This window comes from Deinococcus sp. KSM4-11 (assembly GCF_004801415.1).
In the GTDB taxonomy this organism is placed as follows: domain Bacteria; phylum Deinococcota; class Deinococci; order Deinococcales; family Deinococcaceae; genus Deinococcus.
Map to the genome: position 1 here is coordinate 460,639 of NZ_SSNX01000002.1, position 57,671 is coordinate 518,309.

The window sequence follows — 57,671 nt, forward strand, 5'->3', positions numbered from 1 at the left end:
GGCGCGTTCGGGCGTGGTGTGCAGATCATCGCGGAGCAGGCGGTCGCTGACGACCAGGCCGGTCACGGCGCGCAGGCCTACCCGGGCGGCCTCCTCGAAGAACACGTCCACGGCGCCCGCGAAGTGCGAGCCGAACACCAGCGCGGTCGTGGTGCCCGCTCCGATCAGGCCGCCCAGGAAGTCCCGCGCCACGCCACGCGCGTAGGTGAGGTCGGCCATGCGGACCTCCTCGGGCAGCGCGCACTGATCCAGCCAGTCGAGCAGCGGCAGGCCCAGACCACCGATCACGCGCACCTGCGGGTAGTGCACGTGCGTGTCGATGAAGCCCGGCAGCAGCAGGCCGCCGCGCAGGTCGGCGACCGGCACGTCAGGGTGCGCTCCACTCAGGGCCGCGTAGTCGCCGGAGGCACGGATGACGCCGTTCTCGACGAGCAGGCCACCGTCCGCCTCGGCATGCAGAGCGGCGGGATCGAGAAATGGACTGGTGGGGGTGTGCAGAACGCTGGCGCGGTACAGGGTGTGGGAGGTCACGGAATCCTTTGGGGAGACGAGGAGGAAACGGGCGCGGCGTCCAGCAGCGGCAGCAGTTGTGCGGCCACCGCCAGCGCGATCATGGCCGGCTGCTTGCGCTGCGGGCCGCCCGTGAGTGCGGGGAAGCCGATCGGGGACGTCACCCTGGCCAGGGCTTCCGGTGGATGCCCCAGGTCACGCAGCTGCCCCTGGAACCGCGCCCACTTGGCCGCAGATCCGATCAGTCCGGTGAAGCCCAGGTCGGATCGCCGCAGCGCCGCGTCGAGAAGGGCGGCGTCCTCGGCGTGGTCGTGCGTCATGACCAGCAGGTGCGTGCCTGGGGGCAGGTCTGCCAGGACCATCTCGGGAATGGGCGCGTGGTGGACGCGGACGCCCGCCTCGGCGTCGGCCAGCGGGGCCAGGCGCTCCGGCGTGAGCTGCGCCGCGCGGGAATCCACGAGATGCACCGTCACCGGCCAGCGGGCTAGCACCCGCGCGAGTTCCAGGCCGACATGCCCCACGCCGAAGATCGCGATGTGGGGACGGGCTGTGGCGAGCGGCTCGATCAGCAGCGTGACCTCACCGCCGCAGCACTGCCGCCCGTGATCGTTCGCGGCGTGGTCCGTGAGGCGCAGCGTGAGCAGTTCCGGCGTGCTGACCGCGCAGGCCAGCAGGGCGCGCGCGCGTTCCACCGCGGTCGCCTCCAGGTTGCCGCCACCGACAGAATCGAAGGTCTGATCCCGGGTCACGAGCATCTTCGCGCCCGCCTCGCGGGGCGTATGCCCGCGCGCCGCCGCCACCGTCACGAGCACGGCCGCCTCGCCGCGCCCGTACGCGGCGTTCAGGGCCTCACGCCAGGTCATGTGCGCACCGGCTGGATCTCTGCCGGGAACATCGGCTGCTCCGGCCCCCACTCGATCAGGGCAATCGCCTCGGCGTCCAGTTCCTCGAACTCCACGAGCGCCGGGCCGTCCAGCGGCAGGCCGCCGTGCAGCAGCGTTAGTTCGGCGGCGCTCAGCGCGTCGGCCGGGAGACTGCGGAGCCGGCACAGCACCGCGTCAGTCATCGGCCGCCACCTCCCGCTGCGCGCTCCGAGCGGCGTCGAGCGCCCAGTACACGGCCTCCGGCGTGGCGGGACTGCCCAGCAGCGTGACGCGTCCGGGCGGCCCGAAGGCCGCGCAGGCCTCGCGCAGCGCCTCGCGAACCGAGATCGCCAGCATCAGCGGCGGCTCGCCCACCGCCTTGCTGCCGTACACCACGCCGGTCTCCGTGGCGCGTTCCAGCAGGGCCACGTTGAATGCGTCCGGCAGTTCACTGAAGCTGGGGAGCTTGTACGTGCTGGCAGACTGCGTCTGGAGGCGTCCCCGGTTCGGGCCGCTGGACTCGTCCCAGCGCAGTTCCTCCAGCGTGAGCCAGCCGACGCCCTGAAGAAAGCCGCCCTCCACCTGCCCCAGGTCGATCAGCGGCGAGAGACTGTCGCCCACGTCGTGCAGCAGGTCGGCGCGGCGCACGCGGTACGCGCCGGTGAAGCCGTCCACCTCGACCTCCGACACCGAGGCGCCGTAACTGAAGTATTTGAACGGCTCACCCTGCATGGCGACCCGATCCCAGTGCAAGCCCGGCGTGCGGTAGAACCCGGCCGCCCACAGCGGTGTGCGGCGGTGGTACGCGTCATGCACGAGGGCCTTGAAGTCCAGGCCGCGCTCGGGGTGCCCGATCGGAAAGACGCGCCCGGCCTCGAAGCGCACATCGTCCGGGTGGACGCCCAGCGTGCCGGCCGCCACTTCCGAGAGACGCGCCCGGATCTGGTCGCAGGCGTCCTTGACCGCGCCGCCGTTCAGGTCGGCGCCGCTGCTGGCCGCCGTGGCGCTGGTGTTCGGCACCTTGTCGGTGCGGGTCGGCGCGAGGCGCACCGACGACAGGGGCACCCCCAGCGCCGTTCCCGCCACCTGGAGCATCTTGGTGTGCAGGCCCTGTCCCATCTCGGTGCCACCGTGGTTGATCAGCACCGAGCCGTCCTTGTACACGTGCACCAGCGCGCCCGCCTGGTTGTACGCCGTGAAGTTGAAGGCGATCCCGAACTTCACGGGTGTGACGCTCACCCCGCGCTTCACATGCGGGTGCGTGGCATTGAAGGTGGCGATCTCCTGCCGGCGCGCCTGGAAGTCGCTGCGGGTCAGCAGCTGCTCCCACAGGTCTGTCAGGCGCTCGGCGTGCCGCACCGGCTGCCCGTACGGGGTGGCCTCGCCCGGCCGGTAGAAGTTGCGCCGACGCAGCTCATGCGCGTCCACGCCCAGCAGCGGCGCGACCCGGCCGAGGATGTCCTCGGTGACCAGCATGCCCTGGGGGCCGCCGAAGCCCCGGAAGGCCGTCTGGGAGGTCTTGTTCGTTCGCGCGATCCGGCCGTGCGCCTCGACGTGCGGAATGAAGTACGCGTTGTCCACATGGCACAGTGCCCGGGCCATCACCGGTTCGGACAGGTCGAGACTCCACCCGCCGTCGCTGGTCAGCGTGACCTGGAGCGCCGTGAAGCGTCCGTCCGCATCGAACCCGGCCTTCCACACCGCGTGGAAGGGGTGGCGCTTGCCGGTCAGTGTCAAGTCGAGCGTGCGGTTCAAGCGCAGCCGTACGGGCCGCCCGGTCAGCGTCGCGCCCAGCGCGGCAATCGCGGCGTAGCCGTGCGGCTGCATCTCCTTGCCGCCGAAGCCGCCGCCCATCCGCAGGCACTGCACGGTCACGTGGCTCGAGGGCAGACCCAGCACATGCGCCGTAATCTCCTGCGTCTCGGTCGGGTGCTGCGTGCTCGACTGGATGAAGATCTGCCCGGCCTCGTCCACGTGCGCCAGGGCCGCGTGCGTCTCGAGGTAGAAATGCTCCTGCCCGCCGATGTCGAACTCGCCCTCGAAGACGTGCGCGGCCTGCGCGAAACCGACCTGCACCTCCCCGCGCCGCAGGGTGGACTGTGCTCCCTGAAAGGCACCCGCCTCGATGGCCTCCGGCACGGTGATGATGGAGGGCAGCGGTTCGTACTCGACCTTCACGGCCGCCGCCCCCAGCCGCGCCGCCTCCAGAGTCTCGCCCAGCACCCAGCAGACCGGATGGCCGTGGTACATGGCCTCGCACGGGAACAGCGGTTCGTCGCCCTTCACGCCCGCGTCGTTCACGCCGGGCACGTCGGCAGCGGTCAGGGCGCGGATCACACCCGGCACGGTCAGCGCGGCCGAGGCATCGACGGCCAGCACCGTGGCGTGGGCGTGCGGGGACTGCACCGGCCACGCGTGCAGCACCCCGCTGAGTCTCACCCCCAGGTCATCGGTGTACAGCGCGTGCCCGGTGACGTGCAGCGCGGCGCTCTCGTGCTCGATGGCCACGCCCACCGGCGCGTTCGCGGGTCGTTCGTGCAGGCTCATATGGGCACCTCCTCGCCCCGCGTCTCGAACCAGAATTTCAGCAGGCTCTGTTCCAGCATCGCGGCGCGGTAGGCGGCACTGGCCCGGTGGTCGTCCAGGGGCGTCCCCGCCCGACGCAGCACGCGGGCCGCCCGGCGCACCGTCGCCTCATTCCACGGCTGGCCTTCCAGCGCGGCCTCTGCCTCGTGCGCGCGCAGGGGCGTGGCCGCCACCCCACCCAGGCCGATTCTCGCGCGCGTGACCACGCCCTCCTGCACGTCCAGCGCGTAGCCGACGGCCACGCTGGAAATGTCGTCGAAGCGCCGCTTGGCGATCTTGTGGAAGGCGGTGAGGGGCGACAGCGGGCGTGGAATCCGCACCGCCGCGATCAGCTCGGCGGGCTGCCGCAGCGTCTGCCGGTACCCGGTGAAGAACTCGGCGAGCGCGACCTCGCGTGAGCCGTCCAGACCCGTCAGAACGACCGACGCGTCCAGCGCGAGCAGCGCGGGCGGACTGTCCCCGATGGGGGACGCCGTGCCCAGGTTCCCGCCGAGGGTCGCGGAGTTGCGGATCAGGCGGCTGGCGAATTGTGGGAACCAGCCGCTCAGCAGGGGCACGCGCCCGTCCAGTCGGCGCTCCAGCTCGCTCAGGCTCAGTCCGGCGCCGAGCATGATCGCGTCGTCATTCACCTCGAACCCCCGGAGTTCCGGCAGGTGGTCCACGGCAACGACCACGCTCGCCCGCGCGTGCCGCAGGTTCACGTCCACGTTCCAGTCGGTGCCCCCCGCGAGCACTTTCGCCTCCGGGTGGGCGGCCAGGAGGTCGAGCGCGTCCTGCAGGGTGGCGGGCCGGTGGAACTCGCCGTCGGCGGCCGTCACCCGCGTGGCCCGGCTCGCCGGGGCCGTCTGCAGGCGGCGGGCCGCCAGGGGATCGTCCACCGCCGGTGTGCCCAGCGCGCGTGCGGCGTCACCGATGGGGCGGTAGCCCGTGCAGCGACACAGGTTCCCGCTCAGGGCGTGAAGGTCGAAGCCGTTCGGGGCGCCATGCTGGCCGTCCTGGCGACCGGCGCGGTAATACTCGGCGGCCATGCTGACCACGAACCCTGGCGTGCAGTACCCGCATTGTGAACCACCGCGCACGGCCATCTCGCGCTGCGCGGGATGCAGCGCGGCAGGAGAGCCGAGGGCCTCGGCGGTCACGACCTCGGCGCCGTCCACCGCTGCCAACGTCATCAGGCAGGCGTTCACGCTGTCCCAGCGCGTTCCCCCCTGCCCGTCGTCCCGCGCGACGAGAACGGCGCAGGCGCCGCACTCCCCCTCGGCGCAGCCTTCCTTGCACCCGGTCAGGCCCTCGGAGCGCAGCCAGGCGAGCAAGGTCTCGTTCACGGCCGCCCCTGCCCGTCTGGGCGTGCCGTTGACTGTGATCGACAGGTTCTCCACCTTGGCTTCCCTCCGTGTCCACTGGGGACGAAACATCCGGCACGTCCGTCAGCCTGAACCCTTCAGGGACGGACGCATGGTTCACGCCGGACGCGGTGTCGGGGGCGGGCCACTGGTTATCCATGCAGAACAGCGGCCTGATTGGGTCGAACACAGGATAAACCCAGGCGGGCACAAACGACAGGGCAACATCTGGGCAGGCACCGGGCGAACCTGCGCCGTCCGGTGCCGGGAAGCGTGAGGCTGGAACCACGGCGCCGATCCGGAGAGGGCTCCACTTCCTGACCGACCGCCGGGATCGATCGCGCACAGACGGGCCGGCCGTTGCATGCGGCACAATGTGGTCTGACGTTGGACGGATCTGGAGGGAACGCACGTGGACGCCGACATCATCGTGGTGGGAGCTGGACTGGCCGGGCTGGTCGCTGCCGCGGAGGCGGCCGACGCCGGCAAGCGCGTGCTGCTGCTGGATCAGGAGGGTGAGCAGAACCTGGGCGGGCAGGCGTTCTGGTCGTTCGGCGGGCTGTTCTTCGTGGATTCGCCCGAGCAGCGCCGCCTCGGCATCCGCGACAGCCGCGAGCTGGCGGGCCGGGACTGGGAGGCCACGGCCGGCTTCGACCGGGTCGAGGATCACTGGCCCCGGCAGTGGGCGCAGGCGTACCTGGATTTCGCGGCGGGTGAGAAACGCGCCTGGCTGCACGGCCTGGGCGTCCGCTGGTTCCCCATGGTCGGCTGGGCCGAACGGGGCGGACAGGGCGCCGCCGGCCCCGGCAACTCGGTGCCGCGGTTCCACATCACCTGGGGCACCGGCCCTGGCCTGATCGAGCCCTTCGAGGCGCGCGTCCTCGCCCACGCCGGGGCGGGGCGCATCACCCTGCACTACCGGCACCGCGTCCTGGGACTGACCTTCACGGGTGGCACGGTCACGGGCGTGCACGGCGAGGTGCTCGAACCGTCGAAACTCGACCGGGGGGAATCCAGCTCTCGCGCCGCCATCGGAGAGTTCAGCGTCGAGGCCGGGGCCGTGATCGTCACGTCTGGCGGGATCGGGGGCAACCACAAGCTGGTGCGGCAGAACTGGCCCACCGCGCGGCTCGGACCCGCCCCGGAGTTCATGGTGGCGGGCGTGCCGAAGCACGTGGACGGCGAACTCCAGCAGGCTGTGCATACCCAGGGCGCACGGCTGATCAATGCCGACCGCATGTGGCACTACACCGAAGGCGTGCGCAACTGGCATCCCATCTGGCCGGGGCACGGCATCCGCATCCTGCCCGGCCCCAGCAGCCTGTGGCTGGATCCGACCGGACGCCGGCTGCCCGCACCGAACTATCCCGGCTTCGACACATTGAGCACCCTGACGCACATCGGCACGCACCGGTACCCGCACACCTGGTTCCTGCTCAACCGCGCAATCATCAAGAAAGAATTCACGCTGTCGGGCAGCGAGCAGAACCCGGACCTGACCCTGCGCAACCTGCGTGCCGTGGCCGGACGGGTCGGGAAGCGCGTGGCGCCGCCCGTGCAGGCCTTCATGGATCGGGGGGCCGACTTCTTCGTGGCGTCCACCCTGGACGACCTGCTGCGCCGCATGGACGCCGGAGCCGGTGACCACGCCCTCGACCCGGAGATCGTGCGGCGTGAGGTGCGCGACCGTGACCTGCAGATCACGCACCCGTTCAGCAAGGATCCGCAGGTGGCGGCCATCCGGGGTGCCCGGGCCTATCTCAGTGAGCGGCTGGTTCGGATTGCCCGGCCCGCGCCGCTGCTTCACCCCGGCGACGGCCCCCTGATTGCCGTGAAGCTCAATATCCTGACCCGCAAAACCCTGGGTGGCCTGGAAACGGACCTCCAGTCGCGTGTCCTCGGTGAAGGCGGACAGCCCATCCCCGGCCTGTACGCTGCCGGCGAGGTCGCGGGGTTCGGGGGGGGCGGCGTGCACGGCTACCGCGCCCTGGAAGGCACCTTCCTGGGCGGCTGCCTGTACAGCGGCCGGGTGGCAGGACGGGCCGCTGCCGGGGCCACCTGAGTCTGCTCGTTACCGTCCAAAAGGCGGACCGAAGCACCTTGAGTCGAGACGCTGACAATGTACCTACGAGCTCTGAAGTGGGCGTCGGTGCCCGTACACGTGCCTGTCCTGCGGCAGGGCGCGGCAGATGCCAGAAGGAGCGGCGTGCCCCAGCCGATGCCATGTTCCATCAACTTGAATGACGCATCGCACGACTATGAACTGTTCGGCCGCCTGCCCTGTGTGGTGGGCACTCTGAACGCTGTTAACCACTGGAGCGTTGTGATGTGGATATGGAAACATGACCTGCGGTGCCTGGGATGAGCCGATGTGCGACAGATTCAGGGTGTGATCGGTCTGCTCAGCTCGGTGCTGATGCGCCCCGTCTCCACCTCTCCGAATCGCCCGACCCGAAGGTCGTGGGAAGATTCAAGACACCGTGGCGTGATCGGGCATTGGGCGTGAACGCCGTGCCAGCTCGGTCGAGGCCGACGCACGTCGTGTTCGGCTGACACCGTGGGTGCTTGGTCTGCCTCAGGCGCAGAACGATATCAGCGTAGGAACGGAGAAACAGGTATGTCCCGACAGCTCAGACGTGCAGGGGGACAATTGGACGTGCGCTGTGAAATTTCATATGCTCGGCTGCGCACCACAACAGTTCGTCTGATCGGTTTGCCACACGGACGTCTGGGCATAATCCGCTGCACTGACGTGTCGCGCGTGTGGTCATGGCTATGGCAGCGAACTCCAAGGAGAGTCACGTGAGAAGACGTCTGTTTACCGGATTGATCACCATGTCCCTGTTGGCCGCCTGTTCCACGACCCCTCAGGTGCAGGGTACCCAGACTCCCGCACAAACGCCGCCAGCAGCGCAGGTGCCGGTCGAGGCGCCGCCCGTGCTCACGGCGCCTGCCGGCGACAGCAATGCTCCACTGCTGGCCAAGACCAGCAAGCTGAGCAGCGCCCTGACGGCCCTGGCCAGCGCCGGCCTGGGTGCCCAGAGCACGGCCGCCACTGCCAGTGGAAGTGACGTTCGCCCTGGCGGTCACCGCCTTGTGAGTGGCGATGGCACCGTCACGGTCGATGCCCTGCCCTCCGGGACGCCCGAGGATCTGCTCGCCACCCTCCAGGGCCTCGGCATGACGTCGGGCTCCACCTACGCGGGCCTGGTGTCCGGTGTGCTGCCCGTCTCGGCCCTGCCAGCCGCCGCCGCTCTGCCGGAATTGCGCAGCATGCGGCTCGCGGTGGCCACCACCAACCAGGTGCACACGCAGGCCTTCCAGACGCCCAGCCAGGGTCTCACCGTCTCACAGGGTGATCAGGCTGAACGCAGCGACATCGCCCGCCAGAAGTACCGAGTGAGCGGGGCTGGCGTAACGGTGGGCGCACTCTCGGACAGTTTCAACTGTGCCAAGAAGCCGCTGACCACCGCCACCGATGACGTCAAGAACGGTGACCTGCCCGCAGGTGGCGTGCAGGTGGTCGAGGAGCTCGATTCACGCTCCTGTAGCGCCGGGGCGTCCGATGAGGGACGTGGCATGCTCCAGATCGTGCATGACGTGGCGCCCGCCGCCAAACTGTCGTTCGCCACCGCCTACAGCGGAGAGGCCGGCTTCGCGAACAACATCCTTAAGCTCGCGGCCGCCGGTGCGGACGTGATCGTGGACGACGTCTCCTACTTCGCCGAGCCGTACTTCCAGGACGGTGTGGTGTCCCAGGCTGTCGACAAGGTGGCCCGTCAGGGCGTGTCCTACTTCTCCTCAGCCGGCAACCAGGCCCGGCAGTCGTACGAGGGGGCCTTCCGGCCCAGCGGTCAGACCTTCAACGGCTGTGAACTCAATGACTTCGACCCCGGCAGTAAGGTCGATCCCCTGCAGAGCATCACCATCGCTCCGGGCGACGACGTGCTGATCTTCCTGCAGTGGGATCAGCCCTTCGCCTCGGTGTCCCGCGCCGGCCGGGGCTCGGCCAGCGACGTGGATCTCCTGCTGTTCGACAGCAAGGGCAAGCTACTCCCCACAGATGCCAAGGCCGGGCAGTTCCCCGTGTCCACCGACGACAACGTGGGCGGTGACCCGGTGGAGGCCGTGCAGTACTTCAATACCACCAAGGCGCCCATTCAGGTGAATCTGGCGATGACGCTGTGCAGCGGCCCGGCCCCGAAGATCCTGAAATGGATTGACTTCGACTACGGCACGAACGTCGAGTACGACACCGCGTCCCCGACCAGTTTCGGTCACCACAATGCGGCTGGTGGCGCAGGCGTGGGCGCAGCGCGCTTCTACCGCACGCCCGCGTTCGGGCAGACCCCGCCGCTGCTGGAGAGCTTCTCCTCGGCCGGGGGCATTCCGATTCTCTTCGATCTGAATGGACGGGCGCTCAGCACACCGGATCTTCGTCAACAGCCACGGTTCACGGCGCCAGATGGCGGGAACACCAGCTTTTTCGGACAGGTCACCTTCGGTGATGGGACGCCGATTGACGGTGACGCATTCCCCAACTTCTTCGGCACCAGTGCCGCTGCCCCGCACGCGGCGGGCGTCGCGGCCCTCATGCTTGACGGCGTCACGCAGTACGGCGGCGCGTCGCGACCTGCGGACATCTACAAGGCGCTTGCTGCCAGCAGCGTGGATATGAAGACCGCTGGCTACGACGCTGACAGTGGCGCGGGGCTGATCCAGGCGGACAAGGCAGTCGAGAAGATCATCACCACGGTTCCGTAAGGTCACGGAGCCGCTCGAGGATATGACGTGTGGCTGCCGGGTTGTTCCGGCGGCCACATTGCGTGTTGCAGGCGCATTCGATTGACCGTTCACAGCGGTCACCGTGCCGTGATCAGGAAGAGAATCCCCTTCGACAGAACGGTTGACCGCTCCCAGACGATGGCGTCCGCGTGCCCGTCTGGACACTCACATGACGCAGTGCTTGATCGGCGTGGGCATCCCGGCAGCCGGTTTGAGCGTGATGGTGCCGTCGTTCCGAACCTCGCCGTAATCGAAGGTGCCCGAGATGACCGTCGCGCCGGCGTTCAGCGTGGCGTGGACGATGCCGGTCGCGCTGTCCGAAGCGCAGGAGTAGACCGTGTCGTTCCAGTTCACGGTGACCGCGCGGGTCGCGGCACTGTAGCTGGCCGTGGCGTCAATCTGGCTGATAAAGCCGTCGGGTTCCTGGAAGACCATCACGTCGGACGCGTTCTGGTCGAAATCGACGTACACGGTGAAGGTGCCGCCGTTTTTGAAGGTGAGCGGGCCGCTCCAGACGCCGGTGAGCTGCGTCACGGGAACGATGACCGACGGCGACGAGCTGCAGGCGGAGAGCAGAACCGTGGCGATCAGAAGCAGTTTCTTCATAGCGTCCTCCGTGAACCTTCACCGGGCCCGGTGGCCGGGCGCCAGGTCCATGGCCCCAGTGTCGGTTTCGGCACTTAGCCCGGACTTAATTGCTGTGCCCGCGGGCCGCGACGGCTGCTTTGTGGGGCTGCCGGGGGTTCCGTCGGGGGCGGTTGGCCGCTACTCTTGGCGCAGACCTGCTGGCGGCGTCACCTCTTTCCTTCGTTCCTCCGCGTCCGGTGGTCTGCACTGCTGTCCTGGCCGGTCGTGATCCGCGCGTCCTGAGGTCTGCCCCCTGTGCTCGAGACCCGTCCCCAACTCGCTGAGTTCCTGCTCGACATGGAGCGTCTGCTGCGGTACCTGCCGGACGAAGCCGGGTACGTGGCGTGGCTCGAAGCGCCGTACGGCTATGGCAAGAGCGTGCTGCTCAGTCAGTGGGCGGCACACCTGGACACCCTGGGGCGTTCCACCCTGTGGGTCTCCCTCTCGGGCACCGACGCCCGCAGCGGCCTGGCCCTCGCGCTGAACCTGCCGGACGACGCGCCCTGGCCCGTGATTCTCAGCGCCCTGCGGACTTCCCGTACGGCCATCGTGCTTGAAGACCTGGAGGGCAACGAGACCCTGGGCCCGCTGCTGCGGCACCTGCCGGGCGTGATCGCGCTGGCCAGCCGGCGCGCCCTGCCCGAACCCGAACTGGTGCGCCTGAGGGCCGTGGGCCGGCTCGTTCACCTCGGGCCGCAGGATCTGGCGTTCACCCTGGCCGAGGCGGAAGCGTTCTTTCACACGGCCGGGGACGCCCAGGTGGCATGGGCGCGCTCCGGGGGCTGGCCCCTGCCGCTCCACCTGTCATCGCTGACCGGCGGCGCCCCCTTCGGGCCGGGACTGTGGGCGGGCCTGCGGGATAGCCTCCGTCCGTCCGACTGGCATGAGCTGCTGGTGCTCAGTGCGCTGTCGGTTCTGCCTGCGGCCGCGGCCGATTCCCGCGCCGAACGCCTGGCCCGGCTGGGCTTCGTTCAGCAGCTGGAGGGCGGGTACCGCCTGCACCCCCTGGCCGGCGAGGACCTGGGCCGGGCCTTCCCGGCGCTGCGGGACGAGGCCGTGCGCCGGCGCCTGCCCGAACTGCCCGCCGTCACCCGCGCCCTGGCCTGCGCGAACGCGAGCCTGTGGTCGGAACTTGCGCGCCTACTGGACGACGAGTGGTTCGCGGATCTGGACGCGCCCGGCGTACTCCGCTGGCACGAGGCCTGCGCCGTCCATGGACAGGGAGCCGGTGGGCCGGGCCGCTGGCTGAACCTGGCCTGGGCGTGGTCGGTGATGGGGCAGACCGACCGTGCCACCCGCGCCTGCCTGGAGGTGGCACGGCACCCGGACGCCAGTCCGGCCCAGCGTGTCCGCGCCCTTGGCTGGGCCATCTCGGAACTTCCGGAGCCCAGCGCAGACCGGGCCGACCAGCTGATCGCCGAGGCCGAACCCTGGCTGTCGGACGCGCCGCCGCCCACCCAGGCGTGCTTCTGGGGCAACGCGGCCGTCCGTCACATGAACGCCGGCCGCTGGGCCGAGGCGGAGCGCCTGCTGACCCTCGCCACGGACATCTCCGCCGGGACGCCGGTCAGTCCCAACCGCATGAACCTCGCCCAGGTGCGCTGGGAGGTCCATGGTGACCTCACCGGCTACCTGGATCAGCTGCGGCGCTCCCTGGCCTCGCCGGACCTGCTCGGCTTCAACCGCGCCGTGAACCTCGGCACGCTGGGCACGCTCGGCCAGCTGCTCGACCCGGCGGCAGCCGGGGCCGCCCTGGACGAACTGGGTGGCCTTGCGGCGCATCATCCCCTGGAGGCGCTGCGGGGGCGGGCCGAAGCCGCGGCCCTGCGGGGTGACGTCGCCGCCTTCCCGGCCCTGGACGCGGAGGCGCGTGCCTGGGCCATGCAGGGCGCCGTCCAGGCCGAGGAAACGCTCGGCCGGGTGGTGGCCCTGTGGGGACGAACCCTGCGGTCACTGGGCCGGCTGGACGAGTCCCTGACCCGCCTGGAAAGGCCGGATCGCGATCCCCTGATCGCCGTGGAGATGGCACTGACGCGTGCCGCCCTTGGCGAAGCCCACGCGGCCCTGGACGGCCTGAAGCCGGCGCTGCACCACCCGCGACGTGAACTCAGGATCACGGCCCACGCCGCCCGCTATCGCCTGACCCACGATCCGGACGACCTGGACGCACTCCTTGGCCTGACCACGGCGGCGGAACGGGTGTTGCCCGCCCTGGTTCCACTGGCCGATCTGCCCCGGAACCGGCCGGAGCTGACCCGCCCCTACCCGCTGGCCGCCGTCCTGGCGGGTGGCTGGCGCGAGGCCACCCGCCTGCGGCTCCCGGACATTCCGCCTCTGCACCTCACGGTACTGGGTGGATTCGGCGTCCAGGTGCTGGGGGAGTCGGTGGGCCTGCAGGCGCGGCCCCGCGACCTGCTGATCCTGCTGATCCTGCTGGCCCTGAACCACTCGCGCGCGGCCGCGGCCGAACTCATCTGGCCCGAGGCCGATCCGGCCAGGAGCCGCAACAACCTGCACGTCAATCTCAATGCCCTGCGCCGGGTGGTTGAGCCCTGGGGCGTGCCCGTGTTCCTGACGGAAGCCGGGCTGAGCCGAACCGAGTGTGACCTGTGGGACCTGCAGGCGGCCCTCACGGGTGGTCACTGGGCGCAGGTGCGGGCGCACTACCGCCCCCTGCTGCCCGAGGTGACCCTGGAGCCGGTGATCCGCGCCCGCGAGGAGCTGCACCGGCAGGTGACCGACGGCGCCCTGCTGCACGCCCGGACCCTGAGCGGCATGGACGCCGAGGACTGGCTCGACTGGATCCTGACCGTGGACGCCCTGCACGAGGGTGCCATGACCGACCTGTTGACGCGCATGGTCACGAATGGACGGCGCGGCAGCGCCCAGCGGCGCTATCAGATCTACCGGCGTCGCCTGCGGGACGAACTCGGTCTGGAACCGGACGGAACGCTCCAGGCACTGTTCCTGTGACGGGCTGAGCCTTACAGCGCGGTTCGCACGTCCCACAGTTCCGGGAAGAGCACGACACCCAGGGCGCGCTGGAGGTACCCGCTGCCGCTGGTGCCGCCCGAACCGCCCTTCATGCCGATGGTGCGCTGCACGGTGGTGAGGTGGTTGAAGCGCCAGCGGCGGAAGTTGTCCTCCACATCCAGCAGCTTCTCGGCCAGTTCGTACAGATCCCAGTAGGTCACGGGGTCGCGGTACACGGTCAGCCACGCCGCCAGCACATCCGCGTGCGAGGTGGGTGGAAGCGTCGGGTCGCGGTTCAGCACGGCCGGGGGAAGGGCCAGGCCCCGCGCGGCCAGCAGCCGCAGCGTCAGGTCGTACACGCTGGGTGCGTGTAGCGCGGCCAGCAGGGCGGCGTGCACGTCCGGCTGATGCTCGAAGGGGCCGAGCAGGGTCGTGCTGCGGTTGCCGAGCAGGATCTCGACCCGCCGGTATGCCGCCGACTGGAAGCCGGACGCCTGACCGAAGGCGTCCCGGAACTGCAGGTAATCGGCGGGCGTCATGGTCTTCAGGACTTCCCACGCCTGCGTGAGCTGCTCCTGGGCACGCACCACGCGGGTCAGGCCCTTGAGGGGGGCGTCCGTGATGCCCGCCGCGAGCTGGGTCATGGCCAGCGTCAGCTCGCGGACGATCAGATCCAGCCACAGTTCGGACACGTGATGCACGGTGATGAACAGGTGCTCGTCGTGCGCGGCCGTCACCGGCCGGTGCGCGGCCCTCAGGGTGTCGAGCTGCAGGTAATCGCCGTAGCTCAGCGACCGCGTGAAGTCCATGTGCGCCCGCGCGGCGCTGTCGGCATCCGGGGAGGTCATGCGCTGCCTTCATCCAGCACGGCCCCGATGCCCTGCACGGCCCGCCACATGTCGGCGTGCGAGTGGTACAGCGGCGTGATCCCGAAGCGCAGGATGTCCGGCGTGCGGTAATCCCCGATCAGGCCGCGCGCGACGAGCTGGGCCATCACCTCCCGCGCGCGGGGGTGCCGGTAGCTCACCTGACTGCCCCGGTCTGCGGGCTCAGTGGGAGTCACGAGTTCCAGCGGGTGCCGGGTGGCCAGCGGTTCCATCAGGGCCATGAACGTGCTGGTCAACGACAGGGATTTGGCCCGCACGTCCTGCATATCCACGTCCGTGAAGACGTCCAGGGCGCTGTCCAGGGCGCTCAAGCCCAGCACCTGCGGGGTTCCGGCCACGAAGCGCCGCGCGCCGGGCGCGGGCACGTACCCGCGGGCCATCTCGAACACGTCCGCGTGGCCCATCCAGCCGCTGATCGCCACGGGGGCCGACTCCAGATGCTGCGCCGCGACGAACAGGAAGGCGGGGGCGCCAGGGCCACCGTTCAGGAACTTGTACCCGCAGCCCACTGCGAAATCCACGTCCGCACCGTTCAGATCGACCGGGAACGCGCCAGCCGAGTGCGCCAGATCCCAGATGGTCAGGGCCCCGGCGGCGTGCGCCTGGGCCGTCAGGCCGGCGAGGTCGAGTCTGCGGCCCGTGCGGTAGTCCACCTCGGTCAGCAGCGTGACGGCCACCTCGTCCGTCAGGTGCGCGGCGAGCTCGGTGTTCGGAACGCGCCGGAGCTCATACCCGCCACCCAGCAGCGCGCTCAGGCCCTGGGCCACATACAGGTCGGTCGGGAAGTTGTCGGCGTCCGTGAGGATCACCCGCCGCCCGGCCGGTGCCAGCTTGAGCGCGGCGGCCAGCGCCTTGAAGAGGTTCACGGTCGTGGAGTCGCCCACCGCGATCTCCTGCGGCCGGGCCCCGACGAGCCGCGCGAGTTTGGCGGCCACACGGTCCGGCAGGTGCATCCAGTCCTCGCCGTGATCCTCGCCGGCCGTCCACGAGCGGATCAGGTGCTGGCCCCATTCCTGCTCCATGACGTGCGCGAGGCGCTCTGGAACGCGGCGGTACAGCGGCCCCAGCGAGTTCCCGTCCAGATAGATGACGCCGGGCGGCAGCAGGAATTCGGCCTTCTTGTGGGCCAGCGGGTCGCGCGTATCGAGCTCCAGCAGGTCGGTGGGAATGGCGGTCGCGGGCAGGTCTTTCAGGGTCATGGTCGCTCCGGAACAGGGGAGAGGGCCCGCCACAGCGCGGCGGGCCGGGGCACTTGGCAGTGGGGCCGACCGTCAGGCGGGCAGCGGCCGACCCAGGCACGCGCACCACCAGCCGTGCAGGGCGCGCGCGATGCAGTTCGCACTGGCGCGGGCCCGGCGGCCTTCCCGGTGGGCAGGGGACATACCCGGAGTATAGGCCTGCGTCCGCGCACCTAACGCCCGTTCGGTACACTGTCGGCACGCCCCACCATCCCAGTGCGCCGGAGGATGCCCGTGTTCCAGCCCGACCGTGAAGCCATGCCGATTCCCGCGCTGCGCACCCTGCAACTGCGGCAACTCCAGGCCATGCTCGAACGCCAGCACGAGCATGTACCGGCCTACCGCGAGAAGTTCCGCGCCGCTGGCGTCACGCCCGGCGACCTGACGTCGCTGGCTGACCTGTCACGCTTTCCCTTCACGCGCAAGGCGGACCTGCGCGACCACTACCCGCTGGGACTGTCGTGCGTGCCGCGCACGGAACTCCGCCGCATCCACGCGAGTTCCGGCACGAGCGGCAAACCCACCGTGGTCGCCTACGACGAGCACGACCTGGGGATCTTCGAGGAGGTCGTCGCCCGCTCGCTGTACGCGGCGGGCGCGCGGCCCGGCATGGTCTTTCATAACGCCTACGGGTATGGCCTGTTCACCGGCGGGCTGGGGACGCACGGCGGCGCGGCCCGTCTGGGCCTGTGCACGGTGCCAGTGTCCGGCGGCGGCACCGAGCGGCAGGTGCAGCTCATCGAGGACCTGCAACCCGAGGTGATCGCCTGCACGCCCAGCTACGCGCTGGTGCTCGGCGAGGCGCTCGCGCGGCGCGGCCTGGGGCCGGACGACATCAGCCTGAAGTCCGCGGTGCTGGGGGCCGAACCGTGGGCGGAGAAAACCCGCGCGGAGGTGCAGGCCGCGCTCGGCGTGAGGGCCACGAACATCTACGGCCTCTCGGAACTGATTGGTCCCGGCGTGAGCAACGAGGACGTCACCGAGCAGCGCGGCAGTTACCTGTGGGAGGATCACTTCTACCCGGAAATCGTGCACCCCGAGACCGGCGAGGTGCTCCCGGACGGCGAACTCGGCGTGCTGATCCTGACCTCCATGAGCCGCCGCGCCATGCCGATCCTGCGGTACTGGACCGGCGACATCACCCGCCTGCTGCCGGAGGACAACACCACCGGTCGCACCATGCGCCGCATGGACGCCATCCAGGGCCGCAGCGACGACCTGATCATCCTGCGCGGCGTGAACGTCTACCCCACGCAGCTCGAAGCGGTGCTGGTCGGCCTCGGTCAGGTCAGTCCGCACTACCACGTCGTCCTCAGCCGCAGCGGCCTGCTGGACGAGCTCACCCTGCGCGTCGAGGCCGCCGAGGCGTCGGCCGTCCTGCGCCACGAGATCGAACGGCAGATCAAGGTGATCGTGGGCGTCACCGTCCGCTGCGAACTGTGCGACCCCGGCAGCCTGCCGCGCAGCGAAGGCGGCAAACTCCGGCGCGTTACGGATCTGCGCGGCGAACGCTGAGACGGTTCCCAGCGTGAGCTGTCCTGAGAAATCAACGGGGTGGACGCGGTGCAGTGGTCGCTGAGAACCATCCGCAGCTGAGTAAAGGCCTCTGTGGGCTTGGTCAAGTGGCCCTCTGTTCCCACCACCCTGCAGCCACCGTGTGCTCGAAGGGCGCCGTTCACGTTTAACGACTCGCCTCATCCAGCACAGAATGAGCCTGACAGCTCGGGGCGATGCCGTGACGCACGATTCCTCCAGGGCTGGGCGGCGTCGGGGTGCCCGCATGCTCCGGAGGTCCAGCTGTGATGTGCTGGCTCCTTCAGCTCTCCAGCCACGCGCGTACGGCGGCCGTCTGGAAGGCCAGGTCGTCCGGAATCCCGGCGGGGGCGCCCGCCCGGTGGCCCCAGATCGAGGGAATGGGCCGCAGTTCACCGTGACGCAGGCACTCCAGCTCCGCCGCGTTATCTGCGACACGGAAGTACAGGTCGGTGTCTCCGGGCAGCAGCAGCACGCGGGCCTGGATGGCCGACAGCGCCGCGGCGAGATCACCGCCCCCGCTGAGGTCGCCGTGGTACCACGTCAGCGCCTGGGCGTACAGGTTCGCGGCGTCGCAGCGGGCGAAGCCTGCTTCCCAGTCGGTTCGGAGGTACGTTTCCAGATCCGGTGCCCCGAGGGCCGTGCGGTACAGGTCTGCGCGGTAGAAGTCCTGGCTGAGGCCCCACCCGGCGTAGATGTGACCGAAGGCCTTCAGGGCCGCGTGCGGCACGCCGCTGAACCGTCCGTTCCCCAGGTGCTCCGGCGCGGCCTCCAGCGTCCGCAGCAGCCCCGATAGAAACACCTTGTTGTGCGGCGCGGTGCGGGCGCTGCCGCAGACCACGATCGCGCGCTCCACCCGCTCCGGGAACAGCGCGGCCCAGTGGTACGCCTGCATGGCGCCCATCGAGAACCCGTACGCGGCGGCCACGCGCTTGATGCCCCAGACCTCGCGCAGCAACCGCTCCTGGGCCCGCACGTTGTCGGCCACCGTGACCGGCGCCGGGTAGTCCGGCGTGTCTGCCGCGCCTGAGGACACGCCATTCGAGAACATGTCGGGAATGACGATAAACCAGCGTGTCGGATCGAGAATGCCGTCCGGGCCGATCGCCCAGTTCTGGCCCTCGTGCGTGGCGGTGTAGCTGGTCGGGTACACGATCACGTTGTCCCGCGCGGCGTTCAGGGTGCCGTGCGTCTGCCAGCCCAGACGGGCGTTCCGGATGACGCCGCCGCCTTCCACACTCAGGTCGCCCAGCTCGAACACGCCCTCCTGGACGGGCCAGCCGGTCATGCGTGGGCGCCCGTCAGACAGGGCGGGAAAAGAACCGGATCGCGCTCGGATGTGGCGTGCATCGTTCTACCCTACGCCGCCCGCAACGTGGACGCGGGCAGGAGCCCGGTGATCCGGTGGCTCCTGCCCGCTGTGATACGCCCTGAGGTGGGCGCGTTCAGGTCATTTCGCTTTCTTGCCCGTCGCCATCTCCCACACGCTGTAGTTCACGGCCCCGGCGCTGGGCGCACTCTTGAGGATGCCCAGATCCATCAGCAGCTTCACGTTCGCCTGGTACGTGGCGGGGTCGAGGTACCCGGCCATGCCTTTCATGGTCGGGCCGGCCCGGTACAGCTTGGCGATCTCGGCCATCTGCCAGGTCTGGTGTCCGGCGGCGCTGGCGCGGGTGCCCGAGCCCTTACAGGTGTTGCCACAGTTGACCAGGACGATCTGCACGGCTTCCTTCTGGTTGGCGACGGCGTAGTTCCAGCCCTTGATGGTGGCGCGCACGAGTTTCGCGGCGACGTCCTGCCCGGTCATGCCGCTGCCCTTGAAGTTCTTGGTATCCAGCACCTTCTGCGTGGTGAACATCAGGTCTTCGAGCAGGTTCACGCCGTTGTCGGCGGCGCTCATGATGTTCAGCTTGTCGAGGGGATAGCCCAGGCCCACGATCTGGTCGACCTCGTTGTACGTCATGGCCGACACGGCGTCGACCTTGTCCGGGAAGACCAGGCTGGGATCGAAGGGATACGTCACGGCCTGCACGCTGGGATTCGCCACTGTCGAGTCCAGGCTGCTGGTCATGTTGTTCTTCTTCAGCAGCGCCACGGCCGGGTACTCGTTGCCGCTGGGCCACACTCCGATCTTCTTGCCCATCAGGTCTGCGGGCTTGGTGATGTCCTTGGTCTTGAGGCTGACCAGCGTGTAGCCGCTCTTCTGGAACAGCTGCGCGATATGCACGACCGGCAGACCCTGCTGGCGCGCGGTGAGCAGATCCGTGATCCAGGTGGTGCCGAAGTCGGCGGTGCCTGTCGCCACCGTCTGGATGGGCGACTGGTCACCGATGGGCAGCAGGGTCACGTCGAGGCCCTCGGCCTTGTAGAAGCCCTTGGCCTGCGCGACGAAGAAGCCCGCGAACTGCGCCTGCGGGAACCACTTGAGCTGCACCTTGACGGGGACGTTCGCGGCGTGCGCGGAACCGAGGGTGGCGGCGGCGAGAGCGAACAGAATGGCTTTCTTCATTGGAACCTCCGGGGAACGGACAGGGTCAGGTTAGCGGGTGGAGCGGCGGCTGGCGTGCCAGCCCGTGAAGCGGTGTTCGATCCACTGGATGACGGCGTAGAACGCGATGCCCAGCACGGAGGCGACCACGATGGCCGCCCAGACGATGTCGAGGTTGAATCTCCCGGCCTCGATCTGGATGCGGAAGCCCAGGCCGCGCCCGGTCGTGCCGAAGAATTCGCCCACGATGGCGCCGATCATGGCGAGGGTCGAGGCGACCTTCAGGGCGTTGAAGAGAAAGGGAAGCGCACTGGGCACGCGCACCAGCGCGAAGGTCTGGGCAGGCGTTACGGCGTAGGTGCGCATCAGGTCCAGGAGCAGAGGGTTGGCGCTCTGGAGGCCGCGGACGACGTTCACCACCACCGGGAAGAACACTGTGATCGCCACGATGATCGCCTTGCTCGTCCACTCCAGCCCGAAGGCCTTCACGATCACGGGCGCCAGCGCCACGATGGGGATGCTGGAGAACAGGCCCGCGTACGGCAGCGCCCCACGTTCCAGGAAGGGAAAGCGCACGGCGGCCAGCGCGACCAGGATGCCCAGCACGGCGCCCGCCGCGTAGCCGACCAGGGTTTCTTGCACGAAGGTCACGCGGGCGTCCTGCAGCAGCACGCTGCTGGCCGACCACAGCGCCTGCACGACCCGCGTGGGCGTGGGAATCAGGCCTGGCGGCACGCCGAAGGCCCGCAGCAGCGCCTCCACGCCGATCAGGGCCAGCAGGGCGGCGATCAGCGCTGGGATGAGTCCGGCGGTACGCGAGGCGACGCCGCCCAGGCCAACCCCGCCGCTCAGGGCGCCCAGCACCGTCAGCAGGATGCTGAGCGTCTTGTGACCCGGTGGGACGCCATCCAGCGGGTACGGCCAGACCACCCACGCCGCTGCCAGCAGCAGCACGAAGCCCAGGGCCAGCAGCGCCCACGCGAGCGTGACCCGGCCCGCGCCCCGCCGGGCCGTCACCGCGACTGCCCGGCTCGCCACGGCGTCACCCACCTCTCGATCAGGCCCAGCAGGCCCACCAGCGCGATCCCCAGGGCCGCGCCGTACAGCATGATCACCCACAGCGCCAGCGTGTCCGACGCGCGGGAGTTCTCGGCGAGCATCTTGCCCAGGCCCGAATAACTGATGGTGCTGATCTCCGCGACGATCGAGCCGATCAGGGCGGCCGTGGCCGCGACCTTCAGTGACGTGAACAGGAACGGCAGACTGGCCGGCAAGCGGAGCTTCCAGAACACCTGGGCGCCCGACGCGCGGTAGGTGCGCATCAGGTCTTCCTGCATGGGATCAGGCGAGCGCAGGCCGGCCGAGACGCCCACCGCCACCGGGAAAAAGGCGATGTATGCGGCGATCAGCGCCTTGGGCAGCCAGCCCTGCACGCCGTACTGCCCGAGGACCACCGCCAGCATGGGGGCCAGGGCCACCACCGGTACCGTCTGGGACGCGATCAGCCACGGCAGCGTGACCCGCTCGAAGGCCCGGCTGGCGACCAGTCCGACGGCCAGGATTACGCCCAGGACGGTGGCGATCCCCAGGCCGACCAGGGTCTCCCCCGCGGTGACCAGGGTGTTGTACGGCACGCTCGTCGGGGCCATCGGCGGGGTGCTCATGGTGCGGAAGCTCGCACCGAGCTGCGCGGGAGCCGGCAGCACGGGATTGCGGAGCTGCGTGGCACACGCGATCGCGGTCTTGCAGTCCAGTTCCGCGCCGCTGTCCAGCGTGCGCTGCGCCTGGCCCACGTTCGTCCACAACATCAGCGGCCAGTACAGCGCCAGCACGACCACCGCGACGACCAGCATCGGAACCAGGTTCCCGGTGGATCGGGGCGCGCGTGCGGCCGTCACGGCTCACTCCTCGACATCGAATCCGTGTCCCTTGCGCAGCAGCTCGCGCACCCGCGTGGCCAGCTCGAAGAAGCGCGGCGATTCACGCGTTTCCTGCGTGCGCGGGTGCGGCAGGTCGATGTCTACCACGCCCTCGATCTTGCCGGGCCGGGCGGTCATCACGACCACCCGCGTGCTCAGGAACACCGCCTCGGTGATGCCGTGCGTGACGAAGACCACCGTCTTGCGCGTCTCCTGCCACAGGCGCAGCAGTTCGCCGTTCAGCTTCTCACGGGTGATCTCGTCCAGCGCGCCGAAGGGTTCGTCCATCAGCAGCAGGTTCGGGTCGAACGCCAGCGCGCGGGCAATCGACACGCGCTGCTGCATCCCGCCCGACAGTTGCCACGGGTAGCGGCCCTCGAAGCCAGTCAGGCCGACCAGGTCGAGCATCTCGCGCGCCCGCGTCTCGCGCGACGCCTTTGGCCGGTTCATCACGTCCAGAGGCAGCATCACGTTCTGCAAGACCGTGCGCCACTCCATCAGGGCCGGCGCCTGGAACACGTAGCCGTACTCGCGGGCCAGCCGCGCCTGCGCGGGGGTCTTCCCGCCGATCAGCAGGTCGCCACTGGTGGGTGTCCCCAGATCCGCCATCAGGCGCAGCAGCGTGGTCTTTCCGCAGCCGCTCGGGCCGATCAGGGACACGAATTCGCCGGGCCGGATGTCCAGCGTGGCGTCCTTGAGCGCCACCGTGTCGCCCCCCGTGCCCCGGAACACCATGTTCAGGTTCCGCAGGGAGACGGCGGCGGCTTCGGTCGAGGTGGCGGGGGTGGACGGTGCGCTCAAGCGCCGCTCCCCTGAGGCGTGCGCCGCAGCAGTCGCCCGCGACCCGGCTCGCCCACGAACCCGCCGTCCCGCACGGCCACCTGGCCGCGCACCGTCACCACGCTGGGCCGCCCGTCGATGTCCATGCCTTCGAACCCGCTGTAGTCGTTGTTCACATGACTGGTCGCCGCGCTGATCTGGCCCCGGTACGCCGGATCGTAGATGACCAGATCGGCGTCCGAGCCCACGGCGATCTCACCTTTTTTCGGATACAGGCCGAAGATCTTCGCGGCGCGCGTGCTGGCCGCGTCCACGAAGCGGTGGATCGACAGGTTGCCGCGGCTCACGCCGTAGGTGTACAGCAGGTTCACGCGGTCCTCGATGGCAGGAATGCCGTTTGGGATCTTCGTGAAGTCCGCGTCGCCCATGTGCTTCTGCGCCACGTCAAACGGGCAGTGGTCGGTCGCCACGGTGTCGATCTCGCCCTTCTCCAGGGCCGACCACAGCACCTTCTGGTTCGACTTGTCGCGCAGTGGCGGGCTCATGACGTGCTTGGCGCCCTCCACGCCGGGCCGCTCGGCATAGGACTTGTCGAGCATAAAGTGCGGAATCACCGACTCGATGTGCAGGTTCACGCCGCGCGCCTTGGCCTCCAGCGCGGCCTTCAGCGCCTTCGCGTTCGACAGGTGCACCACATACCCCTCCGCGCCCGTCATCTCCAGGAACGTCGCGAAGTGCGCGGTGCCATCGGCCTCCACCTGCTCCGGGCGGCTGGGTTCATGCCACTCCGGGCCGGTCTTGCCCTCGGCCAGCAGTTTTGCCTGGAGCTGCGCCACCAGTTCGGCATTCTCGCAGTGCGCCGTGACCACCACGCCGAGTTCCTTGGCCAGGTTCAGCGTGCGGAACAGCGCCGCGTCCTCGATCCCGAACGCGCCCTTGTACGCCAGGAACACCTTGAACGACGTCATGCCGCCCGCCACGAGTTCCCGCAGGTACCCCTCGGTTGCGGCGTTCCACGCGGTCACGCCGATGTGGAAGGTGTAATCACAGGCGCTATTTCCCTCGGCCATGCCCGACCACAGGTGCCACGCGTCCATCAGGTCTTCAGTGCCGCCGGGCGCGAGCATCTCGATGAAGGTCGTCGTCCCGCCGATCAGTGCCGCCTGACTCGCTGTCGCGTGGGTGTCCTTGGCGAAGGTGCCCATGAACGGCAGATGCACGTGTACATGCGGATCGATGAACCCCGGGAACACCAGTTTCCCACCCGCGTCGATGACCTCCGTGCCGTCCGGCGCACTGAGGTTCTCGCCGATCTGCGCGATGGTCTCGCCCTCCACCAGGATGTCTGCCATGTACCGTCTGTCTGCGGTAACGATCTCGCCGTTCTTGATGAGCAGGGTCATGTCCTCTCCGGAGTCTGTGGGAATGGGGGCACGTCAGGGTGCTGGGCTCACTTGCATTGCAACTGGACGGGGCGGGCGTTTGGGGTGTTGTCGTAGGCGATGGCGCAGGCCATCTGCGCGTTGCGGCAGGACTCGATGGCGATGTTCGTGCTCGTCACGGTCGTCACGCACGCGAATTTGCTGGGCGGGAACTTGGTGGCGCTGGGGGTGCCCTGCGCGCGGGCGACGGTCGGCCCGATCACGCTGCCCACGACAAAAGAGCCGATCAGGGCGAAGGCCACCAGTGAGTTCTTGCGGTTGATGTTCATGCGTTCCCCCTCGTGGACGTCCTGGCTGCCGCGGACCCTGCGATTCACGTCAGTGGATGTCGATGCCCACTTCCTTGCGGTAGGCCATCATGGCGTCCCAGCTCGTGGCGATCTCCGGGCGCTGCGCGGTCAGCTGATCCCAGGTGATGCTCTCACGACCACTGGGCACGCTGACCATCTCAATGCAGCCGTCCACCGGACAGACGTTCGCACACAGGGCGCACCCCACGCAATCACTTTCGCGCACGACCGGCTGGGGGCGCGTGTCGGCCACGTGTTTACCATTCGCGCGGATGTCGTATCCCGGCTCGACCCGCACGCCGTCCCCGGCTACCAGATCGATGCACTGGTGGGCGGTGTCGTTGCACGCGACATAACACAGGTTGCAGTTGATGCACTTGTCCGGGTCGATCCGCGCGACCGCCTGGTACGCGAGGTCGAGCTCCCCGAAGGTACTGGTCTGCGGCAGGGCCTTTCCGGCGACGTCATAGATGGTGGCGAAGCCTTTCTCGTCCATCCAGTTGCTCAGGCCGTCGATCATGTCCTCGACAATGCGGTAGCCGTAGTGCATGGCGGCCGTGCAGACCTGCAGCGAGGTCGCGCCGAGCAGCAGGAATTCCGCCGCGTCGCGCCACGTGACGATCCCGCCCATTCCGCTGATGGGAACGCCGCTGGCCCGCACCTGCGCGTCGCTCATCAGTTCAGCGAGCATGTTCAGCGCGATGGGCTTCACGGCCGGACCGGCGTACCCGCCGTGTGTGCCGCGCCCACCGATGTTCGGGGTGATCCGCAGCGTGTCCAGGTCGATCTTCATGACCGAGTTGATGGTGTTGATGAGGCTCAGGGCGTTCGCCCCGCCCGCGAGCGCGGCGTGCGCGGGGTCGACGATGTGCGTGATGTTCGGGGTGAGCTTTACGATCACCGGCAGCCGCGTGATGCTCGTCACCCAGTGCGTGTTCAGCTGGCACATCTCCGGCACCTGGCCCACCGCCGCGCCCATGCCACGCTCACTCATGCCCTGCGGGCAGCCGTAGTTGAGCTCAATGCCGTCCGCGCCGGTGTCCTCGATCATCGCGACGATGTCCTTCCACGCCTGCGGATCGGCGTCCACCATGGCGGAGACGATCACCGCCCGGTCTGGCCACATCCGCTTGACCTCGGCAATCTCGCGTAGGTTCACGTCCAGCGGTCGGTCCGAGATGAGTTCGACGTTGTTGATGGCGAGCAGGCGCTGGCCGGCGATGCTCAGGCCGCCGTAGCGGTTGCTGATGTTTAGGACGGGCGCGCCGATGGTCTTCCACACGGCCCCGCCCCAGCCGTGCTCGAAGGCCCGGTGGATCTGTGCGCCGCTGTTGGTGGGCGGTGCGGACGCCAGCCAGAACGGGTTGGGGGCACGGATGCCCGCGAAATTGATGCTCAGGTCAGCCATGTGCGGCCTCCTTGGATGCCGAGAGGTGCTGGTGAATGGCGGCGGCGGCGTACTTGCCGTCCTGCACGGCCATGACGGTGCTGGCCGTGCCACGTGCGCGCACGCAGTCGCCCCCGGCGTACACGCGCGGCGCGCTGGTCTGCATGGCGTCGTTGACTGCGATGTAGCCCTTGTCGAGACTCAGGCCGAGTTCGACCGCCAGCGCAGGCTTCTCCTGCCCGATGGCCTTGATCACCTGATCGCAGGGAATCACGAACTCGCTGCCGGGCAATGGTCTCGGGCTGGGGCGGCCGGAGGCGTCGGGCGTGCCGAGGATCATCTTCACGCACTCCAGGCCCGTGACCTGCTTCCCCTCGGTGACCACGCGCACGGGCTGCGTCAGGAACTGGTAGGCGATGCCCTCGTGCAGCGCGAACTCGTACTCGTGGCGGTACGCGGTCATCTCGGACTCGGTGCGGCGGTAGACCATGGTCACGTCCGCACCGTGGCGGCGGGCGATGGTGGCCGCGTCGATGGCCGTGTTGCCGGCACCGATCACCGCGACCCGCTGGCCGACGTGCAGCGCCTGCGGGTTTACCTTGCTGTCCTCGATGAACTGCAGGCCGTCTACCACCTGCTCCTCGCCGGGCATGCCCATGGCGGGCACGGCGCCCAGGCCGACCGCCAGGAACACGGCGTCGTGCTCGGCCAGCAGGGCGTCCAGATCCGCCCGTGTCCTCAGATCCCGGTCGGTCTGCACGTCCACCCCGAGCGCCCGGACGGCCTCCACCTCGCGCAGCGAGACCTCGACGGGTTCGCGCAGCACGATGATCCCGTAGGTGGAGAGCCCCCCGCCCAGCTCGCGTTTTTCCAGCAGCGTGACCGCGTGCCCGAGTTTCGCGAGTTCTGCAGCCGCGCTCAGGCCCGCCGGGCCGCTGCCGACCACGGCGACCCGGTGACCCGTCGCGGGGCCGGGCTGGAACAGCTGCACGCCGCGCTCCTGCACGTGATCGACTGCGTAGCGTTGCAGGCGGCCGATGGCGATGGGTTTCTCCTCGCTGTTCAGCACGCACGCGCCCTCGCAGAGTTCCTGTACGGGGCACACGCGGGCGCAGGTGCCGCCGAGAAAATTCGCCTCCAGGATGGTGCGGGCGCTGCCGCGCAGGTTCCCGGTGCCGATCTTGCGGATGAAGGTCGGGATGTCGATGTGCGTGGGACACGCCTGCAGACACGGCGCGTCGAAGCAGTACAGGCAGCGGTTGGCCTCCACCGTCGCCTCGTGCGCACTCAGCGGCGTATAGGTCTCGGCGAAGGCGTTTGCGTCAAGGGGGGGGGCAGTCACATCAGGCATCAGAAACCTCCAGGGCGGGGTGGGCCTCCCAGCGCCGCCTGCCGGGGCGGTACAGGAAGCGGTTCAGACCCTCTCAGGAGACGATTAACCGCGGATTGGGCGCATGCTAGGGCGTGAATAAAGAGAAAGTCAACGCCCAATTCATGTCCAGTCCATATCGCGCGCAAAGCGTGTCCAGGCGGGATCGGAGGTTCAAGCAGCGGCCCGAGATGATCTGCAGGACTATGCACCGGGTTGCATACCCATGGACGTCGGCCCGACGCCTGGTCGGGACAACGGAGCGCGGACTGGTGCCGGTATGGTACCAGTCCGCTCCCAGATCGTGCTCAGCGGCTTTGCGTGTCGGCCGCGTCGCGCAGGGCGTCGCCCATGAAGTTGAAGGCGAGCACCGAGATCACGATCAGGATGCCGGGCAGCAGCAGCCAGGGGTACAGGCTGAGCGTCTCGAAACTCTGGGCGTCCTTGAGCAGCAGGCCCCAGCTGGTCATGGGTTCCTTGATGCCCAGGCCCAGGAAACTCAGGGCGCTCTCGCCCAGGATGTAGCCCGGCAGGGCCAGGGTGGCCGTGACGATCAGGAAGCTGCTCAGGTTCGGCATGATGTGCCGCAGAATCACGCGCAGGTCGCTGGCCCCCAGGCCACGCGCCGCCTGCACGTAGTCCACGTTGCGCGCGGAGATCACCTGCCCGCGCACCACGCGGGCCAGCCCGGCCCAGCCGATCAGGGAGAGCACCGCCACGATGCCCAGGTACACCCACGTGGAGGGCCAGCGGGCCGGAATGATGGTGGACAGCGCCAGCAGGATCGGCAGGCGGGGAAACGACAGCAGGATCTCGACCAGCCGCTGGATCAGGTTGTCCACCCAGCCGCCGAAGTAGCCGCTGACGCCGCCCAGCACGATGCCGATGACAAAGGAGATCAGCACGCCGATCACCCCGACCGTCAGGCTGACCTGTGCGCCCACCAGCATGCGCGACAGCAGGTCACGGCCGAACTTGTCGGTGCCGAGCGGGAAGTACGAGCCGCCCTTCACGCCGAACAGGTGCCACTGGCTGTGGAAGACGCCCAGCAGGCTGTACCCGTACTCGGCCGGATCCTCGCCCCGCACGAAGAACAGGATCGGAATGGGCGTAGACATGTCGGGCGCGAAGGTGCTCTTGAAGGTCACGGGATCGCGGGACTTCTTGAAACCGTACACGAAGGGCCGCATCAGCTTGCCCTGATGCACCACGTGAACGGCCTGGGGACGCTGGTAGGGATTGTCCTCGTGCTGCGCGGTGATCGAATACGGCGAGAGGAAGCCCGAGAAGATCGCCACGACGTACATGACGATCAGCACCCAGAAGCTCAGCACCCCCACCTTGTTGCGCCGGAAGCGGCGCAGGGCCATCGAGAGCGGCGTCTGGCGCACCTCGCCGGTCTGGGCCGCAGGGGAGACGGCGGCCGTCACTCGAACCTCACGCGCGGATCCGACCATGCCAGCGCCAGATCCGCGAGCAGGTTCCCCAGCAGCAGCAGGGCGGCGCTGAACAGCAGCAGCGTCATGGCCACGTATTGATCCTTGTTCAACAGCGAGTCGTACAGAAACGGCCCGATGGTCGGCAGGTTCAGGACGATCGAGGCGATGATCGTCCCCGAGATCAGGCTCGGCAGGCTCAGTCCGGCGAGGCTGATCAGCGGATTGATGGCGTTGCGCACCGCGTGACGCCACAGCACCGTGCGTTCGTCCAGGCCCTTCGAGCGGGCCGTGCGGACGTAATCCTGGTTGATCACGTCCAGCGTCGAGGCGCGCATCTGCCGCATCAGGCCGGCCACCCCTTCCAGGCCGATGGCAATCATGGGAATCCACAGGTGATTCAGCAGATCGAGCACCCGGGCGCCGCTCCACGGGGCGTCGATGAACCTCGGACTGAACAGCCCGCCCACGTTCGTGCCGCCGAAGTGCAGCACCAGCGCGATCAGCAGCAGCGCCACCAGGAAGTCCGGGGTGGCCAGGCTCACGTATCCGAAGAAGTTCGCCACGGTCGCCGCCGGGCCGTAGCGGTTGATCGCGGTGTAGATGCCCAGCGGAATGGCGATGACCCAGCTCACGATCAGGGTCAGCAGCGCCAGGAAGACGGTCCAGCCGAGCCGTTCCCAGATCAGGGAACTGACCGGCCGCCCGTTCGCGAAGGAGAAGCCGAAGTCACCGTGCAGCACGATGCCCTTGATCCAGGTCAGGTACTGCACCCAGCCAGGCTGATCCAGGCCCAGCTGTTTGGTGATGGCTGCGACCGTCTCCTTGGTCACGCGCGGATCTTCGAGGTACTGGTCCAGAAAGCTGCCGGGTTGCAGGTTGATCACGATGAAGCACACCGCGCTGATCAGCAGCAGGGTGGGAACCATGCCCAGCACGCGGCGCAGGGCGTAGGTCAGCATGCCGGAGCCGCCCGGGTGGTGGGGATAAAAATCGGGTCGATCATGCCAGCGCTCTCCAGGGGCTCACTTCAGGTAGATGAAGGTATTCGTGTTGTATGTGGGGATGGGGCCGAGGTTGTACACGAAGTTCCCGACCTTGTTGCTGACGGCCGCCAGGTTGTCGGCCTTGGCGATCATCACGACCGGCAGGTTTTTCGAGAACAGTGCCTGCCACTCGCCGTACAGCGCCTTGCGCCGCACCGGGTCAACGACCGTGGCCCCCTGGTCGAAGATGTCCCAGATGCGTTTTTCCCACGGCTGCATGACCGCGAAGTTCGGCTTGCCGTCCGCGCCGCGCGTGCCCATGTGCCAGTAATACAGCGCCTGTCCGGGCTGCCAGATCTCGCGCCGGAGCTGCGGATCCGGCTGGTCCCCGAAGGCGTACAGCATCGCCTCGTAATTCCCGGCCTGCCCGGTCGAGAGCATGTTCGCGACCAGCAGGCCCTTGAGGTTGACCTTCACCCCGATGCTCTTGAGGTCATTCTGGAAGATGGTGGCGATCGGCGGGTAGATGGTGCTGTCGGTCGGGTAGGTCAGGTCGAACTCGAGGTTCTTGCCGCCGGGCAGGTTGCGGACGCCGTCACGGTCCGTGTCCTTGAGCCCCATCGCGTCGAGTTTCGCGGCGGCGGCCTTCAGGTCGAAGCTGCCCAGGGCGCGGGTGGTGTTCACGTACCACTCGCTGATGGGAGAGACCCCGTGACCAGGGAGCACGGCGACGGTGTTGAACACGTCGTCGATGATGCGCGGGCGGTTCACGGCGGACTGCATCGCCTGCCGGAAGCGCAGGTCACTGAACACCTTCGCGAGCGCCGGGTCTTTCGCGTCGAAGTTGAAGGCGAAGTGGGGTGGGCTGCCGAACAGCGCCTTGCTGCGCAGCACCTTGAACGGCGCGCCCGCCACCTCCTTCTGTTTCAGATCCGGGAACTGCGCGCCCGTGATGTTGATCTCGTCGATGTTGCCCGCCAGGAACTGTGCCACCTGCGCCTGTGGGTCGCGGATGATCAGGTACTCGAGCTTGTCGAGGTACGGCAGCCGGGTGCCCTTGGTGTCGGTCTTCCAGTAGGTGGGGTTCTTCACCAGCGTGACCTTCTGCCCGGCCGTGTACCCAGCCAACTTGAAGGGCCCGGTGCCGATCACGTCGGTGGCATGGTCGGTGCCCCACGCCTGCATGAACTTGTCCGGCGTCTTCAGCGGGTCGAGCTTCTCGAACACGTGTTTGGGCAGGATGAACGTCCGCAGCGGTTGCGTGAACGCCCCGGCCGCCTGGTTCAGCGTCATGCGAACCGTGTACTGGTCGACCTTCTCGACCTTCACGGGCTGCCCGCCGAAGGTGAGGTTCGGAATCTGGTTGGCGCGCACGCCGGGATTCAGGATGATGTCGTTGTACGTGAACACCACGTCGTCGGCGTCGAAGGTCTCCCCGTCATGCCACTTCACACCCTGGCGGAGCTTGAAGGTCCAGACCTTGCCGTCCTTGCTGGTCGTCCAGCTTTCCGCGAGGCCGGGTTCGAGCTTGTACGTGGCGAGGTTGTACTCGACGAGGCTCTCCAGGACGTTGTTCAGCACGGTGTACGTGTTGTTGTCGATGGCGCCGTAATAGTTGAAGGTCTGGGGACTGTCGCCCAGCGGCAGCGTATACGTACCGCCACTCTTGCCGGGCACGATGCCCAGCCCCGTGAGGTTCGCTCCGACGACCTTGGCGCCCAGCGCCGTGGGGGCCGCCAGCAGCAGGCCCAGGGCCAGCAGCGAGGCGAGGGGACGCCGGGCGAAGCGGGAGGGGGGCGGCAGGTGGAGTGAAGGCATGGAGGCTCCTTTCAGAGTCTGGGTCGGGTTCGGGATGGCAGGATGGGACGGATGCCAGCACGGATGCGGCCGTGGGGCGCACGCACCAGCACCGCATACCCCGCAGCATATGGACACGGGGCCGGGCATATACGCCCGGCCCCACAGGATCACTTCTGGTAGATCAGTGGCACGGGGTTGTAGCCGGGGATCACGCCGAGGTTGTACACGTAGTTGCCGAACTTGTTGCTGACCGCGCCGATGTTCTCGGGCTTAGCGATCGGCGTGACCGGCAGGTTCTGTGCGAACAGCAGCTGCCAGCGGGTGTACAGGGCCTTGCGTTCGCTGGCGCTGGGCGTGACCGCTGCCGACTCGAAGATGTTGTAGATCTCCTTTTCCCAGGGGGCCATCTTGGCAATGTTGGGCGTCTCGCCGTCCTTGGCAGGCTGGAGCGAACGGTGCCAGTAGTACAGGCTGCCGCCGGGCTCCCAGATGGGGCGGCGCAGTTCCGGATCGGGCTGGTCACCGAAGGCGTGCAGGATCATGTCGTAATCGCCCGCCAGACCGGTCGAGAGCAGTTTGCTGCTCAGGATGCCGCGGAGGTTAACCTTCACGCCGATCTTCGCGAAGTCGCTCTGCAGGATGGTGGCGATGGGCGGGTACACGGCAGAGTCCGTGCCGTAGGTCAGGTCGAACTCCAGGGGTTTGCCGTTCGGCAGCAGGCGCGTGCCGGCGGCATTCTTCTTGCTCAGGCCCAGGGCGTCCAGCGCTGCGCCCGCCGCGGCCAGGTCGAAGCTGCCGAGCTGGCGGGTGGTGTTGACATAGAAGGCCTTGTTGGCGGGCGCGACGCCGTGACCGGGCAGGCTGGCGAGGCCGTTGTACACCGTGTCGATGATGCGGGGCCGGTTCACGGCGGACTGCATGGCGCGGCGGAAGCGCACGTCACTGAAGACCTTCGCCACGGCCGGATCCTTGTCGTCGAAGTTGTACGCCACGAAGGGCGGGCTGCCGAACAGGGCCGTGAAGCGGTTCACCTTGAAGTTCCCGCCCGCCACTTCCTTCTGCTTGAGATCCGGGAACTGCGCGCCGTTGGAATTCAGCTGGTCGAGGTTCCCGGCAAGGAACTGTGCGAGCTGGGCCTGCGGATCGCGGATGACCAGGAAGTCGAGTTTGTCCAGGTACGGCAGCTTCTGGCCCTTGCCGTCCACCTTCCAGTAGTTGGGGTTGCGCACGAGCGTGACCTTCTGGCCGCTGGTGTACGAGTCGAGCTTGAAGGGCCCGGTGCCCACGACCTCGCTGGGGGCGACGTTGGTCGGCCACGCGTTGTTGATGTCGGCGGGCTTGGCGCCGCCGTCGATGGACATCTTGAGCAGCTTGTGCTGCGGCATGATGAAGTAGCGCTGCTGCAGCAGGAAGGCGGGGGCCGGGCGCGGCAGGGTGAAGCGCACGGTGTAGTCGTCGACCTTGGTGAAGGTCACGGGCTGGCCGCCGAGCGTGAAGTTCCCGGCGTCCCCGGCGCGCGTCTCGGGGTTCGCCACGAGGTTCTTGTACGTGAAGATCACGTCGTCGGCGTTGAAGGTCTGGCCGTCGCTCCACTTCACGCCCTGACGCAGTTTGAAGGTGTACACCTTGCCGTCCGGGCTGATCGTCCAGCTCTCGGCCAGTGCGGGCTCGATCTTGTAGGTGGAGAGGTTGAACTCGACCAGGCCGTCGAACAGCTGCTGGGCGATCAGGCCAAGGTTGTTGTCGATCGCGCCGTAGTAGTTCAGGCTCTGCGGACTGTCGCCGAGGGCCAGGGTGTAGGTGCCGCCGGACTTGCCGTCGACGACGCCCAGGGCGCTGTAGCCGGTGAACTTCTTGGGCGCGGCGGCGGCGCTGCCGATCAGCGCGAGGGTGACGAGGGCCAGGGCCAGGGGGGGAGTGGGACGCTTCAACATGAGAACCTCCGGAACTGCTGCGGGTGGGGCGGGTGAATGTTCCGCCCAGACTAATACCACTGCCTGTCCACTTGCAAGTCTTCCGCCGTGTGGCCTGGAAGTGGTATTCTCCGTGGCGATGTCCATGACCGACCACTGGTCCCTCCCGATCGACGCGGCGAGCGCCACGCCGGTGTACGTGCAGGTGGCGCAGCAGCTCCAGCGGCGCATCGAGAACGGCGACCTGCGCCGGGGGAGTGCCCTGCCTGCCGAACGTGACTTCGCGGCGCAGCTGGGCATCTCCCGCGTCACCGTGCGCCAGGCGCTGGCCCTGCTGGAAAAACAGGGCCTGCTGCTGCGCAAGCACGGCAGCGGCACCTTCGTCACGCCGCCCGTGCGGCGCGGAGAGATGCCCAGCCGGCCGCTGGGCCTGCTGTCGTCCTTCAGCGAGGACGTCCGGTCGCGCGGCCAGCGGCCCGGTGGGCGCGTCCTGAGTTTCGAGCGGGGGCGTCCCACCGCGCACGAGGCCCTGAGCCTGGCCCTCTCGCCCACCGAGTCCGTCTACCGCGTGCGGCGGCTGCGGACGGCGAACGACGAGCCCCTGGCCATCGAGGAAAGTACCCTGCCGGCCGGTCTGGTCGGCACCCTGACGGCCGCGCACGTGACCGACACCAGCCTCTACTTGCTGCTGCGCACGCGGAACCTGGAGCCCAGCCGGGGCATCCGGCACCTGCGGGCGATCAATGCTGATCTCACCCTGGCCGGTCAGCTGGGGGTTCCGGTCGGGGCGGCGCTGGTCTCCACCGAGCGCGTGTCTTGGACTGCCGAGGGTGTGCCCGTCGAGTACGCCCGCGCCCAGTATCGTGGCGACCGCTTCGACTTCGTGATGGAACTCCACGGAGACAGTGACAGCTGATGGCCGCGCCGCGAGGCCAGAGGCCACAGACTCGCAGGTGCGCTGGAACACCCCTCCGGGTTCATCCGCAGTCGGTGTGCCTGTGAGTGCCGATCCCCGCCGCACTGAGGCGGTCCATCCGGGCCTTGCCGACCTGGATCGCCTGAGCACGCAGGAACTGGTCAGCGCGTTCGTGGACGACCAGCAGGACGCCGTGAAAGCCGTTCAGCTGGCCTCGGTGGCCCTCGGCCGCGTGGTCGAGGCCGCCCTGCCGCGCCTGCGCGCCGGAGGCCGGCTGGTCTATGCCGGCGCCGGCACCAGCGGCCGGCTGGGCGTGCTGGACGCCACGGAACTGACTCCCACCTTCTCCTGGCCACCTGCGCGGGCCGTGCCGCTCATCGCGGGCGGCGAGGTCGCCATCCGTCAGGCGGTCGAGGGGGCCGAGGACGACCACGCCTCCGGAGAGGCCGACGTGAAGGCCGCTGGCACCGGCCCGCAGGATGTGCTGATCGCCATCGCTGCCAGCGGCACCACGCCGTATGTCCTGGGAGCGGTGCGCGCGGCCAGACAGGCGGCTGCCCTCACGGTCGGGATCGCGAACAACCCCGGCACGCCCCTGCTGACCACGGCGGACTGGCCGGTGCTGCTCGACACCGGCCCGGAGGTCATCTCCGGAAGTACCCGCCTGAAGGCCGGAACCGCGCAGAAGATCGCGCTGAACACCATTTCCAGCGCCCTGATGGTCAAGCTGGGTAAGGTCTACGGGAACCTGATGGTCGACATGCGGGCCAGCAACGAGAAACTCCAGGGCCGTGCCGTGCGGTTGGTGCAGCACGCGACCGGAGTAGACGACGAGCAGGCCCGGTCGGCCCTGGGCCACGCCGACGGTCACGTGAAAACCGCCATCGTGATGCTGCTCCTCGGGGTGGACGCGGAGGGAGCGGCCTCCCGGCTGCGCGAGACCGACGGCCACGCCCGACTGGCCCTGGGTCGCCCATGATTCCCGAGGTCACCCGAAGCCTGCTGGAGACCGCGATCGACGGGGGCGGGCTGCCCGGCGCCGCCCTGGGCGTCGTGGACGCGCGCGGCGCCGCTCAGACGCTGGTGCTGGGTCTCGCCCAGCGCGATCCGGACGCCAGGGCGCTCACAGCAGATCATCTGTTCGACCTGGCAAGCCTGACCAAACCGCTGTTCACGGCCCGTGAGCTGCTCCGCGCCGTGGCCGCCGGCAGCGTCGACCTCGACGATGACCTCGGCACCTTCCTGCCGGAGCTCGCGTGGATGCAGGACACGCCGCTCCGGACGAGATCCCTGCGGCAGCTTCTCACACACACCGCTGGCCTGCCCGCGTGGGCACCGCTGTACACCTGGGGCGACGCGGCCACCATCCGCGCGCGCGTGCTGCAGGAACCCTGGACCATGCGCGATCCCGGGGAGGTCGTGTACTCGGATCTGGGGTACATCCTGCTGGGCCGCGTGCTGGAGCGGGTACACGGCCGGCCCCTGCGCGACTTCCCGCTCGACGCCGGCCTGACCTTCGCCCCGGAGGCCGCACGTTCCGTCGCCACGGAACGCTGTGCGTGGCGGGAGCGGATGCTGCGCGGCGAGGTGCACGACGAGAACGCCGGGGCACTGGGCGGCGTCTCCGGCCACGCGGGGCTGTTCGGCACGCTGGGCGGCGTCCTGCGGCAGGCGGAACTCATCCTGCGCGGTGGCTGGCTCCCGGCCGCCGCGCAGGACGCCGCGCTCCGCCCGGCCGCCCCCGGCCGCACCCTGACCTTCGTGCAGGCGCAGGCCGGCTGGAGCGGCGGCAGTCTCGCCAGCCCCCTGGCGGTCGGTCACACGGGCTTCACCGGCACCGGGCTGTGGGTGGATCACGCCCGCGGCCTGGCCTGGGTGCTGCTCACCAACCGCGTGCATCCCACCCGGCACTCCGGCTTCGATATCCAGGGCCTGCGCCGCGCCGTGGGCAATACCCTGCTCGCCCCCAGGGACTAACGCGCCCACAGAGCAAGCGGCAGACCGCTACGGCCCGAACAGGTCGGTCATCGGAGTGGCCTGGGCCGCCTGCCGCAGTGGCGGGAGCCCCCAGGCGTCCTCCAGGGTTCGCAGCAGCGAATAGTGGTTGTACGGAACGCGGGACTTCACGCCCCGTGGCCCCGAGGTCGTGACCACCACCGTGGCAACCGTGCCGCCCCCGCCGGCATCATCGCTGCCCTCGTCGAAGGTGATCACGATGGCCGATCGCCCTGTCCACGCCGGGGAGGCCAGAATCGCGTCCGTCCACGTCTTCACGAAGCGGTCGCCCGCGCGCTGCAGCGTGCGGCCCGGCGGGCAGGTCACTGCACCGTGCAGGTCATGGCACACGTCCGGCACGATCAGACTGAAGGCGGGCACGTGTCCGGATGTCAGGTCGCCCTGAAGGGGATCGAGCGACACCACCTTCGCGCGCCGGGCCGGACTGCCCGCGATCTCCGCCGAGAGCATGAAGGGGTTGTGCTTCTTGCCGTAGGCGCCGGCCGCGCCGCCGTCCCACCCGGTGCTGGGAAGCCCCTGGAAGTACCCCTTCCAGTCGAGCCCGGCGCGTTCCAGCTGCAGGGGCAGGGTGTCACCTGCAAAGCGCTGCGTGGGGTCGTCGGAGACGCTGCCGAAAGTGGAGCCGCTGATCATGGCCACGTAATTCGGCAGGCTGGGGTGCGCAACTCCGGTGTAGGTCGTGGCCAGCCCGTAGGTGCGTGCCAGGGCATTCAGGGTGGGCAGGTTCGGGTTCCCGATCGCCTGCGCGTAACTGGTGTTCTCCAGCACGATCAGGAACACGTGATCGAACGGCACGGGGGAGGACGTGGCGGCCTGAGCGCTCAGGCCCACTGCGAGCGCGAGGGCAGTGAGAACGGGTTTCACTGCCCAGCCTGCCCACGGCGCACTTCGAGCGCGACTGGAATGAAACTCAGGACGACCACCGCGCCCACCATCAGCAGGATGTACCGGTCGAGGTTGGGGATCACGCTGCCCAGCGCGTAGCCCAGCAGCGGGACGGCCAGCGCCCACAGCAGGCCACCCACGGCGTTGTACGCCAGGAACTGCGGGTAGGGCATGTTGCCCACGCCCGCCAGGGTGGGCGCCGCCGTCCGCACGACCGGGACGAAGCGGGCCATGATCAGCGCCCTGCTGCCGTGCCGGGCAAAGAACGCGCGGGTGCGTTCCACGAACTCCGGCTTGAAGACGCGGCTTCCCGGGCGGCTGAACACCCCTGGCCCGAACTGGCGGCCGATCGCGTAGCCCACCGAATCTCCGATCACCGCGCCCGCCACGGCGGCCAGCATCAGCGGAAGCAGGTGCAGGGTGCCCTGCCGGGCGAGCAGGCCTGCCGTGATCAGCAGACTGTCGCCAGGCAGAAAAAAGCCGACCAGCAGGCCGGACTCGGCGAAGACCAGGCCGAAGATTCCAGCGTAGGACACGCTCTGGATCAGGTGGGGGAGGTCGAACATCCCGTCAGCCTAGTCCTGGAAGGTCAAGGCACGGTAGCGCCGGAGTCAGCGGTCAATCCTCGGACGGTCAGGTGTCGTGGGTACCGGGTCACCACACTGCGCGGTCGCCTGACCGCTGTTCCCATTCTTGTTCCCTGGACTTGCCATGGCTGAACTTCAACTTTCAGCGCCGTTACGGGACAGTGGGCATCACGTTACGGTTGAATTGTTCACACGGGGGCGGCGGAGTACAAAGTGAAGTATTGCTCAAGCGTGTGGGCCGTCAGGTTCAGGTTTCTTGGGCGAAGCTTCAGCCACAGGGGGAGGCGTGCCCCCACAATGACCCCATCGCAACAGTTCTGTTCCGAACTGCGCTCTTTGGGGGAACACAAGATGACTATCCGACGTGTCCTGCTCCTGGGAAACCACACGCCGCGCCAGTGCGGTATCGCCACCTTCACAGCCGATCTCGCCGATGCCCTCCTGGCGGCCCAACCGGCACTGGACGTCGTCGTCGTCGCCATGGACGACGGCCATGTCCAGCAGTACCCGGAACGTGTGGCCCTCACGATTCCGCAGGGTGATCCCGAGGCCTACCAGCGCGCCGCCGAGACCATCAACGACCTGAACGTGGACGTCGTGTGCGTTCAGCACGAGTTCGGTATCTACGGCGGCCCGGCCGGTAGTTACCTGCTCACGCTGCTGCGCGGCCTGGACGTACCGGTCATCACGACCCTGCACACGGTGCTTGAAACGTACTCGCCCGAGCAGCGTGCGGTCATCGAGGAACTCGCGGTGCTGAGCGAGCGCCTCGTCGTGATGAGTGCGCGGGCCGTGGATTTCCTGACCGCCCAGGGCATCCCCGCCGGCAAGATCGAGTTTATCCACCACGGTATGCCCCTGCTGGACTTCGACCGGGAGGAGCAGAAGGCCGAGCTCGGGCTGGCTGGCCACGAGGTCATCCTCACCTTCGGCCTGCTCTCCCCGAACAAGGGTCTGGAAAACGCGATCCGGGCCCTGCCCGACGTCGTTGCCACCCATACGAACGTCACGTATCTGGTGCTGGGCGCCACCCATCCGCATCTGCGGGAGCGGGAAGGCGAGGCGTACCGCGAGGGCCTGATGGCGCTGGCCGCGTCACTCGGCGTGGCGGAGCACGTGCGCTTCGAGAACCGGTTCGCCACCCTGGACGAGCTGGGCCGCTACATTGCGGCGGCCGACATCTACCTCACGCCCTACCTGAACCGCGAGCAGATCACGTCCGGCACCCTGGCGTACGCGCTCGGCAACGGCAAGGCCGTCATCAGCACGCCGTACTGGCATGCCGAGGAACTGCTGGCCGACGACCGGGGCGTCCTCGTGCCCTTCCACGACACGCCGGCCCTCACGGCCGCGCTGCTGGGCCTGCTGGACGACCCGCAGCGGCGCGCCGCGCTGGAAGCCCGTGCCCGCGCCTACGGCCAGGGCATGACCTGGCCGGCCATCGGCGCACAGTACCTGCAGGTGTTCGCGGAAACGGGTCGCGCGGTCACGCTCACGCAGCCGCTGCCTGCGCTGCCAACCGTGACGCTGAGGCATGTGGCGGCCCTGTCGGACGACACCGGGGTGTTCCAGCACGCGACCTTCACGCTGGCCAACCCCCACGAGGGCTACACCACCGACGACAACGCCCGCGCCCTGATGCTGGCCGCCGCCTGCCCGGACGACCCGCACGCGCCGCTGCTCGCCCGGCGCGCCCTGACCTTCCTGCACGGAGCGCTGGATGGGGACGGGTACTTCCGGAACTTCATGTCATACGACCGCCGCTGGCTGGAAGCGCGCGGATCCGAGAACGCCCAGGCCCGAGCCGTGCGCGCCCTGGTCGTCGCGGCGCGTGACCTGAGGGAACCCGGTCTGCGCGGAGCCGCGCAGGAACTCCTGGCTCACGCCTGGACAGCGATCGGGCAGCTGGACAGTCCGCGCGCGCAGGCCCTGGCCCTGATGGCCCTCGCCGACCAGCGGCTCGCGGGCGGGCCGAACCCTGACCGTGACGACGTGGCGCACCGCTACGCCATGAACCTACGCCGCCTGCACGGGGCTCACGCCCGACCCGACTGGCCATGGTTCGAACCGTACCTGAGCTACTCGAACGCGAAGTTGTCTCACGGCCTGCTCGCTTATGGCCGCGCGTATGCGGCGCCGGGCGACATCGCCCTGGGCTTGGAGACGCTCGCCTGGCTGGAAGGCGTGCAGACGGGTCCGCACGGCACCTTCTGGCCGGTGGGCAGCGAACGCGTGTACCGCAGCGGCGAGGCCCGGCCGCTGTGGGACGGCCAGCCCATCGAGGTCTACGCTACGGTCGCCGCCGACCTGGAAGCCTACGCGGTCACGTCCGACGAGCGCTGGCTGGATCTGGCCCGCCGCGCCGTGAACTGGCTGCTGGGCGTGAACCCACTGAGGCAGCCGCTGTTGAACCCGGCGAGCGGTGGCTGCCGCGACGGCCTGCACCGCGACCGCCTGAACATGAACGAGGGCGCCGAGAGCACCCTGGCCCTGTGGCAGAGCGTCGCAGATCTGCGCGCAGCCCAACTCACGCCCAGTGCGGGGACGCTCACCGGTGACTGAGCGTGCGGTGCTGGAGCGGCCGGGCATTCAGCATCCGCTGGCCCGGCACCCCGTAGAGGATCGGCCGGTGCGGATCGGGATGCTCGCCCCCATCGCGTGGCGCGTTCCCCCCAGGCACTACGGGCCGTGGGAGCGGGTGGTCTCGCTGCTCACCGAGGGACTCGTTGCCGCTGGAGCCGACGTGACCCTCTACGCCACCCAGGACGCCCTGACCTCGGCCCGGCTCAGCGCAGTCGTGCCCACTCCCTACGAGGAGACGCCGGGGATGGACGTGAAGGTCTGGGAGGGGCTGCACCTCGCGCATGCCTTCAATGCCGCCGAACAGGTGGACATCGTGCACAACCATGCGGACTTCCTGCCGCTGATGTTCGCGTCGCTGGTGGACATTCCCACGGTCACGACCATCCACGGCTTCTCCGGCGCGGCGATCCTGCCCGCGTACACCGCCTACGCGGATCGCGTGCACTTCGTGAGCATCAGTGACGCCGATCGCTCGCCGAACCTGCCGTACATCGCCACGGTGTACCACGGCATCGACCTGGCCGAGTTCACGTTCCGGGCCCAGCCGCAGCAGCCTCCCTACGCGGCCTTCCTGGGCCGGATCCATCCGGACAAGGGCGCGGCCGACGCCATCCGCGTGGCCCGCGCCGCCGGCCTGCCGCTGAAGATCGCGGGCATCATCCATGACCGCGCGTACTTCGAGCGGGAGGTTGAGCCCCACCTCGGCGCGGACATCACCTTCCTCGGCTCGGTCGATCCGGCCGGGCGGAATGCACTGCTGGGCGGCGCGGCGGCGCTGCTGCACCTGATCCATTTCGATGAGCCCTTCGGCCTCTCGGTGCTGGAGGCCATGGCCTGTGGTACCCCGGTCATCGCCTACGGGCGCGGCAGTATGAGAGAACTGATCGAGGACGGGGTGAGCGGCCGGGTCGTGCCCGACGAGGCTGGGGCGGTGGCCGCGCTTCACGCGCTGGACGGCCTCGACCGCGCCGCCGTTCGTGCCCACGCCGCCACCTTCAGCGTGGAGCGGATGGTCGACGGGTACCTGCAGGTCTACCGGCAGCTCATCGCTGCCAGGGTTTCGTCATGACCCGTGGAGTACCGTTGGGCATGTCACTTCCAGGCCGCAAGCGCTCGCCGGTGCTGTTTCGTCGCACGGACGACAACCCCATCCTCACCGCTGCCCAGTGGCCCTACCCGGCGAACTCGGTCTTCAATGCCGGCGCGACCCGCCTGCAGGACGGCACCACGCTGCTGCTGTGCCGCGTGGAGGACTTCCGTGGGCTGTCGCACCTGACGGCCGCCCGCTCCCGCGACGGCGTGAGCGCGTGGCAGATCGACCACCACCCGACCCTGGCCCCACACCCGGATCACCCGGAGGAGGAGTGGGGGGTCGAGGATCCCCGGATCACCTGGCTGCCCGACGAGGGCCGCTACGCCGTGCTGTACACCGCGTACAGCCACAACGGCCCCGGCGTGGCGCTGGCACTCACCGACGACTTCGTGACCTTCGAGCGGCGCGGCATCATCTTTCCACCCGAGGACAAGGACGCCGCGCTCTTTCCCCGCCGGTTCGGGGATCACTGGGCCGCCATCCACCGGCCGGTGACCAGCACGAGCGCCAACATGAACCTGTCGTTCAGCGCGAACCTGTACCACTTCGGCAACACCCGCACCATCCTCGAGGCCCGGCAGGGCGCGTGGTGGGACGCGAACAAGGTGGGCCTCTCCGCGCCGCCCATCGAAACGGAAGAGGGCTGGTTGGTCATCTACCACGGTGTCAAGCGCACCGGGAGCGGCGTGCTGTACCGCAACGGGCTGGCGCTGTTCGACCTCAACCACCCGGAGCGTCTGATCCGCCGGAGCGATCCCTGGTGCTTCGGGCCGCGCGACCTGGCCGAACGCGTCGGTGATGTCGACAATGTCGTGTTCCCCTGTGGCACCACGCTGCAGGACGACGGCGACACGCTGCACGTGTACTACGGGCAGGCGGACACCAGCATCGGCCTGGCGACCGCCAGCATCCGGCAACTGCTGGACTGGTTGCGGGAGAATTCCACCATGCAGGCCGCGCCCCCCCTCGAGGCGCTGCCCGCCGACGACTGACCGGCCGGCAGGTCGTCCCGGCAACTGCCCGGGCGAAGGCCATCAGGCTTTCGCCCGGGCGTTTCCATGTCTGCCCTGAACCCACCGCACTTCGCTGTGAACGCGCTTATGAACGGCTCAGGGTTAAGACGGTGCGTAACTCTGTGCCGCCTGCCTGGGTGGCACGCTCTATGCTGCACGTCAATCATTGCCGTGCTGTCCGCCGTCCACCCCTGTCCGAGGTGCCCATGTTCGATGAATTCCACGTGCACGCCCTGCTCACGCCAGAGGAACGCCTGATCCGCGAGAGTGTACGCGCCTACTGCGACAAGGAACTGCTGCCCCAGGTGGCCGGCTGGTGGGACAGTGGCGACCTGCCGGTGCGTGACGTGATGAAACAGTTCGGCGCGCTGGGCCTGCTCGGCCCGACGGTGCCGGAGGAGTATGGAGGGGCGGGCGCCACCTACTCGGCCTACGGCGCCATGATGTACGAACTGGAACGCGTGGACAGCGGCCTGCGCTCGGCGGCCAGCGTGCAGGGCAGTCTGGTGATGTACCCCATTCACGAGTACGGGTCTGACGAGCAGAAGGAGCGCTGGCTGCCTGGCCTCGCCCGTGGAGAGCTGATCGGCTGCTTCGGTCTGACCGAGCCCGATGGCGGCTCGGATCCCGGAGCCATGCGCACCCGTGCCCACAGGGACGGCGATGCCTACGTCCTGAGCGGCACCAAGATGTGGATCACCAACAGCCCCGTCGCCGACGTGGCCGTGGTCTGGGCCAAGGACGACGCGGGGGTCGTGCGCGGGTTTATCGTGCCCACCGACACGCCGGGCTTTGAGGCCCCGAAGATCACCCGCAAGATGAGTCTGCGCGCGTCCGTGACCGGAGAGATCGTGCTTGACGGATGCCGGATCCCCGCCGCGAACCTGCTGCCAGGCAGTGGCGGCCTGAAAAGCCCACTGTCCTGCCTGACCTCCGCGCGCTTCGGGATCGCCTGGGGGGCGATGGGCGCGCTCGAAGCGGTGCTTCAAGCTACGCTCGAGTATACCGGCAGCCGCACCACCTTCGGCAAACCGATCGCCGCGCGCCAGCTGGTGCAGGACAAACTCGTGCGCATGGCCACCGACCACAGCCTTGGCCTGCTGCTCGCGTGGCGGCTGGGTCAGCTCAAGGACGCCGGGCAGATGAACTACGCCCAGGTCAGTTACGCCAAGCGCAACAACGTCCGGGTGGCCCTTCAGGGCGCCCGGCTGGCCCGCGAACTGCACGGTGGGAACGGCATCACCACCGAGTACCCGGTCATCCGCCACATGCTGAATCTGGAGACCGTCGATACCTACGAGGGCACCCACGACATTCATACCCTGATCGTCGGCCGGCACCTGACTGGGCTGGGCGCCCTGGAGTGACGTGACCGCGCCTGAACCCACCTGCGACGCGGCCCACCTGACCCTGCGCCTTCATCGCGCCACCCCAGGACGGGCGCTGCCACGCGGGGGGCTCGCCGTCGGCCCGTGGCAGGCCACGCTTGAGACCCAGGATCCACACGGCCGGATGGTCACCGTCGTCCGGCAGCGTGGCCAGGTGGGCGCACTCCTCGGAACGCTGTACGACACCACCTTGGACGATGCCCTGGAGCGTTACCGCGCCGTCGGGAACGGATTCGCCGCCCAACTGGAGGGCAGTTTCGCACTGCTGATCCTCGATCTGGACGCCGGGCGGGTGCTGGCCCTCACGGACCGTGTTGGCACGCGATCCCTCTACGCTTCCCCGGCGGACGAGGAGGTCTTCCTCTCGACCCGGCCCGGCCTGCCGGCGTTCACCCGTCGCCCGCTGTGCGTCGCGGCGGTGGCGTCGATGCTCGTCAACGGCGGGCTGCCCTCAGGCCTGACCCTGTTCGAAGGTGTCCGCGCCCTTACGCCCACGGAACTCCATGATGTGCGGCCCGACAGGATACACAGCTCGCCGTACTGGACGGTACCGTTCAATCCCGCGCCGCTCGGCCGCCCGGCCGCCGCCCATGCCGGTGAGCTGATCGAACTGATGCGCGGCGCAGTCGCCCGGCGGGTGCGGGCCAGCCGTGAGCGGCCCTATCTGTCGCTCAGCGGCGGCTACGACTCCCGCGGCCTGCTGTCCCTCCTGTACGGGCAACACCCGCACCTGAACACCTACTCCTACGCCCTGCCCTCCAGCCGGCGCGGCACCGACATGGAAGCTGCCGTGCGGCTGGCCACGCAGTATGGCGTACCTCACCAGCAATTCCTCGCCTACCGGGGCGACCTGCCCAGGGTCATCGCACTCAATGCGCGCCAGGGTCACGGAGGCGTGTCCTTCTGCGAGGAAATCGACGCCCTGCAGGACGTCACGGCCGGCCACCCGACCGACGTCTTCACCGGCGAACAGGTCTTCGAACTCCGCACCCACGCGAGCACGTCCACTCCCGAGGCCCTGACCCGCATGCATCTGAACGGTGCGCACGAGTTGAAGTGGCTCGAACCGTACGTGTCAGGCCCTGTGCACGCCGAACTCCTCGCCTCGTGGACGCGGGAATATGACGCCCTGCTCGCGCAGGGTGCACAGTGGGCCACCGGCCTGCACCAGGAACTCGAACTCATGATCCGGCAAACCGAACCCTACCGGTTCCTACCGTGGCGTGAACGCTTCATCGGGCAAGCGGCGAACATCCACGTGCCCTACCTGGATACACAGATCCTGGAATTCATCGGGCACCTGCCGGTCGACCTGATGTCCCACAAGACGATTCTCAAGGTGGCCCTGCGGCAGATGGATCCCCAGATCCTCCGGGTTCCACTGGCGACCTCTCAGGGCTACGAGGCGGACTGGAGCCATGAACTCCGCATGCTCGACGAGGATCAGCTGGAGGTTCTGTTGGGTTTCAACAGCCGCCTGGACGACATGATCGATCCCCTCACGATCCGCCACCTGATCCAAGCGTTGCCGACCACCGTCAGCCGTGGGACGCAGTTGACCTCATCCATTCGACAGGTTCTGGGCACCTGGCGCCGCACGTCGCTCGGCCGTCGGGTGCTTGGGCATCCGCCGATCCGGCCCCGGCTGCAGACGTTGCCAGCCGTGATCCTCAACCTGCTGACCCTCCGGGAGGTATTGCGGGCCTGACCCACCCGCCCCGTGGGCCACGGATCGAACCAGCTGGCCTGCGGAGAAGGCACCGAACCCTGCCTCCCGCTCAGGCGGTCAGTTCAACCGCGACAGGGAACGCAGCGCTGGAAGGGCCACAGGGGTTCCCTCACTCTGGGCGATTCCCAGCAGTTCGACCCCGTCGACCTCCACTTGTCCGAGCGTCAGGGCCACGTCCACCCCACGCACGCTGAGTTCGAGCATCTCTCCGGCCGTCTGGGTAGGCGCAAGGGTCAGGCGGTGAACCATCCAGATACCCGCTCCCAGATCCGGGTGTGGCTGGTGACGCACGCCGTCCTCGGTGTATTCGCGGTGCACGTCGGGCGTGAACACGTGGGCTTCCAGATCGCCCACGCGGCGCACGCGGAGGGCGAAGGGGGCCAGCAGGGGTCCGAGGTCGTTGCCCCCCTGGAAGAACTCCAGTCGCCACACCAGCCGGACGCTGCGGGGCCCGGCGCCGTCTGGGGCGGGGATGGGAACGTGCAGGCGCAGGGTCCGGGGGTGCCCGGAGCGGCCCTGACTGACAATGCTGAGCCAGCCGCCGGCCCCGCGCGACAGGCTGTAGCCCTGCCAGGTGGCGGCCGTCTGATCGGCGCCGCTGAGTCTGGGCGGGGCCTGCACCACCGGCACGGTCGTCCGCATGGGATCCGAGTAGTCGCCGATCGTGGAACTCAGGAGCGGGCTGTCTCCTGGAAGGCGAGAATGGTACGTGCGCCGCAGGCGCTCGGTCACCTGATCGTGTCCGACCCGCTCGGCGTAATACAGGGCCAGGCCCGGTTCGTAGTCTTCCAGGGCGGCGGCCAGGCGGCGGCGTACCGCCTGGCGCTGTTCGTGCGGCAGGCTGCTGGCCACACTGACGCGCAGGCCCTCGGAACGGAACGCATAGAGCTCCTGTCCGCCCGTGCGCTGCGCTGGAGCCGACAGCCCTGGGTACGTCAGCGGCACATCCGCTTCGCGTTCGATCAGGCAGGTTCGATCCAGGGCTTCTTTCAGCACTGACTGGGCGAAGGCCATGCTGGGGGCGTCGAGGGCGGCGCGCATCAGGTGCACGTCGAAATCCCCGTTGATGACACTCAGGCACCCCAGTGCCTCGCGCAGCGGTTCGGGCCAGCCGTCGATCTCCCCGGCGTAATGCTCGCGCACCTGGCCGGGCAGCCGCTGACCGGTGTGTCCGGTGACCTGCCGCTCCTGCTCCAGCAGGCTCAAGAGGTGCAGAACGTTTCCTTCGCTGCGCTGCAGCAGTTCGGCCGCGCGCTCGACACTCGCGCTGCCGAAGGAGCGGTCTCTCAGGATCCGTTCCACGCCCTTGACGGTCAGCGGGCTCATCTCGATGGACGTGCACTGACCGGCTTCCAGGCGGCGCATCACGGCCCGGCACAGCGGCGATTTGGCGGGGGGCGTGCGGGACAGCAGCACCACGGCGCGCGGCGCGCTGCACGGCGACATCAGGATGAATTCCAGCAGGGACGCGAGTTCCACGGGAGCACTCTGGGTATGGTCGAGCACCAGCGCGACCGGGTTCGGCAGCCGGGCCGTGATCGTGGCGAGCTTGACCGTGTCCTCTTCGAGGGTGCCGGGATGGAGCAGCAGGCGCCGCAGGGCGTCGGCATCGGCGGCGTCGGTCAGGCGCGCGAGCTCCTGGGCGATCGAGGCGATCACCAGGCGGCTCAGCCGGGTACTGCGCACCCGCACTGTCAGCCAGTCCTGGCTCTGCAAGACGTGCTCGGTCAGGTAGGATTTCCCGCTGCCCAGCGGGCCGTGAACCACCACGACCTGCGGCTGCACGCGGGCGTGTTCCAGGGCGCGCACCAGCAGGCGCTCCTCGTCGGGCGTCGAATCGTCGGCCAGGTCGGCGACGGCGTCATCCCGTTCCGGCGGCGGCGGGGAACTCTCCAGCGGTCGTGCGGGGGCTGCCGGGCGGGTGGATTCGACCACGGGAACGTCGAGGTGGTAGCCGAGCGCGGCGGCCCTACCCTGGATGATGCGGGTGGCCCAGACCTTGTTGTCGTCGAGGAAGCGACGGTGGGCCTGCTCGAGCACCTGCTCGACCTGCTCTTCGAGGGTGCAGCGCTGCTGATCGACCCATTCCTGCAGGGCGGTGCTGCCCAGATCCTCCATCCCGCTCAACGGCAGACCCCGCAGCATGGCCAGCCAGTGCGCCAGTTCCGGCTGATCCATGCCGCTGTTCAGGCGCGATCTCCAGACCTCGAGATCCGTGGTGACGTGTTCCAGATACAGCAGCTGGCGGCTGCGGGGAAAAATATCGAGGCCCGCAGACCGGATGCGGGCGAGTTCGACGCGCAGGTTCTTGCGGGCTTCAGCGGTGGACCAGAGCAGGTCGGCGAGCCGTTCGCGGTGCTGAGGCAGCCGCTCCAGGGCGAGGTACGTGATCAACGCCACGGCTTTCGCGGAGAGGGGCACGAGGCTGCCCTTGTACGTGATGTGCGTGTGGCCGAGTACGTTCACCGTCAACATGTGGTCTCCGAGACTTTCCGCTCCCTCCGGGTCGTGGTGCTCTCAATGATCCGGTGGATGCTCTTGGGCTGGATCCATCCTTTGGGATGGTGCGGATGCTGCCTCCAGTGTAGGAACGGATTGTCACCCAACAATTACTGGACGACCACTGGCCGCTGCCCATTAGACCGGAGGGGCGGCGTTCCATGCTGGCAATTCCATGAGTTCTCACACATCTTTCATCAGGTGTGCGTCAGATTCGATTGGCGATGGAGTTCCCGCCTGGCGAGATTCAGCGCCCCTGACGGTGATTCATGGCCCGCTGGTAGGCGCTGATCAGCACAGCGTAGTTCGAGTCCGGCGAGTACCAGCGTTCGTAGGCAGCGCGGGCGTCGGTTCTCATGGATACATCGTCGCGCCGCGCCACCGCCTGGTGGAGCGCGCCGGCCAGCGAGTCCGAGTGGCCCGGCGTGAACGTGAAGCCAGTTACGCCGTCCTGCACGATCTCGCCCAGACCTCCGATGGCCGCGCAGACGACGGGCGTGCCGTGGGCGAGGCCCTCCACGGCCGTCCGGCCGAAGGGCTCATACCACTCAGAGGGCACGACCACGAAGGCGGCGCCCGCGATCTGCGCGTAGGTCTCTGTCAGGGGCAGGCTGCCCAGGAAGGAGATCCCATCATGGTCATCAGCCAGCGCTTCGAGCCCAGCCCGTTCAGGGCCGTCGCCCACGATCCGCAGTTCCATGCCCAGGCGCTCCCGGAGCCACACCTCGATCAGGCGACGGGCTCCCTTCTCGGCACTGAGTCGACCGACGAACACGGCGTACGAACCGGTCGCGAGCTGCGCTCCGGGATCCGGATACACGAAGTTCGGCTTGACGACAATCCTCTCCGGGTCAATGCCGAACTCGATGTACTTCTGCCGCACGAAACTGGAGACTGCGATGAACAGATCGACCTGCCGGTCATACGTTCTGAGCAGCTTGTGCGTCGACTGCATGGAGGCCACGACCGCCGACCCCACCGCGCTGTGCCGGTAGCAGCGGTGTTCGATTCCGGGCAGCGCGAAGGCCCGGCCGGTACACGCCTCGCAGATCTGACCGTCCCGGAACAGCAGGCCATTCACACACGAGTGGCGGTAGTTGCGCAGCGCCTGCACCACCGCCGCTCCCTGACGGCGCGCGGCGCCATACACCGAGGGCGACATCAGCGGGAACGTGTTCTGGAAATGCACCACGTCTGCCTGCGCCTGGGACGTCACGGCCGCGATTTCACGGGCGCTTTGGGTATTCCAGATGGTCTTCAGGGCGATGCGCGCCGCGGGCAGGGCGTCGAGCTCGCGGTTGTGGCGCTCGTAGCGCTCGACGTGATGACCGTGGTCTTCGAGCAGCCGGGACTCCGCCCGGTAGCTCTCGTCCTCGCCCCCCTTCTGCTTGTAGAAGGTATGCGCCATCACCACTTTCATGGAACGCGGATCTCCTGGTAGAGCTGAAGGTAACCGGCCGCCTTGGCGGCCCAGGTGTGCTGGCGGGCGAAGGTCAGCGCCGCCCGTCCCATCTGTTCGCGCGCGGGGAGACCGAGTTCGGCGAAGCGGCGCAGGGCGGCCGCCACGTCTGTCGCCAGGGTCGCCTCCGTGCGCAGGGGCACCTTGAATGCCGCCTCGGCGGGCAGAACATCCCCGGCCCCCTGGTGATCCAGGCACACGATGGGCAGGCCCTGGGCGGCCGCCTCCAGCAGCTGTGACCCGAAGGAGTCGCGCAGGCTGGTGAACAGGAACACGTCCTGCTCACGGTACAGGTTCATCACGTCCAGCCAGGGAATCCGGCCCAGAGCACTGACCTTCCCTTGCAGTCCCAGTTCCTCGATCCAGCCGTCCAGCAGCGCGCCGTCCGGCCCGTCGCCCACGACGGTGAGGTGCACCGGAACCTCCAGCGCCGCGACACTCTCCAGGGCAAGGCGCAGCGCCTTGCGCTTCAGCAGCCGGCCGACCCACAGGACGTTCAGGGTATCGCCACCGCGCGCCGGAACCTGTCCGGCGATCAGGTCGTCCGGCAGCCCACTGTCGAGCACCATCCGCACCCGCTTCGCGCCCAGGCGGGTCAGCAGATCGGCGGTCTGCCGGTTGGTGGCGCACATGACCGCAGTCCCCCTGGCCATCAAGCGGTGGAGCGGGGAGAGAACGACCAACCGGCTCAGTAGGGTGCGCAGCCGCTCGGTGCGCCAGGCACGGCCAAAGTACCGGCGGGCGAGCGGCGGCGCGGTCTGCCCACCCCCAGCAGGCCCGAACACGAATGGACGGTTGAGGGCCCACAGCAGCGAGCCCCCCTGGACGCTTCCATAGGTCAGGTGATGCACCACGTCAATCGGTACCCGGCGCGTGAGGCCACGTGCGACGCGCAGCGCGGCCAGTTGCCACAGCAGATAGTGAAGTCCTGTCGTCTCACGCAGTGGCCTGAAGAGGAGAGGGAGGTCAACATAATAGAAGGTCACGTTCAGATTACCCTGCCGATCCCGGTGGCTGGCCTCAATGGCAGGCCGGTTTCCGGGACGCGTCAGAACGTGCACATTCAGGCCCGCCTCGGCAAGGTACGTGGCCGTGTACCAACCGAAACCGGGCTCGGTGCCGGTGGCCGGGGCGCAGGCGTAGCAGGAGAGCAGCGGTGTGGGAAGCCCTCGGCCGGTCACGCCCACCTCAGTCGAGCCGTGTGGTGTGGATGGCGCCATCCACACCACGCTCCGTCTCTGCACGGCCTAGTTGAGCGGATTGACCGCTGAGGCCGGCGTGTCCGCTCGCTGCCGCAACCACGTCCTCCAGACACAGCCTCCGCCGTATGGAGCGCGGGGGGCATCGCGTCAGGCACGTGCTGGGGTCGCCGCAACCGTCCCATCATGCGCTGTGGCCGCCGCGATCGTCCGGCGCAGTCCGTCACTCAGGGGCACGACGGGCTCCCAGCCCAGCAGCGTCCGGGCGCGTGTGATATCGGGTTTGCGCTGTCTGGGATCATCGTGGGGAATGGGTTCCCGGAGCGTCGTCAGAGGCCGTCCCAGGACATCCTGTAGGACGCCGACCAGTTCGAGCATGGTGAATTCCACCGGGTTGCCCAAGTTCACCGGCTCGTGATCCTCGACGTCCATCAGGCGCACGATTCCTTCCACAAGGTCCGTCACGTACTGGAAGGAGCGCGTCTGGCTGCCGTCCCCATACACCGTGAGGGCGTCGCCGCGCAGGGCCTGGTGCATGAAGTTCGTGATCACGCGGCCGTCGTCCGGGCGCATGCGCGGACCGTAGGTGTTGAAGATCCGGATGATGCGCGTGTCCACTCCATGATGCCGGTGGTATGCCATGGTGATGGCTTCGGCATAGCGTTTGGCCTCGTCGTAGCACGAGCGCAGGCCGTTGGGATTCACATGTCCCCAGTACGATTCCGGCTGCGGGTGAACGTGCGGATCGCCGTACACCTCGCTGGTACTCGCCAGGAAGAACTTCGCGCCGTGCGCCCGGGCCAGCTCCAGGGCGTTCTGTGTGCCCTGCGCGCCGACCATCAGCGTCTCGATCGGGAACTGCTGGTAATGGGGCGGGCTGGCCGGACTGGCGAAATGCAGCACCCAGTCGAGCCTGCCGCCAGGATCCGGAATGCCCTGACTGACGTCTGCTTCCACGAATGAGAAGCCGGGCTGGCCCAGGAACAGCGCCGTGTTGTCCCGCTGCCCACTGATGTAGTTGTCCACCCCGATGACCTCATGCCCGCCTTGCAGGAAACGTTCCGTCAGGTGAGAGCCGACGAAGCCGGCGCTGCCGGTGAGCAGGATCCGCATCAGGCGCGCTCCGCTCCGGCCCGGCGGCGTTCCCCGCGCGGCGCGTCGCGGCCCACCTGCTCGACCAGGGCGTTGATCGGCGAGCGGATCACGTTGCGAGCGTCGATCACCAGGGGCCGGCGCATGGTGGCCAGCAGCGGGTTCCAGTCCATGGTCATGTAGTCGTCCCACTCGGTCGCGAGGATGATCGCGTCAGCCCGGTCGAAGGCCTCCTCGACGCTCGCGGCCGGAGTGTAGTTCAGGTGCGTCCACTCGCGCGCCGCGCGTTTCATGGCGATCGGGTCATGCGCAGTCACGGAGGCGCCCAAGCGGTTGAGCTGCGAGATCAGGTCGTGCGTGGGCGCGTCCCGCAGATCGTCCGTGTTCGGTTTGAAGGCCATGCCGAGCACCGTGACGCGTTTGCCCTTCACGGTCTTGAGGTGCCGCAGCAGTTTGTCGATGATCACCCGGCGCTGCCGGTAATTGATGTCGATGGCCGCCTGCAGGATGGGCATGTCGTACTGGTGCTCGCGCCCGGCGCTGATGAGGCCCTGCGTGTCCTTCCCGAAGCAGCTGCCGCCCCAGCCGAGGCCCGCCTGCAGGAAGCGCTGCCCGATCCGCTGATCCATGCCGATGCCGGCCGCGACCTCCTCGATGTCCGCTCCGACCCGCTCGCACAGGCCCGAGATTTCGTTGGCAAAGGAGATCTTCAAAGCCAGGAAGGCGTTCGCGGCGTACTTGATCATCTCGGCGCTCTGCAGTGACGTCTTGATGACTGCAGGGCGCGTGAACCACTCGGGGCGTGGCGCGCCCTTGGGGGGGGCGAAGGTCTGGTCGATCAGCGGCGCGTACAGCTGCGTCATGATGTCCAGCGCCTCGGACTGGCCGCCCAGCACGATCCGGTCGGGGTACAGGGAGTCCCCGAGCGCCGTGCCTTCCCGCAGGAACTCGGGATTGCTGACCACGAAGTGCAGGGTCGGGTCGAAGGCCTTGGTGTGATCCTCCAGCAGGCGCTGCACGTAGTCACCGGTGCCGATCGGCACGGTGCTCTTGTTCACGATCACCTTCGCGTTGCCGTTCAGGTACCCGGAAATGCTCGCGGCGGCGCTGACCACGTACTGGAGGTCCGGCGTGCCGTCGAGGCCGGGCGGCGTGCCCACACAGATGAAGATCACGTCGGCGTCCCGCACGGCGCTGTAGTCGGTGGTCCACTTCAGGCGGCCCTCCTGGCTGGAGAGCAGGTCGTCCAGACCCGGCTCATGGATGGGCACCTCGCCCCGCTGCAGCATGTCGATCTTGTTCTGGTCGATGTCGATGCCGGTCACATGGTGCCCGATGTGGGCCAGCAGGCCAGCCGTACCGAGGCCGACGTACCCGGTGCCGATCACGGCGACGTTCGCAGGGTGCTTCAGGTGCATAGGGACACTCCAGTTCCGGATTCGCGTCACTGACGCTCGGGAGTACGCTCCGGAGGGGCGTGGGATTAAGGCGGGTAATTCGGCCAACACCGGCCTCGGACTGGGTGTGATGTTACCGCGCCGGTTCGTGAAGACTGTTCAGGGGCGGTTGATCTCGATGGCGGCGATGGCCGGGTAGTCCGCGCTGGCCTTGAAGGTCAGGTTCATCACGCCATTCGTCACGGGGACGTTTACCGTCTGGTCGTAGGCGGCGCACGCTCCGACCTTCGAGAAGATGTCGAGATTCGAGATCAAGGTGGTGCTGCCGGAGGTCACGTCGAACACCCGTTGACCCACCGTGCTGGAGTACAGGTCGATGAAGTGGAGGGTCACCGGGTACGTTCCGTTTTCAAGGGGAACGTTGTAGATGAGGGTTCGGTCGTCGGGGGTGGCCTTGCTGGTGTTGCCCCGGTAGGTCTTGTACAGCACGTCGTTGGTGGTGCCGGGAACGTCGGCTCCGCAGGGGTTGCTGATATTCGGTTCGTTGTACGCCTCGGTCGGCGTGAAGGCTTTGTAGGTCTGTACCGTGGCCACGCCTCCTTTGGGGGTGAAGTCGTAGTTGTACTGATCCGAGATCCACACGTTGTTGTCCGGGGCAAGCACCCCGACGTTGCCCCGACTGGCCGCGTCGATCCCGAGTCCAGTGTCGATCAGCACCGGCGCCGGCTTGAGATTCGACAGCAGGAAGATGTTGTCGTTGTAGTCGTAGTTGATGCCGGAATAGTCCATGATCAGCAGGTAGGTGTTCGGCATGACCGCGCCCGACGGATCCTTGGCCTTGAAGAACCGCAGATGTTGCCCGCAGGGCCCGGTGCAGCCTGCGTTGACGTCGGGATTGTGCAGGTTGAAGCTCGGGTCGCTCCATTCGCTGCCGTCGACACGGAAGCCGAAGGTCTTGCCGGGAGGTGTTCCGTCCACGCGGGCGGCCTTGCTGAGATCTGCGTTGTTGCGGGGGAAGAGGGCCTGCGCGTCGCTGCCCGCCGACGCGACGATCCCCTTGACGGCCGCGGATCCTTTCGAGGTTGGTCGGGCGTACCACGACAGCGTCGCAGGATTGTCGATGGTGTGGTACGACGCGATCTGCCAGACGTTCACGGCCTTGGCGGCGTCGGCCTTCTGCCAGTAGGGACTGATGACCTCGTCGCCCTGCGCGAACACCCGGCCAGCCTCATTGATCGCTGCGCCGCTGGGAATCACGGTCTTGAACCCCAGCACCTGGTTGATCAGCTGGGCCGTCGAGGGCTCGGGGTTGCTCTCGATCGTCGGCTGCCACGCGCCCGCCAGTTTCAGGCTGGTGCTGGGCTTGGTCGGATCCGTGCTCGTCAGGGTCAGCGTTCCGGTCTGCACCGTGCTGCCACTGCCGGTGAACTGGACGCTCACCGTGACTGACTGGTTCGGAGCGATGGTGCGCTGGTTGACGCCGTCAGGCAGCACGAAATTGCCGCTCACCGATGGCGTCACGAGCAAGGGATCGCTCCCCGTATTCGACAGCTGGACACGCGAGATGGTGTGCTGCGCTGCCGAGGGCTGGACGATCGTGGTCGAGCCGTCCTTCGTCCGGTCGATCTTGTTGAACGACAGCCAGGCGGGGAACGGCCCCCCATCCAGGTTCGTCACCGTCAGCCGGGCCAGCGAGTTGGCGTTCCCGACGGTGACCTGTGCGGCGGCGCTCTTGCTGCTGTCGGCCGTGGATTTCGCCGTGATGATCGCGGTTCCCGTCGAGACGGCCGTGACCACCCCACTGGCGGAGACGGTGGCAATCCCGGTGTTGCTCGACGTCCAGGTGACGGTCGTGGCGTAGCTGCCGGTGCCCTGCACGGTCGCCATCAGGGTATCGGTGGCCCCCGGTTGAAGAGACAGGGTCGCCGGCGAGACGGTCACGCCCGTGACCGAGTTGGAGCCCGCGACGGTGACACTGGCCGTACCGGTCTTGCTGGTGTCGAAGGTCGACGTGGCGGTGATCGTCGCCGTGCCGTTGCTGACGGCTGTGACCTCACCGCTGGTGGGATCGACCGTGGCCACTGCCACATTGTTGGACGACCACGTGACATCCTTGGTGTAGGTGCCTGTGCCCGTCACGTTCACGGTGAAGACCTTCGTGGCGGCCTTGGTCAGCGAGGCACTGGCGGGATTGACGGTTACCTTGGTTACCGCGTTGCTGGGGGCATTGTTCAGGTTGCACGCGGCCAGGGCCAGGGCGGCCAGCGTGGCCACCAGATATGTCTTGACGGGTTGGACTGTCTTCACCATGCAGATCTCCCTGCGAGAACAGCATGTCCTGCATGCTGCCGACGCCGCTTGCGTCCGGAATGTGCGAGTCAGATCGCTCGCCGTCCCATTCCTGCGCAGCATGCCGAGCCCGGCGTAACAGCATCGTTGCACTGCGCGGCACCCCTGGACTCATGAAGATCTGATTCAGGGCTGCTGGCACAAAGAACTGGGCGGCAGGTGCGCTGTCCCGTGGTGGGACTGCACCTGCCGCCCTGGGGCGACGCTCAGACCTGGTTCAGGGAATCCCGATCGGCAGGCCAGCCGTCGTGGCGCGCAGTTCCCAGGCGCTGATGGCCGCCGCAAGGCTGCTGAGCGCGATCGCCTGGTTGGTCGGGCCGACCCGGGTGTTCCCGCCGTCCACGCCGGCCGAAGCGCTGATCGACAGGTCCCAGCGGGCGTTGGGGTTGCTGGTCGAGGGGTTCCCCCAGCCGACCGTGTTGCCCGAGGCCACGACACTCGAGGCGATGTGCGCGGGGTCGCCGGAGTAGTTGCGGATGTAGATTCCAGCGTCGGTGTCAGCGTCGAGCAAGGTGCCGTCTGCCAGCTTCCCGGTGCCGAGCACCACGTTGTTCTTGATGGTGAGGTAGTTGCCGCCGGCCGCCGCGACGCCGTAGTTGCTGGTTTCGAGAATGACGTTGTCCGAGGCTTCCTGGTATGCGCCGCCGCCGTCGCCGAGCATGATGCCGCCGCCGGTGTAGCTGGCCGAGGGATCACCGGCGTACGCTCCGTTGATCAGGTTGTGGTGGACGCGGATCGGGCTGCCGGCCACGCCGCTGGAGGCGTACAGGTTCACGGTGTCTTCGACGTGGGAGGCGCGGGGCGTTTCATCGACGCGGTTCCAGCCGATGTCCACGCGGGGGGCATTCTGGACGGCGTTCAGCTGCACGAACTGCACGCGGTAGAACTTGCCGTTCTGGAACCCACCGTGGCCGTCGCTGTAGCGGCCTTCGATGTCACGGGCGACGTTCTGGCGCACGGTGATCGTGGTGGGGGTGGCCGCCGTGCCCCGCCAGGCGTTGAGGTAGATCCCGCTGGTGTTGGCGAAGGTATTGCGCTCGATCAGGATGGAGACGAAGCCCTCGGCGCTGACGAACCGGCCGGGCGTGCGGGTGACGTCATTCGGGTTCAGGCCCTGTCCGGTGCAGCCGCGCACGGTCAGGGTGGCATTGGACCACGGGGCCGAGATCAGGATGCCCTTGCCGCGCACCGAGCAGTTCTCGATGATGACGGGTTCCGTCGTCTTGACCGTCACGGCGGGAACCGCCGGGTTGAGGCTCTCCCACGCTCCGGTATACGTGCCGCCCTTGGTGATGGTGATCGGGGCGGCGTAGGTCAGGACGGTGGGAGCCGGAGCCGGAGCCGGTGCGGGCGTCGGAGCCGGGGTGGGCGCGGGCGTCGGTGCGGGAGCGGGCGTCGGAGCCGGAGTGGGATCAGGCGCGGGCGTAGGCGCCGGAGCAGGTGCGGGTGCCGGCGTGGGATCAGGGGCCGGCGTCGGCGCGGGAACAGGATCGGGCGCGGGTGTCGGAGCCGGTGCGGGAGCAGGCGTCGGTGTGGGAGCGGGCGTCGGAGCCGGGGTGGGTGCGGGCGTGGGGGTGGGTGCCGGTACCGTGGCCGGCGGAACCACCAGGTAACAGCTCTTGTTCACGAATTTTGCGGGATCGCTGCCGAAGAACAGGTTGTTGCAGGTGCCGGTGCCCGTCACGGACTTGTAGGCCCAGCGGGTATCCACGCCGTAGCGCACCGTCTGGGTGCCCGTCACGGTGAAGTCGTGGCCTTCCGTGACGAGTTTCACGTAGGTCGTGCCGGCCACATCGGCAGCGGTGGCCGTCGGCGCTGTGGCGATGGGCGCGCAGCCGTGGAGGATGGGCGTGGCCCAGTCGGCGTGGTCGGAGGCGTTGCCGTTGCCGGCGTCCGTGACCACGAGCTGCATGGTGCTCCGGCCGGTGAGGTCGACCTTGATGCTCTTGGTCGCGCTGGCGCCGGTCATGATGCCGGAGTCGTACAGTTTCGTGCTGTCGGAGTACACCTGGAAGATGACCGAGCCCTTCGTGCCCACCTCGTCGTCAACACCGATATCCGCTGTCAAGCTGGTGCAGGTGGCGTCCAGGGCGAAGGTGATCTTCGAATTGGCGTGCACGCCGTAGCCGGTGGTGTACGTCTTCCCGGCCAGGGTGAGGTTGCGGCCGTCACCGGCCACGTTCTGGCCGTTGCTCTTGTTGAGTTCGACTGGGCCGTACCCGTTGGTGGCGGACGTCCAGATGGCGCCGCTCAGGGGATTGTCGCCGCTCTTGAGGGCGAGGGCTTCCGCGTAGAGGGGCGTGTCCGTGGT

General features: G+C 68.3%; 42 protein-coding genes (2 of these 42 only partly in view). 12 read left to right on the forward strand and 30 right to left on the reverse strand.

Going from position 1 to position 57,671, the window contains the following annotated elements:
- The 5 genes in view from guaD to E7T09_RS09235 are tightly spaced (each overlapping or abutting the next) and all read right to left on the reverse strand, a layout consistent with a single transcriptional unit that may run on beyond the window.
- Positions 1 to 531 carry the start of a guanine deaminase gene (gene guaD / locus E7T09_RS09215; protein WP_136388870.1) on the reverse strand. It extends 774 nt beyond the left edge of the window, so 531 of the gene's 1,305 nt are visible here — the first part of the coding sequence; it begins with the start codon at positions 529 to 531; the stop codon falls past the left edge of the window.
- On the reverse strand, positions 528 to 1,373 hold the full coding sequence (gene xdhC, locus E7T09_RS09220) for a xanthine dehydrogenase accessory protein XdhC (RefSeq protein ID WP_136388871.1): 846 nt from the start codon (positions 1,371 to 1,373) through the stop codon (positions 528 to 530). Before xdhC ends, guaD begins: the two co-directional genes overlap by 4 nt.
- Positions 1,370 to 1,576: a hypothetical protein gene (locus E7T09_RS09225; protein ID WP_136388872.1), complete on the reverse strand. Its 207-nt coding sequence runs from the start codon at positions 1,574 to 1,576 to the stop codon at positions 1,370 to 1,372. The genes xdhC and E7T09_RS09225 overlap by 4 nt, the downstream gene beginning before the upstream one ends.
- Entirely contained in the window at positions 1,569 to 3,920 is a 2,352-nt protein-coding gene (gene xdhB, locus E7T09_RS09230) for a xanthine dehydrogenase molybdopterin binding subunit (RefSeq protein ID WP_136388873.1), read from the reverse strand. The genes E7T09_RS09225 and xdhB overlap by 8 nt, the downstream gene beginning before the upstream one ends.
- Positions 3,917 to 5,374, reverse strand: coding sequence for a xanthine dehydrogenase small subunit (locus E7T09_RS09235; RefSeq protein ID WP_136388874.1), 1,458 nt, complete (start codon positions 5,372 to 5,374; stop codon positions 3,917 to 3,919). The genes xdhB and E7T09_RS09235 overlap by 4 nt, the downstream gene beginning before the upstream one ends.
- Positions 5,375 to 5,714: 340 nt before the next feature.
- Here E7T09_RS09235 and E7T09_RS09240 point away from each other — a divergent pair, with 340 nt between their 5' ends.
- Both E7T09_RS09240 and E7T09_RS09245 read left to right on the forward strand, forming a co-directional pair.
- Positions 5,715 to 7,364: an FAD-binding dehydrogenase gene (locus E7T09_RS09240; RefSeq protein ID WP_168734778.1), complete on the forward strand. Its 1,650-nt coding sequence runs from the start codon at positions 5,715 to 5,717 to the stop codon at positions 7,362 to 7,364.
- A 740-nt stretch (positions 7,365 to 8,104) separates the two neighbouring features.
- On the forward strand, positions 8,105 to 10,066 hold the full coding sequence (locus E7T09_RS09245) for a S8 family serine peptidase (RefSeq protein WP_168734779.1): 1,962 nt from the start codon (positions 8,105 to 8,107) through the stop codon (positions 10,064 to 10,066).
- 186 nt (positions 10,067 to 10,252) lie between these two features.
- Here E7T09_RS09245 and E7T09_RS09250 read toward each other — a convergent pair whose 3' ends face one another.
- Positions 10,253 to 10,693: a hypothetical protein gene (locus E7T09_RS09250; protein WP_136388877.1), complete on the reverse strand. Its 441-nt coding sequence runs from the start codon at positions 10,691 to 10,693 to the stop codon at positions 10,253 to 10,255.
- Between the two features lie 276 nt (positions 10,694 to 10,969).
- Here E7T09_RS09250 and E7T09_RS09255 point away from each other — a divergent pair, with 276 nt between their 5' ends.
- A complete protein-coding gene (locus tag E7T09_RS09255) occupies positions 10,970 to 13,687 on the forward strand; it encodes a BTAD domain-containing putative transcriptional regulator (RefSeq protein WP_136388878.1) in 2,718 nt (905 codons plus the stop codon).
- Positions 13,688 to 13,698: 11 nt separating this feature from the next.
- Here the strand turns inward: E7T09_RS09255 and E7T09_RS09260 are convergent, their stop codons facing one another.
- Positions 13,699 to 14,535, reverse strand: a complete 837-nt coding sequence (locus E7T09_RS09260) for a tryptophan 2,3-dioxygenase (protein ID WP_136388879.1) — start codon at positions 14,533 to 14,535, stop codon at positions 13,699 to 13,701.
- On the reverse strand, positions 14,532 to 15,773 hold the full coding sequence (gene kynU / locus E7T09_RS09265) for a kynureninase (RefSeq protein WP_136388880.1): 1,242 nt from the start codon (positions 15,771 to 15,773) through the stop codon (positions 14,532 to 14,534). Before kynU ends, E7T09_RS09260 begins: the two co-directional genes overlap by 4 nt.
- 273 nt (positions 15,774 to 16,046) lie before the next feature.
- Between kynU and E7T09_RS09270 the strand changes: the two genes are divergently transcribed.
- Positions 16,047 to 17,327: an AMP-binding protein gene (locus tag E7T09_RS09270; protein ID WP_136388881.1), complete on the forward strand. Its 1,281-nt coding sequence runs from the start codon at positions 16,047 to 16,049 to the stop codon at positions 17,325 to 17,327.
- 301 nt (positions 17,328 to 17,628) lie between these two features.
- Here the strand turns inward: E7T09_RS09270 and E7T09_RS09275 are convergent, their stop codons facing one another.
- From E7T09_RS09275 to E7T09_RS09335, 13 genes are all read right to left on the reverse strand, one after another.
- A complete protein-coding gene (locus E7T09_RS09275; protein ID WP_136388882.1) occupies positions 17,629 to 18,633 on the reverse strand; it encodes an alpha/beta fold hydrolase in 1,005 nt (334 codons plus the stop codon).
- A gap of 162 nt (positions 18,634 to 18,795) precedes the next feature.
- The gene (locus tag E7T09_RS09280; protein ID WP_136388883.1) at positions 18,796 to 19,854 is read right to left on the reverse strand and encodes an ABC transporter substrate-binding protein; all 1,059 of its coding nucleotides are present in this window, start codon (positions 19,852 to 19,854) and stop codon (positions 18,796 to 18,798) included.
- A 30-nt stretch (positions 19,855 to 19,884) separates the two neighbouring features.
- Positions 19,885 to 20,871, reverse strand: coding sequence for an ABC transporter permease (locus E7T09_RS09285; protein WP_240741707.1), 987 nt, complete (start codon positions 20,869 to 20,871; stop codon positions 19,885 to 19,887).
- Positions 20,847 to 21,731 (reverse strand): ABC transporter permease, encoded by an 885-nt coding sequence (locus E7T09_RS09290; protein ID WP_240741708.1) that lies wholly within the window; start codon positions 21,729 to 21,731, stop codon positions 20,847 to 20,849. Before E7T09_RS09290 ends, E7T09_RS09285 begins: the two co-directional genes overlap by 25 nt.
- Before the next feature lie 3 nt (positions 21,732 to 21,734).
- The gene (locus E7T09_RS09295) at positions 21,735 to 22,553 is read right to left on the reverse strand and encodes an ABC transporter ATP-binding protein (protein WP_240741709.1); all 819 of its coding nucleotides are present in this window, start codon (positions 22,551 to 22,553) and stop codon (positions 21,735 to 21,737) included.
- Positions 22,550 to 23,935, reverse strand: a complete 1,386-nt coding sequence (hydA, locus tag E7T09_RS09300) for a dihydropyrimidinase (RefSeq protein WP_136388884.1) — start codon at positions 23,933 to 23,935, stop codon at positions 22,550 to 22,552. Before hydA ends, E7T09_RS09295 begins: the two co-directional genes overlap by 4 nt.
- Positions 23,936 to 23,982: 47 nt before the next feature.
- Entirely contained in the window at positions 23,983 to 24,243 is a 261-nt protein-coding gene (locus E7T09_RS09305) for a hypothetical protein (RefSeq protein ID WP_136388885.1), read from the reverse strand.
- Between the two features lie 49 nt (positions 24,244 to 24,292).
- Entirely contained in the window at positions 24,293 to 25,672 is a 1,380-nt protein-coding gene (gene preA, locus E7T09_RS09310) for an NAD-dependent dihydropyrimidine dehydrogenase subunit PreA (RefSeq protein ID WP_136388886.1), read from the reverse strand.
- The gene (locus E7T09_RS09315) at positions 25,665 to 27,002 is read right to left on the reverse strand and encodes an NAD(P)-dependent oxidoreductase (RefSeq protein WP_136388887.1); all 1,338 of its coding nucleotides are present in this window, start codon (positions 27,000 to 27,002) and stop codon (positions 25,665 to 25,667) included. Before E7T09_RS09315 ends, preA begins: the two co-directional genes overlap by 8 nt.
- A 326-nt stretch (positions 27,003 to 27,328) precedes the next feature.
- Complete coding sequence (locus E7T09_RS09320; protein WP_205746970.1) at positions 27,329 to 28,450, reverse strand: ABC transporter permease; 1,122 nt, start codon at positions 28,448 to 28,450, stop codon at positions 27,329 to 27,331.
- Positions 28,447 to 29,418: an ABC transporter permease gene (locus tag E7T09_RS09325; protein WP_136388889.1), complete on the reverse strand. Its 972-nt coding sequence runs from the start codon at positions 29,416 to 29,418 to the stop codon at positions 28,447 to 28,449. The genes E7T09_RS09320 and E7T09_RS09325 overlap by 4 nt, the downstream gene beginning before the upstream one ends.
- A gap of 63 nt (positions 29,419 to 29,481) precedes the next feature.
- Positions 29,482 to 31,260, reverse strand: a complete 1,779-nt coding sequence (locus E7T09_RS09330; RefSeq protein WP_136388890.1) for an ABC transporter substrate-binding protein — start codon at positions 31,258 to 31,260, stop codon at positions 29,482 to 29,484.
- A 149-nt stretch (positions 31,261 to 31,409) separates the two neighbouring features.
- Positions 31,410 to 33,176 (reverse strand): ABC transporter substrate-binding protein, encoded by a 1,767-nt coding sequence (locus E7T09_RS09335; protein ID WP_136388891.1) that lies wholly within the window; start codon positions 33,174 to 33,176, stop codon positions 31,410 to 31,412.
- 124 nt (positions 33,177 to 33,300) lie between these two features.
- Here E7T09_RS09335 and E7T09_RS09340 point away from each other — a divergent pair, with 124 nt between their 5' ends.
- From E7T09_RS09340 to E7T09_RS09350, 3 genes are all read left to right on the forward strand, one after another.
- A complete protein-coding gene (locus E7T09_RS09340; protein WP_240741710.1) occupies positions 33,301 to 34,071 on the forward strand; it encodes a GntR family transcriptional regulator in 771 nt (256 codons plus the stop codon).
- Positions 34,072 to 34,153: 82 nt separating this feature from the next.
- Positions 34,154 to 35,050, forward strand: a complete 897-nt coding sequence (gene murQ, locus E7T09_RS09345; RefSeq protein WP_240741711.1) for an N-acetylmuramic acid 6-phosphate etherase — start codon at positions 34,154 to 34,156, stop codon at positions 35,048 to 35,050.
- Positions 35,047 to 36,048 carry a serine hydrolase gene (locus E7T09_RS09350; RefSeq protein ID WP_136388894.1) on the forward strand — a complete coding sequence of 334 codons (1,002 nt, stop codon included), beginning with the start codon at positions 35,047 to 35,049 and terminating at the stop codon, positions 36,046 to 36,048. Before murQ ends, E7T09_RS09350 begins: the two co-directional genes overlap by 4 nt.
- Before the next feature lie 27 nt (positions 36,049 to 36,075).
- On the opposite strand, the gene E7T09_RS09355 is transcribed toward E7T09_RS09350, so the two are convergent.
- Positions 36,076 to 36,951 carry an alkaline phosphatase family protein gene (locus E7T09_RS09355; protein WP_136388895.1) on the reverse strand — a complete coding sequence of 292 codons (876 nt, stop codon included), beginning with the start codon at positions 36,949 to 36,951 and terminating at the stop codon, positions 36,076 to 36,078.
- Positions 36,948 to 37,538, reverse strand: coding sequence for a DedA family protein (locus E7T09_RS09360; protein WP_136388896.1), 591 nt, complete (start codon positions 37,536 to 37,538; stop codon positions 36,948 to 36,950). The genes E7T09_RS09355 and E7T09_RS09360 overlap by 4 nt, the downstream gene beginning before the upstream one ends.
- A gap of 372 nt (positions 37,539 to 37,910) precedes the next feature.
- On the opposite strand from E7T09_RS09360, the gene E7T09_RS09365 reads away from it, so the two are divergent.
- The 5 genes from E7T09_RS09365 to E7T09_RS09385 all read left to right on the forward strand — a co-directional run bounded on the left by E7T09_RS09365 (position 37,911) and on the right by E7T09_RS09385 (position 45,344).
- Complete coding sequence (locus tag E7T09_RS09365) at positions 37,911 to 40,121, forward strand: glycosyltransferase family 4 protein (protein WP_168734780.1); 2,211 nt, start codon at positions 37,911 to 37,913, stop codon at positions 40,119 to 40,121.
- Entirely contained in the window at positions 40,114 to 41,211 is a 1,098-nt protein-coding gene (locus E7T09_RS09370; RefSeq protein WP_205746971.1) for a glycosyltransferase family 4 protein, read from the forward strand. The genes E7T09_RS09365 and E7T09_RS09370 overlap by 8 nt, the downstream gene beginning before the upstream one ends.
- Before the next feature lie 20 nt (positions 41,212 to 41,231).
- Complete coding sequence (locus E7T09_RS09375; protein WP_136388898.1) at positions 41,232 to 42,227, forward strand: glycosidase; 996 nt, start codon at positions 41,232 to 41,234, stop codon at positions 42,225 to 42,227.
- 227 nt (positions 42,228 to 42,454) lie between these two features.
- Positions 42,455 to 43,615 (forward strand): acyl-CoA dehydrogenase family protein, encoded by a 1,161-nt coding sequence (locus E7T09_RS09380; RefSeq protein ID WP_136388899.1) that lies wholly within the window; start codon positions 42,455 to 42,457, stop codon positions 43,613 to 43,615.
- A gap of 1 nt (position 43,616) precedes the next feature.
- Positions 43,617 to 45,344, forward strand: coding sequence for an asparagine synthase-related protein (locus tag E7T09_RS09385; RefSeq protein WP_136388900.1), 1,728 nt, complete (start codon positions 43,617 to 43,619; stop codon positions 45,342 to 45,344).
- A gap of 78 nt (positions 45,345 to 45,422) precedes the next feature.
- Here the strand turns inward: E7T09_RS09385 and E7T09_RS09390 are convergent, their stop codons facing one another.
- The 7 genes from E7T09_RS09390 to E7T09_RS22085 all read right to left on the reverse strand — a co-directional run.
- The gene (locus E7T09_RS09390) at positions 45,423 to 47,840 is read right to left on the reverse strand and encodes an AAA family ATPase (RefSeq protein WP_136388901.1); all 2,418 of its coding nucleotides are present in this window, start codon (positions 47,838 to 47,840) and stop codon (positions 45,423 to 45,425) included.
- Between the two features lie 271 nt (positions 47,841 to 48,111).
- The gene (locus tag E7T09_RS09395) at positions 48,112 to 49,284 is read right to left on the reverse strand and encodes a glycosyltransferase (protein WP_136388902.1); all 1,173 of its coding nucleotides are present in this window, start codon (positions 49,282 to 49,284) and stop codon (positions 48,112 to 48,114) included.
- On the reverse strand, positions 49,281 to 50,504 hold the full coding sequence (locus tag E7T09_RS09400) for a glycosyltransferase family 4 protein (RefSeq protein ID WP_168734781.1): 1,224 nt from the start codon (positions 50,502 to 50,504) through the stop codon (positions 49,281 to 49,283). Before E7T09_RS09400 ends, E7T09_RS09395 begins: the two co-directional genes overlap by 4 nt.
- Positions 50,505 to 50,672: 168 nt before the next feature.
- A complete protein-coding gene (locus E7T09_RS09405) occupies positions 50,673 to 51,635 on the reverse strand; it encodes a UDP-glucuronic acid decarboxylase family protein (RefSeq protein WP_136388904.1) in 963 nt (320 codons plus the stop codon).
- Complete coding sequence (locus E7T09_RS09410; protein ID WP_136388905.1) at positions 51,635 to 53,032, reverse strand: UDP-glucose/GDP-mannose dehydrogenase family protein; 1,398 nt, start codon at positions 53,030 to 53,032, stop codon at positions 51,635 to 51,637. Before E7T09_RS09410 ends, E7T09_RS09405 begins: the two co-directional genes overlap by 1 nt.
- Positions 53,033 to 53,170: 138 nt before the next feature.
- Complete coding sequence (locus E7T09_RS09415; protein ID WP_168734782.1) at positions 53,171 to 55,321, reverse strand: Ig-like domain-containing protein; 2,151 nt, start codon at positions 55,319 to 55,321, stop codon at positions 53,171 to 53,173.
- Between the two features lie 256 nt (positions 55,322 to 55,577).
- Positions 55,578 to 57,671, reverse strand: the 3' portion of a protein-coding gene (locus E7T09_RS22085) for an NPCBM/NEW2 domain-containing protein (RefSeq protein WP_240741712.1). It continues 162 nt past the right edge of the window; the window shows 2,094 of its 2,256 coding nt (coding positions 163-2,256); its start codon lies beyond the right edge, outside the window — the gene reads right to left on this strand; the stop codon is at positions 55,578 to 55,580.

What these genes read in the sequence shown, in the direction of transcription:
- E7T09_RS09395 (WP_136388902.1), bottom strand. Translation starts at nt 49,284, where the DNA reads ATGAAAGTGGTGATGGCGCATACCTTCTACAAGCAGAAGGGGGGCGAG.
- E7T09_RS09410 (WP_136388905.1), bottom strand. Translation starts at nt 53,032, where the DNA reads ATGCACCTGAAGCACCCTGCGAACGTCGCCGTGATCGGCACCGGGTAC.
- E7T09_RS09365 (WP_168734780.1), top strand. Translation starts at nt 37,911, where the DNA reads ATGACTATCCGACGTGTCCTGCTCCTGGGAAACCACACGCCGCGCCAG.
- hydA (WP_136388884.1), bottom strand. Translation starts at nt 23,935, where the DNA reads ATGACCCTGCTCATCAAGAACGGCGAGATCGTTACCGCAGACAGACGG.
- E7T09_RS09315 (WP_136388887.1), bottom strand. Translation starts at nt 27,002, where the DNA reads ATGCCTGATGTGACTGCCCCCCCCCTTGACGCAAACGCCTTCGCCGAG.
- E7T09_RS09225 (WP_136388872.1), bottom strand. Translation starts at nt 1,576, where the DNA reads ATGACTGACGCGGTGCTGTGCCGGCTCCGCAGTCTCCCGGCCGACGCG.
- E7T09_RS09235 (WP_136388874.1), bottom strand. Translation starts at nt 5,374, where the DNA reads ATGTTTCGTCCCCAGTGGACACGGAGGGAAGCCAAGGTGGAGAACCTG.
- E7T09_RS09250 (WP_136388877.1), bottom strand. Translation starts at nt 10,693, where the DNA reads ATGAAGAAACTGCTTCTGATCGCCACGGTTCTGCTCTCCGCCTGCAGC.
- E7T09_RS09375 (WP_136388898.1), top strand. Translation starts at nt 41,232, where the DNA reads ATGTCACTTCCAGGCCGCAAGCGCTCGCCGGTGCTGTTTCGTCGCACG.
- E7T09_RS09390 (WP_136388901.1), bottom strand. Translation starts at nt 47,840, where the DNA reads ATGTTGACGGTGAACGTACTCGGCCACACGCACATCACGTACAAGGGC.
- xdhB (WP_136388873.1), bottom strand. Translation starts at nt 3,920, where the DNA reads ATGAGCCTGCACGAACGACCCGCGAACGCGCCGGTGGGCGTGGCCATC.
- E7T09_RS09340 (WP_240741710.1), top strand. Translation starts at nt 33,301, where the DNA reads ATGACCGACCACTGGTCCCTCCCGATCGACGCGGCGAGCGCCACGCCG.
- E7T09_RS09260 (WP_136388879.1), bottom strand. Translation starts at nt 14,535, where the DNA reads ATGACCTCCCCGGATGCCGACAGCGCCGCGCGGGCGCACATGGACTTC.
- E7T09_RS09350 (WP_136388894.1), top strand. Translation starts at nt 35,047, where the DNA reads ATGATTCCCGAGGTCACCCGAAGCCTGCTGGAGACCGCGATCGACGGG.
- E7T09_RS09325 (WP_136388889.1), bottom strand. Translation starts at nt 29,418, where the DNA reads ATGCTGACCTACGCCCTGCGCCGCGTGCTGGGCATGGTTCCCACCCTG.
- E7T09_RS09360 (WP_136388896.1), bottom strand. Translation starts at nt 37,538, where the DNA reads ATGTTCGACCTCCCCCACCTGATCCAGAGCGTGTCCTACGCTGGAATC.
- kynU (WP_136388880.1), bottom strand. Translation starts at nt 15,773, where the DNA reads ATGACCCTGAAAGACCTGCCCGCGACCGCCATTCCCACCGACCTGCTG.
- preA (WP_136388886.1), bottom strand. Translation starts at nt 25,672, where the DNA reads ATGGCTGACCTGAGCATCAATTTCGCGGGCATCCGTGCCCCCAACCCG.
- E7T09_RS09305 (WP_136388885.1), bottom strand. Translation starts at nt 24,243, where the DNA reads ATGAACATCAACCGCAAGAACTCACTGGTGGCCTTCGCCCTGATCGGC.
- E7T09_RS09380 (WP_136388899.1), top strand. Translation starts at nt 42,455, where the DNA reads ATGTTCGATGAATTCCACGTGCACGCCCTGCTCACGCCAGAGGAACGC.
- E7T09_RS09280 (WP_136388883.1), bottom strand. Translation starts at nt 19,854, where the DNA reads ATGAAGAAAGCCATTCTGTTCGCTCTCGCCGCCGCCACCCTCGGTTCC.
- E7T09_RS09275 (WP_136388882.1), bottom strand. Translation starts at nt 18,633, where the DNA reads ATGACCGGCTGGCCCGTCCAGGAGGGCGTGTTCGAGCTGGGCGACCTG.
- E7T09_RS09415 (WP_168734782.1), bottom strand. Translation starts at nt 55,321, where the DNA reads ATGGTGAAGACAGTCCAACCCGTCAAGACATATCTGGTGGCCACGCTG.
- E7T09_RS09335 (WP_136388891.1), bottom strand. Translation starts at nt 33,176, where the DNA reads ATGTTGAAGCGTCCCACTCCCCCCCTGGCCCTGGCCCTCGTCACCCTC.
- E7T09_RS09330 (WP_136388890.1), bottom strand. Translation starts at nt 31,260, where the DNA reads ATGCCTTCACTCCACCTGCCGCCCCCCTCCCGCTTCGCCCGGCGTCCC.
- E7T09_RS09405 (WP_136388904.1), bottom strand. Translation starts at nt 51,635, where the DNA reads ATGCGGATCCTGCTCACCGGCAGCGCCGGCTTCGTCGGCTCTCACCTG.
- xdhC (WP_136388871.1), bottom strand. Translation starts at nt 1,373, where the DNA reads ATGACCTGGCGTGAGGCCCTGAACGCCGCGTACGGGCGCGGCGAGGCG.